This is a genomic window from Hydrogenophaga sp. L310 (assembly GCF_055703065.1).
Genome location: NZ_JBVPZA010000004.1, coordinates 219052 through 275024, shown reverse-complemented (window position 1 = coordinate 275024; position 55973 = coordinate 219052). Strand labels below are relative to the sequence as shown.

Genomic DNA, 55973 nt, shown 5'->3' with positions numbered 1-55973 from the left:
TGGGCAGTACCGGTTTGATGATTTCTTCGATGATGGCTTCGGTGAAGCTGGCCTTCATCTGGTGCTGGTTTTCGCTCTGGTCCGGGCTGTGCTGGGTGGACAGCACCACGGTGTCGATGCTGTGCGGCTTGCCGTCCACATAGCGCATCGTCACCTGGCTCTTGGCGTCGGGTCGCAGGAAAGGCAGGCGACCGTCCTTGCGCAGCTGGGCCTGGCGCTCCATCAGGCGGTGCGCATAGTAGATCGGTGCGGGCATGAGTTCGGGCGTCTCGTCGCAGGCGTAGCCAAACATCAGACCCTGGTCGCCGGCGCCGGTGTTCAGGTGGTCGTCGGACGCGTGGTCCACGCCCTGCGCGATGTCGTTCGACTGCTTGTCGTAGGCCACCAGCACGGCGCAACCCTTGTAGTCGATGCCGTACTCGGTGTTGTCGTAGCCGATGCGCTTGATGGTGTCGCGCGCGACCTGGATGTAGTCGACGTGCGCGTTGGTGGTGATCTCGCCCGCCAGCACCACGAGGCCGGTGTTGGTCAGGGTCTCGGCGGCCACGCGGCTGCGCGGGTCCTGCTTGAAGATTGCATCGAGAATCGCGTCGGAAATCTGGTCAGCCACCTTGTCGGGGTGGCCTTCTGAGACGGATTCGGAAGTGAAGAGAAAGTCGTTCGCCATGTATAAACTCCAGAGTTGGTTGATCGGCGTTGCCGGTCTTCTGGGTTCGGCGAACGCTTTAGCGAAATTTGTGAATCGCCCCGCAATTAGTTCAGTAACTCGGCGATGACGGGATTTTAGGGCAAACGGTTTTCTGTGGCCCCTGCTCTGTTCATGGCCTGACGCAAGCAACGGGTGTATGCCCATCGCCGGTATATTTCGACGGCCATGCAGGCCTCTTGAGCAATTCGTGACCGTCTTCATTCAACTGCTTTTCCGCTTTTTCTCGCTCATGCCGCTGCCTGTGCTGCACGCTGCAGGCTGGGTGGTGGGCTGGCTGAGCTTTCTGCTGTCGCCCCGCTACCGGCGCCGCTTGATGGCCCATGTTCGCCAGGCCGGTTTTTCCCGCGGGGTGGCGCTGGCTTCGGTGGGCGAAGCGGGCAAGATGGCCGTAGAAACCACCCGGTTGTGGTTGGGAGCCCCGATGAAGGTGGGCTGGGAAGGGGCTTCCCTGATCGAAGCGGCGATGGCCCACGGCTCTGGCGTGCTGTTCCTGACACCGCACCTGGGTTGTTTTGAAATCACGGCGCAGGCGGTGGCACAGCGTTTCGGTGACCGCATGACCACCACCGTGCTGTTTCGCCCGTCGCGCCAACCCTGGCTGCGGGATCTGGTGGCCCATTCCCGGGAGCGTCCGGGCCTGTTGACGGCGCCGACCACGCTGGCCGGCGTGAAACAGCTCATCAAGGCGCTCAAGACCGGGCAGGCCGTGGGGCTGCTGCCGGATCAGGTGCCGCCCGCGGGCCAAGGCGTGTGGGCGCCGTACTTCGGGCGTGAGGCCTACACCATGACCTTGTCGGCCCGCCTGGCACGGACACCGGGCGTGCAGCCGGTGTTGATCTGGGGCGAGCGGCTCTCGTGGGGCCGCGGCTTCCTGGTGCATGTGCGCCCCTTCCCGGGTCTGGCTGAGGAGGGTCTGAGCAGCGACCCGCAAACGGCCGCTTTGCAGATCAATCAGGTCATGGAGTCGCTGGTGCGAGAATCGCCGGCGCAATACCTCTGGTCGTACGACCGCTACAAGCAACCCCGTCAACCCGAGTCCCCGGACACCGGCGCCGCGCCCCGGCGCTGAAACGTCCCCCGGTGCTCACCGCCGTCATTCATGTCCACAACCCCTCCCCCAACTCATCACAGTCCATCGGGCTCCAAAACCTGGGGTGGTCGACTGGGCGTGGGTTTCATGCGCCTGCTGGCCAAATTGCCTCTGCCATGGGTGCGCGGCCTGGGGTGGCTGTCGGGGCAGTTGCTCCACTCGGTGGCGGGCCGGCGCCGGGGCATTGCCCGCACCAACTGGGCGCTGTGTTTCCCTCAGGACAGCGAGGCTGAGCGCAACCGCGCTGTGCGCCGGCATTTTGTGTATTTCGCGCAATCCTGGCTGGACCGGAGCTGGGTCTGGGAAGCCAGTGAAGCGGTGACCCGGCGCCGCCTGAGGCTGGTCGGGGCGGTCCATGAACTGGCCACCGACGGGCCGATTCTGGTGTTCGCGCCGCACTTTGTAGGACTGGACGCCGGCGGAACCGCACTGGCCCTGGGGTTTCCGCGCAGGTTCATCAGCCTGTATGCCCGTCAACGCAATGTGGCCGTGGATCAATGGATTCGGGCGGGTCGGCTGCGGTACGGCTCAGTCAGGCTGGTCGAAAAGCACCAGAGCATGCGCTCGCTGGTGCAGGCACTGCGCGCGGGGGAGGTGCTGTACCTCTTGCCGGACATGGACATGGGACCGGCAGAGTCGGTGTTCGTGCCGTTTTTCGGTGTGAGCACCGCCACCGTGCCCACCCTGCCGAGGCTGGCCCAGATGGGGCGTGCGCGCGTGGTGCCGGTCATCAGCAGGATGACACCCAGTGGTTACGACGTGGAGGTGCTACCGGGCTGGGATGGTTATCCCGGCGGCGACGCGGTGGCCGACACCGCGTTGATGAACCAGCGCCTGGAGCAGATGATCGCCACCATGCCCGAGCAGTACTACTGGGTGCACAAGCGCTTCAAGACGCGACCGGCCGGCGAAGCGTCGCCCTATGCACGGAGCTGAACGCCGGTGAAGGCCTGACTGACGGCGGGTTCTGCCCAGTCGGCTCAGTCGAGCGCCGGAGGCTCGTCGTCTTCCACCGCTTTTTCGGCGGCTGGCTCCATGGGCGCCACGGCCTCGCCATGGGTCCAGTCCCACAGGAGCCGCGCCATCTCGTCCAGCCCCTGCTTCTTGAGCGCGGAAAAAAGGCGGGCTTCACCACCGCCACACTGCAGCTTCGCAATGGACAGGGCCTTGTTGGCCTCGGCACGCGTGAGCTTGTCCGACTTGGTCAAGAGGATCACGAACTTCAGGCCGCTTTGTACCCGCGGGCGGATCACGTCGAGCAGGATTTCGTCGAGTTCGGTCAAACCCAGGCGGGGGTCGCACAGCAACACCACGGCCTTGAGGTTTTCGCGCGTCATGAGGTAGTTGCCCATCACGCGCTGCCAGCGCAGCTTGGCTTCGCGCGGCACCGCCGCGTACCCATAACCCGGCAAGTCGGCCAGCACGGCGTCGGTCTGCCCCTGCTTGCCCAGCGAGAACAGGTTGATGCTTTGCGTGCGTCCAGGCGTCTTCGATGCAAAAGCCAGGCGCTTTTGCTGGGTCAGGGTGTTGATGCAGGTGGATTTGCCGGCATTGGAGCGACCCACAAAAGCCACCTCGGGAACATCCAGCGTGGGCAGGTGTTCCAGCTGGGGCGCCGTCGTGAGGAATCGGGCGGTGTGCAGCCAGCCGTGCAGGCTCTTGATATCGGGACGCTCTGCGTTTTGGGCGCCCTCGGGACCCTGCACGCTGGGGGTGCTGGATGGGGTGGTGTCCGAGGCGGTGGCGGTATTCTTGACTTGAGTCATTTGGGTATCCTGTGAGGCATTGTAAAATCGAATGCTGTACGGCCCGAAAGCCGCGAACTTCTTCAAACCGACGCGTCGTTGCCGACGCCGCCCCGACATGAAATTGCCCGTTTCTTTCCTTTGCGTGGTTGCCGCTGCAGCCCTGTCGTTCAGTGCACATGCGCAGTCGGTCAAACCCGATGTTGCCAAGGGTGCCGCCACCTATGGGCAGGTTTGTGTGGCCTGCCACGCAGCCGACGGGAATTCGGTGACGCCGGAGAATCCGATGTTGGCGCAGCAGCATCCAGAGTACCTGGTCAAGCAGCTGCAGGAATTCAAGTCTGGGAAAAGGGCCAACCCGATCATGCAGGGCATGGTCGCGGCGCTGTCCGATGATGACATGCGCAACATCGCCTGGTGGCTGGCCGATCAAAAGGCACGCGAAGGCTTCGCGACGGACAAGGATCTGGTTCGACTGGGTGAGCGCATCTACCGCGGCGGTATCGCTGATCGCCAGATTGCGGCTTGTGCGGGTTGCCACAGCCCCACTGGCGCCGGCATTCCCTCGCAGTACCCGCGCCTGAAAGGGCAGCATGCCGGTTACACCGCTGCCCAGCTCAAGGCTTTCCGCGACGGCACGCGCGCCAACCACATCCAGATGACCGGTGTGGCAGCCAAAATGAACGACCGCGAAATCCAGGCGGTGTCTGACTACATCGCGGGCTTGCGCTGACCGGTCACGTGCTTAGCCCCCGGTGTCTTCGGGGATATAAGCGTTGGTTAATATTTGGCCTCACAATGCGGGTTTATCGAACATTGCATTGAACCGCCACACGAACAAAGCATCACATCAGGGCGCGTTCTGGGTTCTTCCAGATCCGCCCTGTTTGTTTTTTACGACGCCTAAATGACTGTATCTACCCAAGGCCTGCAGATCCGTACCGGGTCACGCTTCGCCAGTCAACTGGTTGAGCTGGTGTCCTCCATGCGGTTTGCGATCTCGCTGCTGACGGTGATCTGTATCGCGTCGGTCATCGGGACCGTGGTCAAACAACACGAGCCCCTGAACAACTACGTCAACCAATTTGGCCCGTTCTGGTCCGATGTGTTTGGCAGTGCCCGGCTGTTCACGGTCTACAGTGCGTGGTGGTTTCTGCTGATCCTCGCGTTTCTGGTGGTCAGCACCAGCCTGTGCATCGCGCGCAACACGCCCAAGATCCTGGTGGACTTCAAGGCCTACAAGGAAAACATCCGCGAGCAAAGTCTCAAGGCTTTTCCGCATCGGGCCGAAGGCGCGCTGCCTGAAACGCCCGAATCAGCGGCCAACCGCATCGGTCAAACCCTGCTGGGTTCTGGTTGGAAGGTCAAGCTGCAGTCGCGGGAAAGCGCGGGCGGTACTGGCTGGATGGTGGCCGCCAAGGCGGGATCGACCAACAAGATCGGCTATCTGGCGGCACACAGCGCGATTGTGCTGGTGTGCCTCGGTGGCCTGCTCGATGGCGATCTGGTGGTGCGTGCCCAGATGTGGTTCAACGGCAAGACGCCGTTCACGGGTGGCGGCCTGATTGCCGATGTGGCCCCTCAGCACCGCCTTTCTCCCAGCAACCCGACGTTCCGGGGCAACCTGCTGGTGACCGAGGGCACCACGGCGGGCACCGCAATCCTGGCCCAGTCCGATGGCGTGCTGCTGCAGGATCTGCCGTTTTCGGTCGAACTCAAGAAATTCATTGTCGAGTACTACGACACCGGCATGCCGAGGCTGTTTGCCAGCGACATCGTGATCCACGATCACGAGACGGGTGAGAAAAAGGAGACGCGGGTTGAAGTGAACCATCCCGCCAGCCACCGCGGCATCAACATTTACCAGTCCAGCTTCGACGATGGCGGTTCGCGCGTCAATCTGCAGGCTGTGCCCATCAACGGGCCGGCCAAGGCGTTCGAGGTGTCGGGCGTGATCGGTGGCACGTCCGCGCTGAGCAACGGGGACCAGAAGCTCACACTGGAGTACACCGGCCTGCGCGTGATCAACGTGGAGAACTTTGCGAACCAGGGCGAAGCATCGGGCACGGATGTGCGCAAGGTTGACCTGCGCAGCTCGATCGAGAGCCGCCTCGGTTCGGGGCACAAGCCGGGTGCCGAAAAAACCCTGCGCAACGTGGGCCCCAGTTTCAGCTACAAGCTGCGCGACGCGGCGGGCCAGGCGGTGGAATACAACAACTACATGCTACCCATGGAGATCGATGGTTCCCGCATGTTCCTCTTTGGCATGCGTGAAACGCCGTCCGAGCCCTTCCGGTACCTGCGCATCCCGGCCGACGAGCAGGACAGCATCGATGGTTTTGTGCGCCTGCGTTCGGCACTCGCCGATCCGGTGTTGCGCGAACTGGCCGTGCGCCGCTACGCGGTCTCCGCGGTCGAAGCGGGGCGCACCGAACTCGCCGAAGCCCTGCAGGCGTCTGCCGGACGGGCGATCGGTCTGTTTGCCGGCGCCGAGATCCCTGAAGCGGCGGTGGGGAACCCGCCCATCAAAGGGGGATTGCAAGCGGTGTCGGCGTTTCTGGAGAACAACGTGCCCGAAGCAGAGCGCGAGCGCGCCAGCGATGTGCTGGTGCGCATCCTCAATGGAACGCTGTTCGAGCTGTTGCAGGTCAGTCGTGAACGTGCCGGCCTGCAGCCGCTGGAGCGCAGCGAAGCTACGCAGCAATTCATGACGCACGCCGTCATGAGTCTGAGCGATGCTTTTTATTACCCGGCCCCGATGACCTTTCAGCTCAAGGATTTTGAACATGTACAGGCGAGTGTGTTCCAGGTGGCGCGCGCGCCCGGCCAGAGCATCGTCTACCTCGGCTGCGGCTTGCTGATCCTGGGTGTTTTCGTCATGCTCTATGTGCGCGAACGGCGCGTGTGGGTGTGGCTCTCGCCTGCGGGCGCAGGGCAATCGCAGGCCACGATGGCGCTCTCGTCCAACCGCAAGACGATGGAAGCCGATCAGGAGTTTGAAATGTTGAAGTCCCAGTTGTTGAAGGTGCCCTCATGAATACCGCTACCCAGACTTTTGAACTCAAGCGGGGCCAGAATGGCTCGGGCCTGGAACCCGGCTATTTCGCCCGCCGCAATGTGTGGGACTGGCTGTTCGCTGTCCTCGTGGTAGCGGGCGCGGTGTGGAGTTTCATGCGCTACAGCCCGGCCATGGACGGATATGAAAAAGCCATTCTGGCGGGTGCCGTCCCCGCGGTCATCTGGCTGGGCTGGTTCTGGCGCCCCCTGCGTGTGCTGATGGTGGTGGTGGCGGCACTGTCGTTGCTGGCCATCTCGCTGTACCAGACGCCGGAAGGCACGGCGAGCCTGGCGCGCGCTGAACAGGTGTTCATGCTCAAGTATTTCATTTCCAGCCAGTCAGCCATTCTCTGGATGAGTGTGCTGTTCTTCATGAGCACCATCTTCTACTGGGTGGGGATGTTCACGCGCGCAGGCAATGCATTCGAAAGCCTGGGGTCGCGCCTGGCCTGGGTGGCCGTGACGCTGGCACTGGTGGGAACCATGGTGCGCTGGTACGAGAGCCACCAGATTGGTGTCGGGATTGGTCACATCCCGGTGAGCAACCTTTATGAGGTCTTCGTGCTGTTCTGCTGGATGACGGCGGCCTTTTACCTGTATTACGAAGAGCAGTACAACACCCGTTCGATGGGCGCCTTCGTGATGCTGGTGGTGAGCGCGGCCGTGGGCTTTCTGCTCTGGTATACCGTGGTGCGCGAAGCCCACGAGATCCAGCCGCTGGTGCCCGCGTTGCAGAGCTGGTGGATGAAGCTCCACGTGCCCGCCAACTTCATTGGTTACGGCACGTTTGCCATTTCGGCCATGCTGGCTTTTGCCTACCTGATCAAGCAGAGTGCCAGTGAGTCGCGCTGGTACAAGCTCGCGCCCTTGTGGTTGCTGGGCATCGTGCTGTGTTTTGAACCCATCGTCTTTCGGACTTCGGCTGCGGAAAAGGGCGGCAGCTACTGGTTTGTGTATTTCGGCATTTCGGCGCTGATCGTGGCCACCATCCTGTTCGGCCGCCGTCGCATTGCCGAGCGACTGCCGAGTTTCGAGGTGCTGGACGATGTGATGTACAAGGCCATCGCGGTCGGCTTTGCCTTTTTCACCATCGCGACCGTGCTGGGTGCCTTCTGGGCGGCGGAGGCCTGGGGCGGCTACTGGAGCTGGGATCCGAAGGAAACCTGGGCCCTGATCGTCTGGCTGAACTACGCCGCCTGGCTGCACATGCGCCTGATGAAGGGCCTGCGTGGCACCGTGGCGGCCTGGTGGGCCTTGGTGGGGCTCGCGGTCACCACCTTCGCTTTCCTGGGGGTGAACATGTTCCTCTCGGGCTTGCACAGCTACGGCGAGCTGTGAGGTCCTGCCGTTCCTGAAGCCCGTGTCCCTTCTGGATGCGGGCGATGAAGAATCCGGTTCGGGCGAGGGCTCGATGACGCCGTCAGGAACTTGGTAAGAAATGGCCGGCTCCTACGACTGACGTGAACCACAGGAGCCTTCCATGATCATCCGTTCTGCCGACACCGGGTACCACCATCCCTTTTCGAGCGAAATCACGTCCCGGTCCACCTATCTGGGGCGGCGGGAGTGGTTGCAGCACTTGGCCCTGGGAGCTGGCGGTGCGGCGCTGGCTGGTTGGGCATCACGAGACGCCCTCGCCGCTGTTACCCGACCCGGCAAGCTCGCTGCGCTGGCGGGCGCCTCTTCCGCGTTGCCTGGGGCATCAACGGTGGAAAAGGTCACCGCTTACGAGCACGCGTCCACCTACAACAACTTCTACGAGTTCGGCACCGACAAGTCGGACCCCGCAGCCCGCGCGAAATCGCTGAAGACGAACCCCTGGACGGTGTCGGTCGAGGGCCTGGTGAACAAGCCCAAAACCTACGGGCTGGAGGAGCTGCTCAAGCTGGCCCCCATGGAAGAGCGCATCTACCGGCTGCGCTGTGTGGAGGGCTGGTCCATGGTGATTCCCTGGGTGGGTTATTCGCTGGCTGCGTTGATCCGGGCGGTGCAGCCGCTGGGCAGCGCGAAGTATGTGGAGTTCGTGACCCAGGCCGATCGGGACACCATGCCGGGCCTGCGTTCCAATGTGCTGCTGTGGCCTTATGTCGAAGGCCTGCGTCTGGACGAGGCCATGCATCCTTTGACGCTGTTGGCGTTTGGCATGTATGGCGAGGTGTTGCCGAACCAGAACGGTGCCCCTGTGCGTCTGGTGGTTCCCTGGAAATACGGTTTCAAGAGCGGCAAGTCGCTGGTGAACATCCGGTTCACCGACAAGGAGCCGCGCACGGCCTGGAACATCGCAGCGCCGCAGGAGTACGGCTTTTACTCCAACGTGAATCCCGATGTGGCACACCCGCGATGGAGCCAGGCCACGGAACGGCGCATTGGAGAAGAGGGTGGCCTGTTGGCCAAACGCCGCAAGACCCTGATGTTCAATGGCTATGAGCCACAGGTGGGACAGCTGTACGCCGGCATGGACCTGCGCAAGTCATTCTGACCCCCGGACCGTTCATCCGCAAAGCCGCTCTCGTGGACGTTCGACTGCCCTCTGTCCCCGCGAACCGATCTGGGTTGGTGGATTCGGCCACCACGCCGCGCAAGGCAGGGCCGCTCGTGAACCGGTGGCTCTCGCACCGCGTTGCCAAACCCCTGTTTTTCATTTTGTGCAGCCTGCCGGCGGTCTGGCTGTTCTGGGCTGCATGGAACGACCAGCTTGGCGCCAATCCGGCCGAAGCCCTGATCCGGTCACTGGGCGACTGGAGCCTGCGAGCGCTGGTGCTGGTGTTGCTGGTGACGCCGTTGCGGGTGTTGGCGGCGTGGCCCGCGCTGGCCCGCCTGCGCCGCATGCTGGGTTTGTTTGTGTTTTTCTACGCCAGCCTGCACCTGACGGCCTACGCGTGGTTCGACATGGGTTTCGAGTGGCGCGACCTGCTGGCCGATCTGGCCAAGCGGCCCTTCATTCTGGTCGGCTTTGGCAGTTGGGTGTTGCTGATGATCATGGCGGCCACCTCGTTCAATCGGGCCATCCGGGCGATGGGGGCGGCGCGCTGGAAGTTGCTGCACCGAAGTGTGTACGCCGTGGCTTGCTTGGCGGTGCTGCATTTTTTCTGGATGCGCAGCGGCAAGAACGACTTCGCGGAGGTGGGTGTTTACGCGGTTCTGTTGGCAGCGTTGCTGGGCTGGCGTGTGTGGCGGCGCTGGCGACCCAGCGGCCGGCCAACGCCTTGAACGCGTGCGGGCCGGTGGCTCAGGTGGCAGAGATCAGCATTTCGTTGCGGAACTGATCGGCTGCGGTCTCTCGTGACCGGATCAGCGTTGCATGGTCGCCGTCGACCAGCACCTCGGCCGCCCTGCCACGCGTGTTGTAGTTGCTGGCCATGCTCATGCAATAGGCGCCAGCGGACATCACCGCGAGCACATCACCCGCCTGCACCGCCAGACGCCGGTCGCGCCCAAGCCAGTCACCACTTTCACACACCGGGCCGACGACGTCCCAGGTGGTGGGGGGAACGTCCTGGCGCGGCGACAGTGGCACGATCTGGTGAAAGGCCTGGTACATGGCTGGGCGCGGCAGGTCGTTCATGGCCGCGTCCACGATCAGGAAGTTCTTGTGTTCACCCGGCTTGAGGTAGAGCACCTCGGTCAGGCAGACGCCCGCGTTGCCCACCAAGGACCGGCCCGGCTCGATGACCAGCTTGCGCTGGCCATAGCCTCGGGCATCAAGTTTTTCCAGCAAGCGTTGCCAGAGCACATCGGCCGCTGGCGGGGTTTCACCCTGGTAGTTGATGCCCAGGCCACCGCCCAGATCCAGGTGTTCGAGTGGTACCCCGGCGGCTTCGATCGCGCTCACCAGGTCCAGCATGCGATCCAGGGCGTTCAGATAAGGATCGATGTCGGTTATCTGCGACCCGATGTGGCAATCGATACCGACCACTCGCAAACCGGCGCAGCTGGCGGCGTGTCGGTAGGTGGCGAGCACGTTTTCGTGCGCGATGCCGAATTTGTTGTCTTTGAGGCCGGTCGAAATATAGGGGTGGGTCTTGGCGTCCACATTGGGGTTGACGCGCACGCTCACAGGCGCGCGCAGGCCCATGCTCTGCGCAACCGCATCGAGCACGTCCAACTCGGCGTTGCTCTCCACGTTGAAGCAGCCGATGCCGGCTTCCAGCGCGCGGCGCATTTCAGCGCACGTTTTTCCAACACCGGAGAAGATGATGCGCGTTGGCTCCACTCCAACGGCCAAAGCACGTTCCAGCTCGCCGCCAGAGACGATGTCGAGACCGCAGCCAGCTTGCACCAGGGTCTGCAGGATGGCCAGATTCGAGTTGGCCTTCATGGCGTAGCAGATCAGGTGCTCGCGCCCCTGGAGTCCGCGCTGGTACGCGGCCAATGCATCGAGCATGGCCGCACGGCTGTAAATAAATAAGGGTGTTCCGTACTGCGTGGCCAGCGTATCCAGCGCGATGCCCTCGATCGTGAGTCGATCGCTCTGGTAGCTGAAGCCGGGAGGCAGCGACGGGGCGGATGAACCGGTCAAGGTGTGCATGGTGGAATCAGGGCGGCTCGGTGGCCGCGAACAACCGCAGCCGGTGCCTGCTGCAAAATGGGTTTCAGCGCTGCGGAGTCTCGTCCAGCGTGTCCGTTGCAGCGGGGAGGGTGGCCGGATAGGGCGTGGCAGGCCGTGCATCGGGTTGCGTGCTGGGCAGGTAGAGCGGCCCCTTTTGCCCACAACCGGCACCCGCCAAGCTCAGAGCGATCAGGGCCATGCAACCCGCGACACGGACATTGGCGAATGCTGCGCCTAGAATTCGATGCATCTTCATAGTGGGTGCATTGTAATGACCGATATCGAGTATCTGGATCGCGCCGAGGCCTTGCTCACCGCCATTGAACTGGCTTGCGACCGCATCAATGATCAGACAACGGCGGATATTGACAACCAGCGCGTGGGCGGCATGGTGACGTTGACCTTTGCCAACCGCAGCCAGATCATCGTGAATCTGCAGAAACCGCTGCAGGAGGTCTGGATGGCGGCCCGTGCGGGTGGCTTTCACTACAGGTACGACGGGGCCCAGTGGATGGACAGCAAAGGCCAGGGCGAGTTTTTCTCACACCTGTCACGTTGTGCAACCGAGCAGGCGGGCCAGCCACTGACGTTCAGTTCCTGAACAGATCGAGGATCGTGCGCCGGTCTTCTTCGGTATCGTTCGGTGGGCTGGCCATCTCTTCAGGTGTGGGGTCGCTTTCAACCGGGCGGCCGGGCCAAGGATCCCGCAAACCGAGGCCATGCACGCCCTGGCCAGGGCCAAATTCCTCGTAGTACCAGTCGCCACCGACGCGAATCACGCCCGATGGCGGTTTGTACTCGGCCACCGGTACCCCTTTGAGCGCTTCGGTCATGTAGTCGATCCAGATCGGCAGACTCAGGCCGCCACCCGTTTCACGGCTGCCCAGATTGCGTGGCGTGTCGTACCCCACCCAAACCGTCGCCACCAGTGTGGGGTGGTAGCCCACGAACCAGGCGTCCATGGAGTCGTTGGTGGTGCCAGTCTTTCCGTAAAGGTCGGGGCGTTTCAGCGTTGCCTGGACACGCGCGGCCGTGCCGGTTCGCGTTATCTCCTGCAGCAGGCTGTTCATGATGAAGGCGTTGCGTTCATCGATGACCTGGCGCGAGGTGTCCACCGTTGCGGGTGGCGTATCAAACAGCACCTTTCCCCGTTGTTCGACCACTCGGGTGATCAGGACGGGTGTGACACGATGCCCCCCGTTGGCGAACACGGCAAAACCGGTGGTCATCTGCATCGGGGTGACCGCGCCAGCGCCGAGGGCCATGGTCAGGTAGGGGGGATGTTTCTCCGGCGGGAAACCGAATCGGGCGATCCACTCCTGCGCGCTTTTCGTTCCAACGAGTTGCAGCACCCGGATCGACACCATGTTCTTGGACTTGGCCAGCGCGCGGCGTACCGACATCGGGCCTTCGAACTGTCCGTCGTAGTTTTTGGGTTCCCAGGGCTTTCCGCCTGTCTGCTCGGCGCTATAGAAAAGCGGTGCGTCGTTCACCACGGTCGTGGGTGTCAGACCTTTTTCAAGTGCGGCGGAGTAGATGAAGGGCTTGAAGCTGGAGCCCGGCTGGCGCCAAGCCTGGGTCACATGGTTGAACTTGTTCTTCTGGAAGTCGAAGCCACCGACCAGCGCGTGCACAGCGCCGGTGTTGGGATCCATCGCCACGAAGGCAGACTCGACCTCGGGCAACTGGCTGATGCGCCACTCGGTTGCCGAAATCCTGACCACTCGGACCACGGCCCCCGGACGGAGCTTGATGGAAGGGGCGGCCTTTTCCGCAAGACCCGATTGCACGGGGCGCAGGCCGGCGCCTGTGATCGCAAAGGGCTCCCCATCCTGGCGAACCACCACCACCTTGCGAGGTCCGGCTTCAAGCACGACGGCCGAGAGCAGGTCGCCGTTGTCGGGGTGCTCCGCCAGCACGCCATCAATCACATCCTCGCGTGCGGCATTGTCTGTCGGCAGGTTGACGAAGAACTCGGGGCCACGGTACTTCTGGCGGCTCTCGTAGGTCAGGATACCCTTTCGCAGTGCCTGGTAAGCGGCTTGTTGCTCGCTGGATTGAAGCGTGGTGGTGACGGTCAGGCCGCGGGTGTAGGCCTCCTCACCGTATTGGGCCACCATGGACTGGCGAACCATCTCGGCAACAAATTCACCATGAACCCGTACCGGTCCGCCCACCGGTCGAAGTTTGAGTTCTTCGACCTTGGCTTCTTGGGCTTGTTCGGCGGTGATGAATTTGTTCTCGAGCATGCGCTCGATGATGTGGAGTTGCCTGGCGCGTGCGCGCTTGGGGTTGGAGATGGGGTTGTACGCCGAGGGTGCCTTGGGCAGTCCTGCCAACATGGCGGCTTCGGCGATGCTCACGTCCTTGAGCGGCTTGCCGAAGTAGGTCTGTGACGCAGTGGCAAAGCCATAGGCTCGTTGACCCAGAAAGATCTGGTTCATATAGATCTCAAGTATCTGCTCTTTGCTCAGCAGGTATTCCAGCTTGAACGTGAGCAGTACTTCATAGATCTTGCGTGTGTAGCTCTTTTCTGCCGACAAGTAGACGTTTCGGGCTACCTGCATCGTGATGGTGGATGCTCCCTGGCTTTTCGCCTGCCCCAGATTGGCCAGCACTGCCCGGAGCATGCCCCGATAGTCGACTCCGCCGTGTTCGAAAAAGCGGGCGTCCTCTATCGCGAGAACGGCATTTTTCATGACATCCGGAATTTCTTTGATGGGAAGAAGGCTGCGGCGTTCTTCGCCGAATTCCCCGATCAGATGCCCGTCGGCTGTCAGCACCCGAAGGGGCAGTTTGGGGCGGTAATCGGCGAGCGCACCCACATCTGGCAAGTTGGGGTAGGCCACGGCCAGTCCGATCCCCACACCCAGAAAGAGCGTGAGCAACGCTGCCAGCAACAACCCTGTCAAACCTGCAAGAGCGCGTCCAAGCCACGCCAGCAAACCAGCTTTCTTGGAGGGGGTTGGCTCGGACGAGCGGGATGTGGCGGGATCGTGTTGGGGCATGCGAACAGTCAGGGCGAGGGAGGCTGATTATAAAAATCGGCCTGCGGTGAAGATGTCAGCGCAGAAGCGGATATTGTGAGTTGTTGTGTGTTTCTTCTCTTTCTGCGTGATGCCTGTCCGCCGGGAGTGGTGGGTTTGCGTATGCTTTTGGCAACGTTCTCTTTTGTGTCAAAGGTAGAAAATCTTTGCTGCACAAGGGGCTTGCTGCTAGCATTCAAGTGAAATCTTAAGTCTGGCGCCTTGCCGCGCTTCTATTTTTTGGGGGTCACCTTGATCTCATTGGGGTCGTTTTTCAGCCGTGATCCGGCACCGTTGTTGGGCATTGACGTCAGCTCTTCCAGTGTCAAGCTGGTCGAGTTGAGCCGCAATCGTTCAGGTGATCTGGTGTTGGAGCGTTGTGCCATCGAGCCCTTGGAGCGAGGGTGGATCACCGATGGGAACATCGAAAAGTTCGATGAAGTGGCCGAAGCTGTGCGCCGGGTGGTCCGCAAAAGTGGCAGCAAAACAAAAAACGTGGCGATGGCGTTGCCTGCATCGGCTGTGATCACCAAAAAAATCGTTCTTCCCGGTGGCCTGTCTGAAAAAGAGCTTGAGGTGCAGGTCGAGTCGGAGGCCAACCAATACATCCCTTTCTCGCTCGATGAAGTCAGTCTCGATTTCTGCGTGGTGGGGCCGAGCGCCAACTCGGTCGGAGATGCCGAGGTTTTGATCGCAGCTTCACGCAAGGAAAAGGTGTCTGACCGACAGGGTCTCGCTGAGGCCGCCGGCCTCAAGCCGGTCATCATGGACGTCGAACCCTATGCTTCCCGGATGGCGGCAGGGCGGGTCATCGAGACGCTGCCCAATCAAGGCGTGGACTCTCTTGTGGCCTTGTTTGAGGTGGGTGCCCTGACCACCAGCATGCAGGTGATGCGCAACGATGACGTGTTGTATGAACGCGATCAAGCCTTCGGAGGCGCCCAGCTGACGCAATTGATCGTGCGCCAGTATGGTTTTTCCGCGGACGAGGCTGAGGCCAAAAAGCGATCAGGCGATCTGCCTGATGATTATCGCTCGGCTGTGCTGGAGCCATTTATTGAAAGTATGGCGCAAGAAATCGGACGTGCGTTGCAGTTTTTCTTCACCAGCACCCCCTACAACAAGGTTGATCACATCTTACTGGCCGGAGGCAGTGCAGCATTGCCTGGCTTGATCGAAGGGGTCACTCATCAGACTTCGTTTGCCTGCATGGTGATCAATCCGTTCGATGGTATGGAAATGGCTTCCGGCGTACAGGCGCGAAAGATCGCGCGTGAAGCTCCATCCTATCTAACCTCCACTGGCTTGGCGTTGCGGAGGTTTTACCAATGATTTTGATCAATTTGCTACCTCATCGAGAGGCAGCGCGAAAAAGGCAGAAAGAACAGTTCTTTACACAGCTGGGGCTGTCTGCCCTGCTTGGAGGGATCATCTGCGGTGCGGTATTCACATGGTATCAAGGGAAAATCGCGGAGCAGCAGCAACGGAATTCGTTTCTTCAAAGCAAGACGAAAGAGCTGGATGCTGAAATCAAGGATATTGCAAGCCTTCAGGCGCAAATTGCTTCTCTGCGGGCGAGGCAAACCGCTGTGGAGGATCTTCAGGCGGATCGAAACATGCCTGTACACCTGCTTGACGAGCTGGTGGCGCAGCTGCCCGACGGTATTTATCTGAAAAGCATGAAGCAAGAAAATCAAAGCGTCTTGCTGGAAGGCGTGGCCCAATCACAAGAACGGGTTTCTGAGTTGTTGCGAAATCTTGCGAACAACTCGTCCTGGCTCGGGAAGCCTGAGTTGATCGAAATCGTTGCAGCCAACGCAACCGTTTCAAACCGTGAGCAACGCAGGGTATCGAATTTCAAGATCAGAGTGGCTCTCAATCGCCCCACTGGTTCGAATGCCGTTGGGCAGGGTGCTGCGGGAGCAACGTCTCCAGCACCAGGAAAAGTCTGATCGGGGTAATCATGGCTCTATCACCTACCATCAACCTCGATTTCAAGTCGGTTCAGGATACGCTTCAGAGGCAGTTTTCCGGTCTCGATCCCAACGATCCTTCTTCCTGGCCATCGCTGCCGCGAAATCTTCTCTACGTATTGGTTTGCGCCGCTGTTATTGCTGGTCTTTGGTTTTTTTGGCTAAAGGCTGTTGATGAGGAGTTGCTGGCTGAGCAAACCCGCGAACAGCAGTTGCGAGAAGACTATCGAAAAAAACTGGTTCAGGCGGTCAATCTGGATGCGCTGAAGAAGCAGCTTGAACAGGTTCAACAATACGTTAATCAACTGGAAAAGCAACTTCCCAGCAAGGCAGAAATGGATGCCTTGTTGTCTGATATCAACCAGGCTGGTTTGGGTCGCAGTTTGCAATTCGAGCTGTTTCGCCCAGGTCAGGTCTCGGTGAAGGAGTACTATGCGGAACTTCCAATCGCTGTGCGCGTGACGGGTGGGTATCACGACATTGGTCTTTTTGCAGCGGACATTGCAAAACTTTCTCGCATCGTGACTTTGAACAATCTGTCCCTTGCTCCTGTGAGGGACCGGGATGGTACATTGACCATGGACTGCACAGCCAAAACGTTCCGGTATCTGGATCAAGAGGAAATCGAGCTGCAGCAAAAAGCAGCCACTACTAAGGGCGCGTCCAAATGAGCTTCTCAATGAGCTGGCGCCAAAGAGGCGGGATTCGGCGTGTTGCACTGATCATGTGTTCAATGGCATTCCTTCAGGGTTGCGGAAATGCAGATCAGGAAGAGTTGAGCATCTGGATGCAAAACGAACGGAACTCGATAACGCCGGATGTCAAGCCGATTCCAGCGCCTACAAAGTTTGAACCATACGCCTACGCAGGTGAAAGGCTTCTGGAGCCTTTTAGCAGCGAAAAATTGGCGAGTATTTTGCGTGGTGGGCAAAGTCTTTCCGCAGGAAGCTCAGCACTGATTGATGCTGAGATGAGCCGACGGAAACAACCTTTGGAGGCATTCCCGCTGGATACCATGTCGATGGTGGGCAGTCTGAACCGCGCTGGAAAGCTCGTTGCCTTGGTGAGGGTGGATCAACTTCTTTACCAGGTTACTCAAGGTAATTACCTTGGTCAAAATTATGGACGCGTGTTGAAAATTTCTGAAAATGAAATCAATTTGCGCGAAATTGTGCAAGATGCGGCGGGTGAGTGGATTGAGCGTCCAGCGACATTGCAGTTACAAGAGGAAGTTTCAAAATGACAAAATCTTATGGCGTGATCAACTCTGAGTCAAAGGAGCGGAGTTTGCGCAAACTGTCTTTGTTTGTGGCCATTGTCATGACTTCGTGCTTGGCACACGCCCAGAATGCGATCCAATCGTTGACTGGTGGATTGCAGGCCGGCGTGGAGGTTGTGCGTATAGACACCGCAGAGGCTTTGACTGCTCTGCCCACCGGATTCACGATCCAATCACCCGCGCGTATCGCATTGGATTTTCCGGGTGTGGTGAATGCCATGGGTAGAAATACCGTGGAGTTGAATCAGGGAAACTTGCGATCCGCCAATGTGGTTCAAGCGGGCGACCGGACCCGGGTGGTGATCAACCTGAAGCAGCCCGCTGCATACCAGGCCAAACTGGACGGAAAGACTTTGTTGCTGGTCCTTGATCGGACGGAGGCAGGAGCCCCCTTTCCGAGTGGCCCTGCGGTGTTTGCGCCTGTACAGGGTGATCAAACGGTTGCGCTTAAAGACATTGATTTTCGGCGCGGAGCTGGCAATTCGGGGCGGATTGTGGTCGATCTTGCGAGCAACCAGGTCGGCGTCGATATTCGCCAGCAGGGCAAGGATCTTGTTGTGGACTTTTTGCGCACCTCTTTGCCTGAAGGGTTGAACCGCAAACTGGATGTGACCGATTTCGGGACCCCCGTCCAAACTGTGGTTACCAGCCAGATCGGTGACCGTGTTCGCATGACGGTTACGCCAAAGGGCAACTGGGAACATTCTGCCTATCAGAGTGACAATCAGTTTGTGCTGGAAGTTCGCGAACAGAAAGTGGATGAATCCAAGCTGACTCAAGGACCTGGCTACAACGGGGAAAAGTTGTCGCTTAATTTCCAGAATATTGAAGTCAGATCTTTACTTCAGGTCATTGCGGACTTCACCAATTTCAACATTGTCACCTCGGATTCGGTGAGTGGGGCTGTGACGTTGCGGTTGAAAGATGTTCCATGGGATCAGGCTTTGGATATCATTCTTCAGGCCAAAGGTTTGGGAATGCGGAAAAGCGGGAATGTCCTCTGGATAGCTCCTCAGGATGAAATCGCGGCTCGTGAAAAGCAGGAGCTGGAAGCCAAGGCATCCCTTGAAAGTCTTGAAACACTGCGTACTCAGAGTTTCCAGATGAACTATGCAAAAGCGAGTGACGTTGCTGCTCAACTTGCTGCCACAGGAGGCGGCGCTTCTGGTGCCGGTGCGCGGATATTGTCTGCGCGTGGAAGCGCGATTGCTGAGCCGCGAACAAACCAGCTTTTTGTGACGGATGTGCCCTCCAAACTGGAGCAGGTGCAGCAATTGATCAGTAAACTGGACATCCCCATCCGGCAGGTTCTGATCGAAGCCCGGATTGTGGAAGCAGATGACCGTTTCGGGCGTTCGTTGGGTGTACGACTGGGTGGCAGTGACCTGCGTGGTGTTCGTGGAGGGGATGCGGGCTATGCAGCCGGTGGTCGGAATCGCATCGCCATTGGTGGTAGCTACAACGCTGTGTCAAGCACCACCGTTGAATCTGAAAACGTGCTCGATACGATCAATACGAGTTTCGTCAATTTGCCCTCTGCAGGTGCCGGCGGTTTTCTTCCTGCCGCGTTTGCCTTGTCCTTGTTCAGCTCGGCGGCGAATCGTTTTCTAAATCTTGAAATTTCTGCTTTGGAAGCGGATGGGCGAGGAAAAATCGTTTCGAGCCCTCGGGTAGTGACGGCAGACCAGGTTAAAGCGTTGATTGAACAAGGCACCGAGTTTCCCTATCAGACGGCGACGTCCAGTGGAGCAACGGCTGTTGCTTTTCGAAAGGCCAATCTCAAGCTGGAGGTCACTCCCCAAATCACGCCTGAAGGCAGCATCATTCTTGATGTTGATATCAACAAAGACAGCCGTGGTGAAACGACCGCTGCTGGCATTGCGATCAATACGAAGCATGTCCAGACACAAGTACTCATAGAGAATGGTGGTACTGTGGTGATTGGTGGTATCTTTGAACAAAATGAAACTGAAGATGTCACCAAGGTCCCGTTGTTTGGAGACCTTCCTGTGGTGGGGAATCTGTTCAAGAATAAAAACAGAACCGCGAACAAGTCAGAGCTGCTGATCTTCATCACGCCGCGTACGATCGGTGACAGAGGCGTGTCTCGGTAATTTTTTAGAGATCGATCATGAAAAAATTGAGTTTGCTTTCCCGGGTTTTGACGGTTTCGGCGTTGTCGTTCGCAGTTGTTGCCTGTGGTGGCGGCGGAGACGTAGCGGGCGATACAGAAGAGTTTTTTACCAATCCCGATGAGTGGAAAGTGGCTTCTTTGGGTTGTGGAGGCGGAGCTCAAGTCGTTGTCACGATCGTCGGGGGAACTCCTCCTTACAGGATCCACAATCCCTTTCCCAGGGGGCTGCAAGTGGATAGAACAGAGGTCAGTGGAAAGGATCCGAAGTTTCGGATCACCACACTTGGTGGCTGTATGGAAACGGTTCCCGTCCTGGTTCTTGACTATCATTCTCGATCAACAGAGATTGAAATTACAGTTGAAGAGCCAGAAGAAGTGGTCGAGTGAATCGGAATTTTGTGCGTTGCTGTTGGGTTGTCTTGGTATTTATCTGTTGTGAGATGGGCTCAATATTCACATCAGATAGGTGATAAATTATAGAAATCGATACCGTGCTGATTATCTTGTGCCGCGTTCATTGCTGATTTCGTTGGTGGGTTTGCCAGGGTCTGGCAAGTCCACCATCGGCCGCCAACTGGGTCGCCGGCTTGCTGTTCCTTTTTTTGACTCGGATCATGTGATCGAGCAGCGACTTGGATGCTCGATCCGGGAGTACTTTGATCGCGAAGGCGAAAGCAGTTTCCGTGATCTGGAAGCAGCGGTGATTGACGAGTTGACGCTCGGGCCTTCTTGCGTATTGTCGACCGGTGGTGGCTCGGTCTTGCGAGCGGCGAATCGAACTTGTCTTCACGAACGCAGTCATGTGGTGTATTTGCGCTCCTCACCTGAAGAGGTTTTCCGGCGTCTGAGACACGACAGGAACAGGCCACTTCTTCAAGTTGCGGATCCCCTCCAGCGGCTTCGCGATTTGTTTGTGCAGCGTGACCCTTTGTACAGGGAGGCGGCGCACTTCGTTATCGAGACGGGGCGACCTTCGGTGTCGACCCTTGTCAACATGATCGTGATGCAACTGGAACTGGCCGGCGTCGTGAATGATGGCTCGGCGCGTGATCAGGGCTCTGGCAAGGCTTGATTGCTCATGCAGGTATTTCGGGCAACCGAGGGGTACAGGATCCTCACTTGCCGCTGCCAGAGGCTCTACACTCTGGCTCTATGCAAGAGACCACATCAGCAAAGCTGCAGTCCCAGGTTGGAATCCACTTGGGTGAACGAAGCTATCAGATAGCCATTGGCAGCGACTTGCTTGGTTCACCACATTGTTACGACGGGTTGCCCGCTGCCAGAACAGCGATCATCGTGACCAACGAAACGATTGCGCCGTTGTACCTGAAACCCTTGGTGAGTGCCCTGGACAAACACTATCCGGTGGTGGGCCACGTGGTTCTGCCTGATGGTGAGGTTTACAAGACCTGGGCGTCTCTCAACCTGATATTTGATGCCTTGCTTGAGCAGGGGTGTGATCGCAGAACGGTGTTGTTTGCCTTGGGTGGTGGCGTTGTCGGAGACATGACCGGGTTTGCTGCAGCGACTTACATGCGGGGGGTGCCTTTTGTGCAGGTCCCCACGACGTTGCTGGCCCAGGTCGACTCGTCTGTGGGGGGGAAAACCGGCATCAATCATCCAATGGGCAAGAACATGATTGGTGCGTTTTACCAACCGCAGCGGGTGATCTGCGATCTGGATACGCTCAAGACGCTGCCGGAGAGGGAGCTGAGTGCGGGCCTTGCCGAAGTCATCAAGTACGGACCCATTGCCGATGCGGCTTTCATGGAATGGATCGAAGCGAATATGGATCTGCTGCGTTCTCGCGATCCTGTTGCACTGGCTTTTGCGGTCAAGCGCAGTTGTGAAATCAAGGCCCAGGTGGTGGGGGCGGATGAACGGGAGGCCGGACTTCGGGCAGTTCTCAACTTTGGTCATACCTTCGGCCATGCGATTGAGGCAGGCATGGGATACGGGCAATGGTTGCACGGTGAGGCGGTGGGTTGCGGCATGATCATGGCCGCGCGGCTGTCGCAACGCCTGGACTTGATCGATTCAGCCGATGTGGACCGTCTGACCCGTTTGATTGAGCGAGCCGGTCTGCCCATTGTGGCGCCCGTGCTGGACGACAAGGACAACGCGGGCCGATACTTGGCGTTGATGCGTGTGGACAAAAAGGCCGAGGCTGGTGAGATCAAATTTGTGTTGATCGACAGGCCCGGACAGGCGGTCGTCCGCAGCGCACCAGACGGACTCGTGACCGAGGTGATACAAGCAAGTTGTTGCCAGTGAGTTCGATGTGTCAGCAAATGGCGGCATGCCGAGTCCAGTTGGTGACCCCGGGATGCACATGAACAACGGTATGGGGCTGGCGCTGTACGCATGCCACCCCGGCAGCAGCAGGGGCCGGCGATTCAGCGAGCCCGAAGCACCCACGCGCACGGCTTTCCAGAGAGATCGTGATCGCATCATTCACAGCACGGCTTTCCGCCGGCTGGTGTACAAGACCCAGGTGTTTCTGAACCATGAGGGCGATCTGTTCCGCACGCGTCTGACCCATTCGCTGGAAGTGGCGCAATTGGGGCGCAGCATTGCCCGTTCGCTGGGCTTGAACGAAGACCTGGTGGAGGCCATCGCTCTGGCGCATGACCTGGGCCATACACCGTTTGGACACGCAGGCCAGGATGCGTTGAACGCCTGCATGAAAGGCCAGACATCGTTGCAGAGTGGACCCCGATCGGTCGATCAAGCCGGCTTTGAACACAACCTCCAGAGTCTGAGGGTTGTCGACGCGCTGGAGGAGCGCTATCCCGACTTTGATGGATTGAACCTCACATTTGAGACGCGGGAGGGCATTCTGAAACACTGTTCACCGGCGAATGCAAGGCGTCTCTGCGTCCACGATACCACCGGTGTGGCGCTGCGTTTCTTGACGGGTGGCTCTCCTTCTCTGGAGGCGCAACTGTGCAATCTTGCTGACGAGATCGCCTACAACGCGCACGACATCGACGATGGCGTGCGCTCCGGTTTGCTGAGCATGGAACAGCTTGGGGCGGTGCCCTTGTTTGAGCGGTATCAGCGGCTGGTGCTGGAGAAACATCCGCGACTCGATGGCCGCCGGCTGTTGTTTGAGGTGATCCGGCGAATGCTCAGCGACCAGGTCTACGACGTGATCGACACGTCGCGTACCCGAATCGGCACGTCGAAGGTCGGCTGTGTGGATGATGTGCGTGCGCAAGGCACCCTGGTGGCGTTCTCGGAGGAGATGCGTGACCGGTCATCTGAACTGAAGCAATTCCTCCTGCGCAATCTGTACCGCCACCCGCAGGTATTGGAAACAACCGAACGGGCCCGGCGGGTGGTGTCGGAGCTGTTTGCCTTCTATATGGAGCAGCCTCATGAACTTCCCCATGGCCACCAACCCGCCACGCAGCAGGCGCGGGCCGTTGCCGACTACATAGCGGGCATGACCGATCGCTTTGCGATTCGTGAACATGAGCGTCTGAGTGGTCTGGTGCTCTTCCCGTGAGAGAGTCCACGTCCATACCCGAACGCGATCCCGTGGTGTTGGCGGCGGTTGTGGTTGGGGTTGGCGTTGTCTGCGCCCTGCATGTGGGCAAACTGCCGGTCGCCATTCCCGTGTTGCAGGCCTCTTTGGGGCTCAGTCTTCTGCAGGCCGGGTTTTTGTTGTCACTGGTTCAGCTCGCCGGCATGACACTGGGTCTGGTTGTGGGGCTGATGGCCGATCACCTGGGACCGCGGCGCGTGATGCTGGCGGGCCTGGGTTTGCTAGCGATGGGCAGCGCATTGGGTGGTTTGTCGACCGGGGTTCATGGGCTGTTGGCGACCCGCGTGCTCGAGGGGTTGGGTTTTCTTCTGGCCGTGCTTCCTGCGCCGGGTTTGCTGCGCCAGCGGGTTCACAATCCGAAAACACTCGCGCGGGCGCTTGGTTGGTGGGGCGCCTACATGCCCTTGGGCACGGCGACCGCACTCCTGTGTGGTGCACCTTTGCTGGAGCTGATCGGGTGGCGTCCGGTGTGGCTTTTGCTGGCTCTGCTGACATTCTTGGCCGCCATCGGGCTTGCTACCCAGGTTTCATATGACCCAACGCATGCGAGGGGCACGGGCTCTGTGGTGGGCACCAAGGCCTTGAAGCCCTGGACCAGGGTTCGGCTGACGCTGGTCGCTCCGGGACCCTGGTTGGTCGCGCTGGCCTTCTTTCTCTATTCCGGTCAGTGGTTGGCGGTGGTGGGGTTCTTGCCCACGATCTACAGCGAGGCCGGCTACAGCGGCATGGTGGTGGGTGTTCTGACGGCGCTCGCAGCGGGCATCAACATGGTGGGCAACATCGGTGCGGGACGGTGTCTGGCACGAGGAATGCGCCCCGGCGTGTTGTTGTCGATCGCATACCTGGCCATGGCAATGGGAGCGGTTGTGGCCTTTGGCGCGCAAGGACATCCGGTGTGGCAATACCTCGCCGTGCTGTTGTTTTCCGGCGTGGGCGGTCTGATCCCGGGCACGCTGTTCAGCTTGGCGGTCGTGCTGGCGCCAGGAGAGGCAACGGTGTCCACCACGGTGGGCTGGATGCAGCAGTTTTCAGCGCTGGGTCAGTTTCTCGGGCCACCGTTGGTGGCGTGGGTGACCACGCAGGCGGGCGGGTGGCACTGGACCTGGGTGGTAACGGCCAGCTGCTCATTGCTGGGCGTCGCGCTGGCCGCCCGGTTGCAGCGCGCCTGGACACATCGCGTCCATGCGGTGGTTCGTGCAGCCTGACACGGTCATGGGAATCTGTTGAGCCTTGCGCTGAAAGTGGGGGGCCCTCCGCCAGTGCCAATTGCCATATCGACGTGATTCTAAAATAGTCGTCCCTGAAGAATCCCCGGAACCCGCATAAACACTGGTCTTTGGGTGATTGCGGATGGTGTGAACTCCAAGTTTGATTTCCAATAGGGGCTGTTTTCTGGGAGTTCTGCCGTGCTGTTTGCCTGCCCCGCCACCGACGATTTCTTCCGTTCGCGCATCGATCACATGATCGACCTGCGCCATCCGCTGGCCGTGCTGTCCTCGCGCATGCCCTGGCAAGAGATCGAAGCGCGGGTGGCCCAGGTCTTCTCCCGCAAAGGTCGCGCCGGCGTGGCCATGCCAGACCTGGACCTCTTCGGTGAACAGGTGCAACGCGCGCCAGCGACCAACAACGCTGGCCGACCCCGCGTTCCGCTGCGCATCATGATCGCGCTGCTGTACCTCAAGCACGCCTTCAACGAGTCCGACGAGGGCGTCGTCGAGCGCTGGGGCGAGACACCGACCTGGCAGTTCTTCTCGGGGCAGGCGTACTTCGAACACCACCGCCCCTGCGACGCCACCACGCTGATCAAGTTTCGCCAGTTGCTGGGCGAAGAAGGCGTGGAGGAGCTGCTGGCGCAGACCATCAACGTGGCCGTGGACCTCAAGCTGATCAAACCCCAAGAGCTCACGCGCGTGATCGTGGACAGCACGGTGCAACACAAGGCGATTGCCCACCCCACCGACAGCCGCTTGCTGGAGACGGCACGCACCAAGCTGGTGGAGGCGGCCAAGGACGCCGGCATCGAGCTCAAGCAGACCTTTGCCAAGGAGGGCCAGCACCTCAGCCACAAGGCCGGGCGTTATGCCCACGCCCGCCAGTTCAAACGCATGCGCCGCGCTATCAAGCGTCAGCGCACCATCGTCGGCCGACTGCAGCGCGAGATCGATCGCAAGGCCAGCGCCATCGGGGCGGCGGTGCGCCAGGCGCTGGGCGAGACCTTGAACAAAGCCCATCGCATCGTGACCCAGAGCGGCCAGCGCAAGGCTGCCGATGGACAACCCAAGCTCTACGCCTGGCATGCGCCCGAGGTGGATTGCATCAGCAAGGGCAAGGCCAAACAGCCCTACGAGTTCGGCGTCAAGGTGGGCATTGCCAGCACACTGCGGGGCAACCTGATCGTGGGGGCCAAAGCCTTCCACGGCAACCCGTACGACGGACACACCCTGAACGAACAACTGGAGCAGGCCGCGATCCTGATGCAGGACAGCAGCTCAAAGCCAGCGACGGCGTTCGTCGATCTGGGCTACCGGGGTGTGGATGCGGACAACCCGGATGTGCACATCGTGCACCGGGGCAAGGCCAAGAGGATCAGCGAGCAGGAGCGACGCCAGCTCAGGCGGCGCCAGGCGATCGAGCCGATCATCGGCCACCTCAAGGCCGATCACCGCATGGGCCGCTGCCACCTCAAAGGTGAGCGGGGTGACCGGCTGCATGCGGTGCTGTGCGCTGCCGGTTTCAACATCAAATGGCTGCTGCGCATGATCGTCAAGAAGGGCGTTTCCTTCTTGCGGTCTGTTTTTTTGTGCCCGCAACAAGCCAGCGTCCTGGACCGGTCTTGGGTGGCGGCTGTCATGGCGCTGGTCATTCGGGCAGAAAACACCTGGTTATCGGCCCGCCACTCCTCAAGCCTCCATCGTCGTGCGGGTGCTCACGCGTCAGTTTCTGATTGAATTGAATAAATCAGGGGTGACTAAAATAGGGTCAGATTCCAAATCCTGCAAAACCTCGCTGACCGTATCGCGTTATGGCCCGTCTTCCCCGCCTCACTGTTCCCGGCTACCCGCACCACGTCATACAGCGTGGCAACAACCGGCAGCCGATTTTTTTGGATCCGAAGGATCGGGATCGTATTTTGGCCTTGCTGGCCGAAAACGCGACCAAGTTCAGGGTGGCTGTTCACGCCTATGTGCTGATGGGCAACCATTTCCACCTGCTCGTCACACCCGAAACGGTGGACGGTCTTCCCCGAATGATGCAGGCGGTTGGGCGCAGCTATGTGCGTTATTTCAACGATCGATACGGGCGTACTGGAACGCTCTGGGAAGGGCGCTACCGCTCCACGCTGATCGAAACTGATCGCTACCTGCTGGCCTGCATGGTCTACCTGGACCTGAACCCTGTGCGTGCCGGGATGGTGGGGCAGGCGGGGGACTTCCCCTGGTCCAGCCACGGGCACTACATCGGCCAGCGACATGACAAACTCATCACCCCGCATCCCTTGGTATGGACACTGGGCAACACCCCGTTTGCCCGAGAGGCAGCATACGCCGATCTGGTGCACGCGGGGGTGAGTGCGGAGCTGCAGGCCGCGTTGACAGACTCCGCTCTGCGGGGCTGGGCCTTGGGCGGAACGGATTTTGTGGCGGAGCTCGAAAAACAAACCGATCGTCGCCCGAGCCAGATGCGGGCCGGTCGGCCGGCTTCCCGTGTCAAAAAGTCAGCTTGATTGAGTTAAGTAATTGAATTCACACCTATATCTCAAGTGATATTGATGTGTCCCCATTTTATTCATGAGTCGTTCTTATGCTTATTAAATGGAGTCTGACCCCATTTATTCAGCTTGGCATTTTTGTTGCATTGCACTAAGCTCTGCACCCGCGAATTTTGTTTTCATGCCCTCGAACCGAGAAGGAAGCGCCATGACCACGGCAGCCGAACAGCAGCATCTCCAGCAACAGGGTCTGTACGACCCGGCCAACGAGCACGACGCCTGTGGCGTGGGCTTTGTCGCTCACATCAAGGGCGAGAAGAGTCATGCCATCGTGCAGCAGGGTCTGAAGATTCTTGAAAATCTGGACCACCGCGGTGCTGTGGGCGCCGACAAACTGATGGGTGACGGCGCCGGCATCCTGATCCAGCTGCCCGATGCGCTCTACCGCGAAGAGATGGCGGCGCAGGGCATCACGCTGCCGCCGCCCGGCGAGTACGGCGTTGGCATGATCTTCATGCCCAAGGAGCACGCCTCCCGCCTGGCCTGTGAACAGGAAATGGAACGCGCCATCGCTGACGAAGGCCAGGTGTTGCTGGGCTGGCGCGATGTGCCGGTCAACAAAGACATGCCGATGTCGCCCACCGTGCGCGAAAAGGAGCCCATCCTGCGCCAGGTGTTCATCGGGCGCGGCAACGACGTGATCGTGCAGGACGCGCTGGAGCGTAAGCTCTACGTGATCCGCAAGACCGCCAGCGGCCACATCCAGTCGCTCAAGCTCAAGCACAGCAAAGAGTATTACGTGGTGAGCATGAGCAGCCGCACCGTGATCTACAAGGGCCTGCTGCTGGCCGACCAGGTGGGCACGTATTACAAGGACCTGCAGGACATCCGCTGCGTTTCGGCCCTGGGTCTGGTGCACCAGCGCTTCTCCACCAACACCTTCCCGGAGTGGCCACTGGCCCACCCGTACCGCTACGTCGCGCACAACGGCGAGATCAACACCGTCAAGGGCAACTACAACTGGATGAAGGCCCGCGAAGGCGTGATGTCTTCACCGGTGCTGGGCGCCGACCTGCAGAAGCTCTACCCGATCAGCTTCGCCGGTCAGTCCGACACAGCCACTTTTGACAACTGCCTCGAACTGCTGACCATGGCGGGTTACCCGCTGGCGCAGGCCGTGATGATGATGATTCCCGAACCGTGGGAACAGCACACCACCATGGACGAGCGCCGCAAGGCCTTCTACGAGTACCACGCAGCCATGATGGAACCCTGGGACGGCCCGGCCTCCATCGTGTTCACCGACGGCCGCCAGATCGGTGCCACGCTGGACCGCAACGGCCTGCGCCCCTCGCGCTACTGCATCACCGACGACGACATGGTGATCATGGGTTCCGAGTCGGGCGTGCTGCCGGTGCCGGAAAACAAGATCGTGCGCAAGTGGCGCCTGCAGCCCGGCAAGATGTTCCTGATCGACCTCGAACAGGGGCGCATGATCGACGACGAGGAACTCAAGGCCAACCTCGCCAACACCAAACCCTACAAGCAGTGGATCGAGAACCTGCGCATCCGCCTGGATGACGTGGAGACGCCGGTCGCGGGTGAAGCCGCGCAGGAGCTGCCCATCGGCCAGACCGAACCGCAGTCCACCGGCGCCGAGAGCGTCACGCCCGAGTTGCTGGACCGCCAGCAGGCCTTTGGCTATACGCAGGAAGACATCAAGTTCCTGCTCAGCCCCATGGCTGCCAACGGCGAAGAGGGTATTGGTTCCATGGGCAATGACAGCCCGCTGGCCGTGTTGTCCGACAAGGACAAACCGCTCTACAACTATTTCAAGCAGTTGTTCGCGCAGGTCACGAACCCGCCGATCGACCCGATCCGCGAAGCGATCGTGATGTCGCTGGTGTCCTTCATCGGCCCCAAGCCCAACCTGCTGGACATCAACCACGTCAACCCGCCGATGCGCCTGGAAGTGAGCCAGCCGGTGCTGGACGTGGCCGACATGGCCAAGCTGCGCGACATCGAGGGCAAGACCCAGGGCAAGTTCCGCAGCCACACGCTGGACATCACCTACCCGGTGTTCTGGGGCCGTGAAGGCGTGGAAGCCAAGCTGGCGTCGCTGTGCGCCGAAGCGGTGGATGCGATCAAGAGCGGTCAGAACATCCTGATCATCAGCGACCGCGGCGTGAGCGCCACGCAGGTGGCGATTCCCGCACTGCTGGCGCTGTCCGCCATCCACCAGCACCTGGTGCGTGAGGGCTTGCGCACGTCGGTGGGCCTGGTGGTCGAGACCGGCACCGCGCGCGAAGTGCACCATTTCGCCGTTCTGGCCGGCTACGGTGCCGAGGCCGTGCACCCCTTTCTCGCGATGGAAACCCTGGCCGCGATCTGCAAGGACCTGCCGGGCGACCTGAGCGCTGAAAAGGCGATCACCAACTACGTCAAGGCCATCGGCAAAGGCCTGTCCAAGATCATGTCCAAGATGGGCGTGAGCACCTACATGTCGTACTGCGGCGCCCAGCTGTTCGAAGCCATCGGCCTCAACAGCGAAACGGTGGACAAGTATTTCTCCGGCACGTCCAGCCGCGTCGGCGGCATCGGCGTGTTCGAGATCGCCGAAGAAGCCATCCGCATGCACAAGGCGGCCTTCAGCGACAACCCGGTGCTCGCCACCATGCTGGACACCGGCGGTGAATACGCCTGGCGTGCCCGCGGCGAGGAGCACATGTGGACGCCCGACGCCATCGCCAAGCTGCAGCACAGCACGCGCGCCAACAACTGGAACACGTACAAGGAGTACGCCCAGATCATCAACGACCAGAGCAAGCGCCACATGACGCTGCGCGGCCTGTTCGAGTTCAAGATCGATCCGTCCAAAGCCATCTCCATCGACGAGGTCGAGCCGGCGAAAGAGATCGTCAAGCGCTTCGCCACCGGCGCCATGTCGCTGGGCTCCATCTCCACCGAGGCGCACGCCACGCTGGCTGTGGCCATGAACCGCATCGGCGGCAAGAGCAACACCGGCGAAGGCGGTGAAGACGCACTGCGCTACCGCAACGAACTCAAGGGCATCCCGATCAAGCAGGGCCAGACCATGTCCGACCTGCTGGGCAAGGACACCTTCGAGGTCGACTACGTGCTGCAAGACGGCGACTCGATGCGCTCACGCATCAAGCAAGTGGCTTCGGGCCGCTTTGGTGTCACCGCTGAATACCTGAACAGCGCCGACCAGATCCAGATCAAGATGGCCCAGGGTGCCAAGCCCGGCGAAGGTGGCCAGCTGCCCGGTGGCAAGGTGTCGGACTACATCGGCAAGCTGCGCCACAGTGTGCCCGGTGTGGGCCTGATTTCGCCTCCGCCGCACCACGACATCTACTCGATCGAAGACCTGGCCCAGCTGATCCACGACCTGAAGAACGTGGCGCCGCACAGCTCCATCAGCGTGAAGCTGGTGTCCGAGATTGGCGTTGGCACCATCGCCGCTGGCGTCGCCAAGTGCAAGGCCGACCACGTGGTGATCGCCGGTCACGACGGTGGCACGGGTGCATCGCCCTGGTCGTCGATCAAGCACGCGGGTTCGCCATGGGAAATTGGTCTCGCCGAAACCCAGCAGACCCTGGTGCTCAACCGCCTGCGCAGCCGCATCCGCGTGCAGGCCGATGGCCAGATGAAGACCGGCCGCGACGTGGTCATCGGTGGCCTGCTGGGTGCCGATGAATTCGGTTTTGCCACGGCGCCGCTGGTGGTCGAGGGCTGCATCATGATGCGCAAGTGCCACCTCAACACCTGCCCGGTGGGTGTGGCCACGCAGGACCCGGTGCTGCGCAAGAAATTCACCGGCAAGCCCGAGCACGTCGTCAACTACTTCTTCTTCATCGCCGAAGAAGCGCGCCAGATCATGGCGCAGCTGGGCATCCGCAAGTTCGATGACCTGATCGGCCGTGCCGACCTGCTGGACACCAAACAAGGCATCGAGCACTGGAAAGCCAAAGGCCTGGATTTCAGCCGCCTGCTGGCCATGCCGGCGGTGCCCGCCGACGTGCCGCGCCTGCACACGCAGAACCAGGAACACGGTCTGGAGAAGTCGCTCGACAACATCCTGATCGCCAAGAGCCGCCCCGCCATCGACAAGGGCGAGAAGGTGCGCTTCATGGAAGCGGCGCGCAACGTCAACCGCTCGGTGGGTGCGATGCTCTCCGGCGCCGTGACCCAGGTGCACGCCGAAGGCTTGCCCGACGACACGATCCACATCCAGCTCGAAGGCACCGGCGGCCAGTCGTTCGGCGCCTTCCTGTGCAACGGCATCACGCTGTACCTGATCGGCGAGGCCAACGACTACACCGGCAAGGGCCTCTCCGGCGGCCGCGTGGTGGTGCGCCCGAGCCTGGACTTCCGCGGCGTGGCGACGCAGAACATCATCGTGGGCAACACCGTGATGTACGGCGCCACCAGTGGCGAAGCCTTCTTTGCCGGCGTGGCCGGCGAACGCTTCGCGGTGCGCCTCTCGGGCGCCACCGCGGTGGTGGAGGGCACGGGTGACCACGGTTGTGAATACATGACCGGCGGCACCGTGGCCGTGCTGGGCAAGACCGGGCGCAACTTTGCCGCCGGCATGAGCGGTGGTCTCGCCTACGTGTACGACGAAGACGGTCAGTTCGCCAAGCGCTGCAACACCGCCATGGTCAGCATGGAAAAGGTGCTGAGCACGGCCGAGCAGGAAGCCACGACGGACAAGGCCATCTGGCACCGTGGTCTGAGCGACGAAGCGCAGCTGAAAAAGCTGCTCGAAGACCACAACCGCTGGACCGGCAGCAAGCGCGCGCGCGAACTGCTGGACACCTGGGCCGAGTCACGTGGCAAGTTCGTGAAGGTGTTTCCGAACGAATACAAGCGCGCTCTGGGCGAGATCAACGCCCGCAAGACAGCCGCGATCACCACCACCAAAGCCCAGGTCACGGCGAAGCAGGCCACGGCCGCCGCCAAGTAAGCCCGGAACGCACGCACACGAAGGACACACATCATGGGAAAAGTCACCGGCTTCATGGAATACGAGCGTCTGGAAGAGGGCTACAAGCCCGTGCCCGAGCGCCTGAAGCACTACAAGGAATTCGTCGTCGGTCTCGATGACAGCCAGGCCAAGCTGCAGGCCGCGCGCTGCATGGACTGTGGCACGCCGTTCTGCAACAGCGGCTGCCCGGTCAACAACATCATTCCGGACTTCAACGATCTGGTCTATCAGGCCGACTGGAAGAACGCGATCACCGTGCTGCACAGCACCAACAACTTCCCCGAGTTCACCGGCCGCATCTGCCCCGCGCCTTGCGAGGCCGCCTGCACGCTCAATGTGAATGGCGAGGCGGTGGGCATCAAGTCCATCGAACACGCCATCATCGACAAGGCCTGGTCCGAAGGCTGGGTGCAACCGCAGCCGGCCAGGATCAAGACCGGCAAGAAGGTCGCCGTGGTCGGCTCCGGCCCGGCCGGCATGGCCGCGGCCCAGCAGCTGGCGCGTGCGGGTCACGACGTGACCCTGTTCGAGAAGAACGACCGCATCGGTGGCCTGCTGCGTTACGGCATCCCCGACTTCAAGATGGAGAAGTCGCACATTGACCGCCGCGTCGAGCAGATGAAGGCCGAAGGCGTGGTGTTCCGCACCGGTGTCATGGTCGGCGAGCTGCCCAAGGACAGCAAGGTCACCAACTGGGCCAAAGAAACCATCACGCCCGAACAGCTGCAGAAAGATTTTGACGCCGTGCTGCTGACCGGTGGCTCCGAGCAAAGCCGCGACCTGCCAGTCCCGGGCCGCGACCTGGACGGCATCCATTTCGCCATGGAGTTCCTGCCGCAGCAGAACAAGGTCAACGCGGGCGACAAGCTCAAGGGCCAGTTGCGCGCCGACGGCAAGCACGTCATCGTGATCGGCGGTGGCGACACCGGCAGCGATTGCGTGGGCACCAGCAACCGCCACGGCGCGGTCAGCGTGACCCAGTTCGAGGTGATGCCCCAGCCGCCCGAAGTGGAAAACAAACCCCTGGTGTGGCCCTACTGGCCGCTCAAGCTGCGCACCAGCTCCAGCCACGAAGAAGGCTGCACCCGCGAGTTCGCCATCTCCACCAAGGCCTTCAAGGGCGAGAAGGGCAAAGTCACCGGCCTGACCACCGTGCACGTCGAAATGAAAGACGGCAAGCTGGTCGAAATCCCTGGCACCGAAAAGGACTACAAGGCCGACATGGTGCTGCTGGCGATGGGCTTCGTGAACCCGGTCGCCAGCATCCTGGATGGCTTCGGGGTCGAGAAGGACGTCCGCGGCAACGCCAAGGCCAGCACCGATTTCACCGGTGGTTACGCCACCAACGTGGCCAAGGTGTTTGCGGCCGGCGACATGCGCCGTGGCCAGAGCCTGGTGGTGTGGGCGATCCGTGAGGGCCGCCAGGCGGCGCGCTCGGTGGATGAGTTCCTGATGGGGTTCTCCGACCTGCCACGTTGATCCCCAGGGTTTCCTCGCTATGAAAAAGGGAGAGATCGACCCGCGTGCGACAATGCGTAGTCATTTTTCCTGGCCCCATGAGCGACTCCACCTTCATTGATATAGATCATGTGACGTTTGGCTACGACAGCCGCCGAACCATCCTGAACGACATCTCGCTGCGATTTGCGCGCGGAAAAGTCACGGCGGTGCTCGGTGGTTCCGGCTGCGGCAAGACGACCTTGTTGCGCCTGATTGGCGGCGTGCATGCCCCGAACAGCGGGCGCGTGGTGTTTGATGGCGAAGTCGTGAACACGGGTGACAAGCGCCAACTGTTCCGTCTGCGCCGCCGACTGGGCATGTTGTTTCAGTTCGGCGCCTTGTTCACCGACCTCTCGGTGTTCGACAACGTGGCTTTTCCGTTGCGTGAGATGACCGATCTGCCGGAGTCGCTGATCCGCGACATCGTGCTGATGAAGCTGAACGCGGTGGGTCTGCGGGGTGCGGCGGGGCTGCGCATCAGCGAGGTGTCGGGCGGCATGGCGCGACGCATCGCCCTGGCGCGGGCCATTGCGCTGGACCCCGAGCTCATCATGTACGACGAGCCCTTCGCCGGGCTGGACCTGGTGTCCATGGGTGTCGCGGCCAAACTGATCCGCACCTTGACCGACGTGACCGGGGCTACCACCCTGCTGATTTCGCACGATGTGCCCCAGTGCATGGCAATCAGCGACTGGGTGGTGCTCATGGCCACGGGCGGACGCATCGTGGCCCAGGGCACGCCGGCCGAGCTGATGGCCAGCACCGAGCCAGAGGTGCGGCAGTTTGTGCGTGGCGAGCCCGATGGCCCGGTCAAGTTCCACTATCCGGCGCCGCCGGTGGCGGTGGACTTCGGTCTGGAGGCTTCACGATGATGAACCCGCTTCAGCAGCTGGGTCGCCGCGCCCTGGATGTTTTCATGGCCTGGGGTCATGGCGCCTTGTTTTTCATTGAACTGATCAAGGCCGTGCCCGCTGGACTGGTCCGTTTTGGCCTGGTCGTGACGCAGATCCACGCGATTGGCAACCGCTCACTGGTCATCATCCTGGCCTCGGGCCTGGCGGTGGGCTTCGTGCTGGCACTGCAGCTCTACAACACGCTCACCAATTTTGGCGCCGCCGAGTCCCTGGGGCTGGTGGTCAACCTGTCGCTGGTGCGCGAACTCGGGCCCGTGGTCACAGCGCTGCTGTTCGCCGGCCGCGCAGGCACCTCGCTCACCGCCGAGATCGGCCTCATGAAGGCGGGCGAGCAGATCGCTGCCATGGAGTTGATGGCGATCGATCCGCGCAAGCGGGTGCTGGCACCACGCTTCATCGCCGGTGTCATCGCAATGCCCTTGCTGGCGGCATTGTTTTCGGCCATTGGCATTCTGGGTGCCTGGGTGGTCGCCGTGGGTTTGATCGGCATCGATGCTGGCAACTTCTGGTCGATCCAGCAAAACGGAGTGGATGTGTGGCGCGATGTCGGCAACGGTGTGGTCAAGAGCGCCGTGTTTGGCGTCATCTGCACGGCCGTGGCCTTGTACCAGGGCTATGAGACCGAAGCCACGCCCGAGGGCGTGGCCTATGCCACGACGCGTACCGTGGTGACGGCCTCGCTGGGTGTGCTGGCGATGGACTTCATCCTCACCGCCCTGATGTTTTCGACCCCCTGATTCTTGAGCAGCTGACGTATGAACAAAAGAAGCACTGAAATCCTGGTTGGCCTGTTTGTCGTGCTCGGCGCGCTGGGTCTGCTGTTCCTGGCCTTGAAGGCCGCCAACCTGGGCAGCTTCTCCAACGGAGGTGAGACCTACGTGGTGCAGGCGCGGTTTGACAATATCGGGGGGCTGAAAGCGCGCGCGCCGGTGCGCTCCGCCGGGGTGAATGTCGGTCGGGTCACCAGCGTCGTGCTGGACACACAGACCTACCAGGGTGTGGCCACCATGGAGATCAACCAGAGCGTGTTGTTCCCCAAGGACTCGTCGGCCAAAATCCTCACCTCCGGACTGCTCGGAGACCAGTACATCGGCATCGAGCCTGGTGGCGATACCAACAACCTCGCGGGTGGTGACGTGATCACACAGACCCAATCCGCTGTGGTGCTCGAAAATCTGATCGGACAGTTTCTGTTCGACAAGGCTGCCGGCGGTGGCGAGAGCAAGGCTCCGTGAGTGTTGATCCGTTCAGGTGCATCATCTGAAGCAGGGAGCAAAACATGAAGAACAGAAATCTTGGGCCTTTTTCGGGTGCACTGTATCGCTGGGCGTCTGCTGCATTGGTGTGTCTGGCGTTGACCGGTTGTGCCACGGGGCCGAATGCGAATCCACGTGATCCCTGGGAGCCGTTCAACCGCCAGGTGACCGAGTTCAACGACGCGGTGGATGGCGCGTTGCTCAAGCCGGTTGCTACGGTTTACCGCGACATCACACCCGACCCGGTGCGGACCGGCGTGAACAACTTCTTTGAGAACCTGCGCGACGGCTGGTCGTTCATCAACGCGTCGCTGCAGTTGCGACCACGCGAAGCCGCCGAGAATTTCATGCGCTTCAATGTCAACACCTTCTTCGGTCTCGCCGGGGTGCTGGATATCGCGTCCGAGATGGGCATTGAGCGCACGCGGCTTGATTTCGGGCAGACGCTGGGTCGCTGGGGCATCCCTTCGGGTCCTTACCTGGTGCTGCCCATCTTCGGACCCTCGTCGGTGCGGGATGCGGCGGGCTTCAGCATCGAGGCACGCGGGGACCTCGTGCAGAGGCTTTCGAATGTGTCATTGCGCAACTCGCTGTACGCGCTGCGGGCCGTGGAAACGCGTGCCAACCTGTTGCGGGCCACCACCATGCTCGACGGGGCTGCACTGGACAAGTACAGTTTCACCCGCGATGTGTACCTGCAGCGCCGTGAAAGCCAGATCGAAGACCTGAAAGACAAGGGCATCGGTTTGCAGAACAACGACTGACTACACACCGATACCAAACACTTACAGGCCGGACACACAAACGGGGAACCGCTGTTCTAAAGTCTCCTCTCACGTGGGATGACGGTTCTCCAGTCCGGTGGACCACCGCTACATAGAAGGAATTTCAGATGATGCAACGTCGCCAATGGATATCCCGTTTGCTCGCAACCGGTGCCCTGCTGGTCAGCTCGCTGGCTGTCACACAGGCTTTTGCCGACGGTGAAGCACCCGATGTGCTGGTCAAGCGCATTTCTGGCGAGGTCATGGATGCCGTGAAGGCCGATGATGCGATCCAGAAGGGGGATGTCGGTCGCATCGTGACCTTGGTGGACACCAAGATCATGCCGAACGTCAACTTTTCCCGCATGACCTCGTCGGCTGTCGGGCGCTACTGGCGCCAGGCCACGCCTGAGCAGCAGAAGCAGCTGCAGGACGAGTTCAAGATATTGTTGGTGCGCACCTATGCCGGGGCCCTGGGTGAAGTCAAGGACCAGACCCTGAGCTTTCGCCCCCTGCGTTCACGACCCGAAGATACCGAGGTGGTCGTGCGTTCCGAAGTGCGTGGACGAGGCGAACCCATCCAGCTGGACTACCGGCTGGAAAAGACGCCACAAGGCTGGAAGATTTACGATCTGAACGTGTTGGGTGTCTGGCTGGTGGAGACGTACCGCTCCCAGTTCGCGCAAGAAATCAGCAGCAAGGGCATTGATGGCCTGATCGCCACGCTGTCCCAGCGCAACAAGGCCAGCGCGCCCAAAGCGGGTTGAACACATGAGCGACGACAGCATGGTGTTGGCTGATGCGGCCCGGTTGCCGCAGAGGCTGACGCTCAATGAGGCGGTGCAGACGCTGGAGCAGCTCGACACCGCGCTGGCCCGGCAAACGCCAACGACTTTGCAGATCGATGCGAGCGGTCTGGAGGTGTGTGACTCATCGGCTGTTGCCGTTTTGCTGGAACTCCGCCGGCGGCTGATGGCGCAAGGCAAGACCCTGCAGGTGCACCACATCCCTCAACGTTTGCGCGATCTCGTGGGGCTGTACGGCATGAGCGAGTTGTTGCCCGGCTGAGGGTTGCGGGCGAACCGTTTTCGGCAAGCCCGATGGCATGAACGGGCTTGGCTGTTGGCCCTGTGTCCGATGCGCTGCTGCGCGCAGGCTTAAAATACCCGGTTGTCCCACCATGATCAGATGTCCTGGTCAGGGCCGGTGATCTCGTGGTCCCGCACCCTCCATGCCCGCAGTTTCCTTTCAGAACGTCTCCAAGATCTATCCTTCCTCCCGCGGTGACCTGCATGCGCTCAAGGCGGTGTCCTTCGACATCCAGCCCGGTGAGTTTTTCGGGCTGCTGGGTCCCAACGGAGCGGGCAAGACCACCCTCATCAGCATCCTGGCCGGGCTGGCTCGCGCCACCGGTGGGCGCGTGCTGGTGAAAGGACACGATGTTCAAACCGACTACCAGGCTGCGCGCCGTGCGCTCGGTGTGGTGCCGCAGGAACTGGTGTTTGATCCCTTTTTCAACGTGCGTGAAGCGCTGCGTTTCCAGTCTGGTTATTTCGGCATCCGCCACAACGACGCCTGGATCGACGAGTTGCTCGCGGGCCTGGGCCTGACCGACAAGGCTGGCGCCAACATGCGCCAGCTTTCGGGCGGCATGAAACGCCGGGTGCTGGTGGCGCAGGCGCTGGTGCACAAGCCGCCGGTGATCGTGCTCGACGAACCCACCGCGGGTGTGGATGTGGAGTTGCGCCAGACACTGTGGCAGTTCATTTCCCAGCTCAACAAGCAGGGCAGCACGGTGCTGCTGACCACCCACTACCTGGAAGAAGCCGAGGCGCTGTGCAACCGTATCGCCATGCTCAACCGCGGCGAGGTGGTGGCGCTGGACCGAACTTCCGAGTTGCTCAAGCGTGCGGCGTCGAACGTTCTGCGTTTCAAGACCGATGACGCGCTGCCCGACGATCTCGCGGTGATGGCCAGGGTGACCGGGCGCGTGGTGCAACTGCCGGCCAACGACGCGATCGCGGTCGAGCGCATTCTGGCCAGCGTGCGTGAAGCCGGTGCGCGCGTTGAAGACATCGAGATCCGCAAGGCCGATCTGGAGGATGTGTTCCTGGAGGTGATCGAAGGCAGCAATTCGGCGCACCGTGCTCAGGAGGGGGTTCTGCCGCCGGGCCTCCCCAAGGTGGGACGTACCTCCCTGGGGGGCCGAGAGGACACGTCAGTGCCGAATGTGGGGGCACCGTCACCATGACCGGCTGGCAAATGCTGTTCTACAAAGAGATCCTGCGCTTCTGGAAGGTGGGCTTCCAGACCGTGGCTGCGCCGGTGATCACCGCCATCCTGTACATGATGATCTTCGGCCACGTGCTGGAAGACCGGGTACAGGTGTACGGTTCTGTGAATTACACCGCGTTCCTGCTGCCGGGTCTGGTGATGATGAGCGTCTTGCAGAACGCATTCGCGAACAGCAGCAGCTCGCTGGTCCAGAGCAAGATCATGGGCAATCTGGTGTTTTTGCAGCTCACGCCGCTGTCGCACCGCGCGTGGTTCGTGGCCTATGTGGGTTCGTCCGTGGCGCGTGGCCTGGCCGTCGGGGTCGGTGTGATGCTGGCGACCTGGTGGTTTGCCCGACCCACCTTCGAGGCCCCGCTATGGATTCTCGTGTTCGCGCTCCTGGGAGCTGGCCTGTTGGGTGCCCTGGGACTGATCGCCGGCCTGTGGGCGGAGAAGTTCGACCAGATGGCCGCCTTCCAGAACTTCATCATCATGCCCATGACCTTCCTCTCGGGCGTGTTCTACTCCATCCATTCACTGCCAGACTTCTGGCAAACCGTGAGCCACCTCAACCCGTTTTTCTACATGATCGACGGCTTCCGCTATGGGTTCTTTGGCGTCAGCGACGTCTCACCCTGGGTGAGCCTGGGTCTGGTCGGGGGTGCGTTCGTTCTGGTCAGTGCCGTGGCGCTGCACCTGCTGCGCATCGGCTACAAAATCCGCCACTGATTTCATCGAATGCCATGACCGCTGACCAATTGCAACAACTGATCGCCGCCGGCCTGCCCTGCGAGCACCTTGAAGTCACCGGCGATGGCCGCCACTGGGCGGCCGTGATCGTGTCGCCCGAGTTCGAAGGCATGCGCGCGATTGCCCGCCACAAGCGGGTGTACGCCACGCTGGGCGAGCGCATCCAGAGCGACGAGGTGCATGCCCTGTCGATGAAGACCTTCACTCCCGCCGAGTGGGCCAAACAATGACCCCACTGCGCCGCTACGCGTCACCCCCCGGGGGGCGTCATCCGCAGCCCGGCAATGCCGGTTCTGCGGTGACCCGGACCGGAGCGGTGCTGTTGTCGCTGGCCGGTACCAACTGAAAGACATCTCCCCCCATGGACAAACTGCGCATCACCGGTGGCCGCCCCCTCAATGGCGAAGTGGTCATCTCCGGCGCCAAGAACGCTGCCCTGCCTGAGTTGTGCGCCACCTTGCTCACCGCCGAGCCGGTGACGCTGACCAATGTGCCACGGCTGCGCGATGTGGCCACCATGCGCCTGTTGCTGGACAACATGGGCGTGCAATCCGAAACCCACGGCGAACGCGGGGGCATGACTTTCCAGGCGCCCGATTCGCTCAAGGCTGAAGCGCCCTACGAACTGGTCAAGACCATGCGCGCTTCGGTGCTGGTGCTGGGCCCGCTGCTGGCGCGCTTTGGCCACGCCAAGGTGTCGCTGCCCGGTGGCTGCGCCATCGGCTCGCGCCCGGTGGACCAGCACATCAAGGGCCTGCAGGCCATGGGCGCCGAGATACAGGTCGAACACGGCTACATGGTGGCCCAGCTGCCGGCAGGCAAGACGCGCCTGCACGGTGCGCGCATCGCCACCGACATGGTCACCGTGACCGGCACCGAGAACTTCCTCATGGCCGCGGCGCTGGCCGAAGGCGAGACGCTGCTGGAAAACGCGGCCCAGGAGCCCGAGATTGCCGATCTGGCCGAAATGCTGATTGCCATGGGTGCGAAGATCGAAGGTCACGGCACCAGCCGCATCCACATCCAGGGCGTGGACCGCCTGCACGGCGCTTCCCACCAGGTGGTGGCCGACCGCATCGAGGCTGGCACCTTTCTGTGCGCCGTGGCCGCGACGGGGGGCGACGTGATCCTGCGTCATGCGCGCGCCGAGCACCTGGACGCAGTGATCGACAAGCTGCACGAGGCGGGTGCCGAGATCGAGGCCGGCGACGGCTTTATCCGCGTGCGGGCTTCGGGCCGCCTGAAGGCTCAAAGTTTCCGGACCACCGAGTACCCGGGCTTCCCGACCGACATGCAGGCGCAGTTCATGGCGCTCAATTGCATCGCCACCGGTTCCAGCAAGGTGACCGAAACGATTTTTGAAAACCGCTTTATGCACGTCAACGAGCTGGTGCGCCTGGGCGCGAAGATCCAGACCGATGGCAAGGTGGCGGTGGTCGAGGGCATTGACAGGTTGTCGGGCGCGATCGTCATGGCGACCGACTTGCGCGCGTCCGCCAGCCTGGTGATCGCCGGCCTCGTGGCCGTAGGCGAGACCATCGTCGACCGCATCTACCATCTGGACCGTGGCTACGATCAGATGGAAGAAAAGCTGCGGGGCATCGGCGCCAATATCGAAAGAGTGAAATGATCACCCTCGCCCTTTCCAAAGGCCGCATCTTCGACGAAACCTTGCCGCTGCTCGCGGCTGCGGGCATTGAGGTGCTGGAAGATCCGGAAACGTCGCGCAAGCTGATCCTGCCGACCAACCAGCCCGGCGTGCGCGTGGTGCTGGTGCGTGCCACCGACGTGCCCACCTACGTCGAGTACGGCGGCGCCGATCTGGGTGTGACCGGTAAGGACACACTGATCGAACACGGCGGCCAGGGCCTGTACCAGCCGCTGGATCTGCAGATCGCCAAGTGCCGCATGAGCGTGGCGGTGCGCAATGACTTTGACTATGCCTCGGCCATGCGGCAGGGTTCGCGCCTGAAGGTGGCCACCAAGTACACGGCCATCGCGCGCGAATTTTTCGCCAGCAAGGGCGTGCACGTGGACCTGATCAAGCTCTACGGCAGCATGGAACTCGCGCCGCTCACCGGTCTGGCCGATGCCATCGTGGACCTGGTGTCCACCGGCAACACGCTCAAGGCCAACCAGCTGGTCGAGGTCGAACGCATCATGGACATCAGCTCGCGCCTGGTGGTCAACCAGGCCGCGCTCAAGCTCAAGCAGGCCGCCATCCGCCCCATTCTCGACGCCTTCTCCAGCGCCATCGAAAAAAACGCCGTACCGTCATGAGCCTCACCGCTTCGCCCCTCCGACTGTCCACCACCTCGGCCGATTTTGAGGCGCAGTTTGCCGCCCGGCTCCATTGGTCGGCGGAGACGGACAGCGCGATCGAGCAGCGAGTCGCGGACATCCTGGCCGATGTGCAGCAGCGCGGTGATGCCGCGGTGCTGGAATACACCGCACGTTTTGACGGCCTGACGGTGGACAGCCTCCAGAATCTGGAGCTCACCCAGGCCGAACTCAAGGCCGCGTTTCACAGCCTGCCCGCCGCCCAGCGCGACGCACTGGAATCGGCCGCGCGCCGGGTGCGCAGCTACCACGAGGCGCAGAAGAAGGCCAGCGGCGAGAGCTGGAGCTACCGCGACGAAGACGGTACCCTGCTGGGTCAGAAGGTCACGCCGCTGGACCGCGTGGGCATCTACGTACCCGGCGGCAAGGCGGCCTATCCCTCCAGCGTGTTGATGAACGCGATCCCCGCCCATGTGGCCGGGGTGGACGAGATCATCATGGTCGTGCCCACGCCCCGGGGTGAAAAGAACGCATTGGTGCTGGCCGCGGCCTATGTGGCCGGCGTCACCCGCGCCTTCACCATCGGTGGCGCCCAGGCCGTGGCCGCGCTGGCCTACGGCACGGCCACCGTGCCCAAGGTCGACAAGATCACCGGCCCGGGCAACGCCTACGTGGCGAGCGCCAAGAAGCGTGTGTTCGGCACCGTGGGCATTGACATGATCGCCGGCCCGAGCGAAATCCTGGTGCTGGCCGATGGCAGCACGCCGGCCGACTGGGTGGCGATGGACCTGTTCAGCCAGGCCGAACACGACGAACTGGCCCAATCGATCCTGCTGTGTCCGGACGAGGCCTACATAGCCGCCGTTCAGGCCGCCATTGATCGCCTGCTGCCGACCATGCCGCGCGCAGCCATCATCGCCAGGAGCCTGAACGACCGCGGCGCGCTGATCCAGACGCGCGACATGGAAGAGGCCTGCGCCATCAGCAACCGCATCGCGCCCGAGCACCTGGAGGTGTCGAGCAGCGAGCCGCACCGCTGGGAGCCGCTGCTCAAACACGCCGGCGCCATCTTCCTCGGCGCCTACACCAGCGAAAGCCTGGGCGACTACTGCGCCGGCCCCAACCACGTGCTGCCCACCAGCGGCACGGCGCGTTTCTCGTCCCCGCTGGGCGTGTACGACTTCCAGAAGCGCAGCAGCCTGATCGAGGTCAGCGCCGCTGGAGCACAAACGCTGGGCACCATCGCCGCCGAGCTGGCCTATGGCGAAGGCCTTCAGGCCCATGCCCGTGCTGCGGAGATGCGTCTGAACGAAGTGCCCCCCATGCGAGTCGCGAAATGAACGCCATGAACACCCCGAACCCGCTGCGCTTCATCCGCCAGGACATCCAGTCCATGCACGCCTACGCCATCCAGGACTCGGCCGGCATGGTCAAGCTCGATGCGATGGAGAACCCGTTCTCGCTGTCGCCCGAGCTGCAAGCCCAGCTGGGTGCCCGCTTGGGCGCCGTCGCGATCAATCGCTACCCCGGCGGCCGCATCGACGATCTGAAGCAGGCGCTGGCCCGCTACGTGGACCTGCCCGCAGGCTTCGACCTGATGCTGGGCAACGGTTCGGACGAGCTGATTGCCCTGCTGGCGATGGCTTGTGACGTGCCCGGTGCCAGCATCCTGGCGCCGTTGCCCGGCTTCGTGATGTACCAGATGAGCGCGCAGCTGCAGGGCCTGGTCTTCCACGGCGTGCCGCTGACAGCCGATTTCGAGCTGGACGAAGCCGCCATGCTGGCCGCGATGCGCGAGCACCTGCCCGCCATCACCTACATCGCGTATCCGAACAACCCCACCGCCAACCTCTGGGATGCGGGCGTGATCCGGCGCTTGGTCGCCGAGGCCGCCACCTTCGGCGGGCTGGTGGTGATGGACGAGGCCTATCAGCCGTTTTCCAGCAAGACCTGGCTCGACGAAATTCGAGCCGACCCGGTGGCCAACGCCAACGTGCTGCTCATGCGCACGCTGTCCAAGTTCGGCCTCGCCGGCGTGCGCCTGGGCTACATGCTCGGGCCTCAGACGCTGGTGCACGAGGTGGACAAGCTGCGCCCGCCCTACAACGTGAGCGTGCTCAACGCCGAATGCGCGCTGTTCGCACTGGAGCATGCCGATGTGTTCGCGCAACAAGCGGCTCAGATCCGCGAGCAGCGGGCGCTGCTGATCGGCGCGCTGGCCCGCATGCCGGGCGTGACGCCGTTCCCCAGCGACGCCAACATGGTGCTGGCGCGTGTGCCCGATGCACAACGCTGCTTCGACGGTCTGAAGGCGCGCGGCATTCTGGTCAAGAATGTTTCTAAAATGCACCCATCGCTGGCCAACTGCCTGCGCCTCACGGTGGGCACCCCCGCCGAGACTGCGTTACTGATCAGCGCCCTGCAACAAACCCTATGACCGTCATGTCCTCCGTTTCCCCTGCCGCTGCCGCCGACCGAGTGGCCGACGTCCAGCGCAACACCGCGGAAACGCAGATCAGCGTGCGCATCAACCTCGACGGTTCGGGTGCGGCGAAGCTGTCCACCGGCATCGGGTTCTTCGATCACATGCTCGACCAGATTGCCCGCCACGGGTTGATCGATCTGGACATCCAGGCCCAGGGCGACCTGCACATCGACGGCCACCACACGGTGGAAGACGTGGGCATCACGCTCGGTCAGGCCTTTGCCAAGGCCGTGGGCGACAAAAAGGGCATCCGCCGCTACGGCCACGCCTATGTGCCGCTCGACGAGGCGCTGTCGCGCGTAGTGGTCGATTTCTCGGGCCGTCCCGGCCTGCACATGCGCGTGCCGTTCAAGAGCGGCATGGTCGGCGGCTTCGACACGCAGCTCGCCTTCGAGTTTTTCCAGGGTTTCGTCAACCACGCTGGCGTGACGCTGCACATCGACAACCTGCACGGCGAGAACGCCCACCACCAGGCCGAGACCGTGTTCAAGGCTTTCGCACGCGCGCTGCGCATGGCGCTGGAGCGCGACACGCGCCTGGGTGACGTGATTCCCTCGACCAAAGGCTCGCTCTGAGTTTTTCTGCTCCCTTGCTCCGATGAAATCCAAGACAGTCGCCGTGGTGGACTACGGCAGCGGCAATCTGCGCTCCGTGTCGCAGGCCGTGGTGCATGTGGCCGCAGGCAGCGGTCTCGATGTGCTCGTCACCTCCGACCCCCAGGCGGTCTTCGACGCCGAGCGCGTGGTGCTGCCCGGGCAGGGCCACATGGCCGACTGCATGAACGAACTGGCCGCGTCCGGTCTGAAAGAGGCCGTGTTGCACGCCGCGGCGAACAAACCGCTCTTTGGTGTCTGCGTGGGCATGCAGATGTTGCTCGACCGCAGCGAAGAAGGTCCGACCGATGGCCTGGGTCTGATTCCGGGCGAGGTGGTGCGCTTCCGCCTCGAAGGCCGCCTGCAGGCCGACGGCAGCCGGTACAAGGTGCCTCAGATGGGCTGGAACCAGGTGTTCCACGATCTGGGGCGCGGCGTGGCACACCCCTTGTGGACGGGCATCGATGAAGGTGCGTATTTCTACTTCGTGCACAGCTTCTATGCCCGCCCGTCCCATGCACAGCACTGCGTGGGTGAGGCCGACTACGGTGGCCGCTTTGCGGCAGCGATCGCCCGCGACAATATTTTTGCCACCCAGTTTCACCCCGAAAAGAGCGCCGACCAGGGCCTGGCGCTCTACCGCAATTTCCTGTCCTGGAAACCTTAACCGTCCACTTCTTTCCGACCACCATGCTGCTGATTCCTGCCATTGATCTCAAAGACGGCCAGTGCGTTCGCCTCAAGCAGGGCGACATGGACCAAACCACCGTTTTCGGAGAAGACCCCGCCGCCGTGGCCCGTGGCTGGGTTGACAAGGGTGCGCGCCGCGTGCACCTGGTGGACCTGAACGGCGCTTTTGCCGGCAAGCCGAAAAACGAACAGGCCATCCGAGCCATCCTCAAGAGCATCGGTTCGGAGGTGGACGTGCAACTCGGTGGTGGTATCCGTGATCTCGACACCATCGAACGCTACCTCGATGCCGGCCTGCGCTACGTGATCATCGGCACCGCCGCGGTGAAGAACCCCGGCTTTCTGCAGGACGCCTGCACCGCGTTCGGCGGCCACATCATCGTGGGCCTGGACGCCAAGGACGGCAAGGTCGCCACCGACGGCTGGAGCAAGCTCACCGGCCACGAGGTGGTCGATCTGGGCAAGAAGTTCGAAGACTACGGCGTTGAGTCCATCATCTACACCGACATCGGCCGCGACGGCATGCTTTCTGGCATCAACATCGAAGCCACCGTCAAGCTGGCGCAGTCGCTGTCCATACCCGTGATCGCCTCGGGTGGTCTGTCGAACCTGGAGGACATCCGCAAGCTTTGCGGTGTGGAGGACGAGGGTGTCGAGGGCGTGATCTGTGGCCGCTCCATTTACAGCGGTGACCTCGATTTTGAAGCCGCTCAGAATCTTGCTGACGAGTTGAACGGCTGAGCATGCTCGCCAAACGCATCATCCCCTGCCTGGACGTGACCGGTGGCCGCGTGGTCAAGGGCGTCAACTTTGTCGAGCTGCGCGACGCCGGCGATCCGGTGGAGATCGCCGCGCGCTACAACGATCAGGGTGCCGATGAACTGACCTTCCTGGACATCACGGCCACCAGTGACGGTCGCGACCTGATCCTGCACATCATCGAAGCCGTGGCCTCGCAGGTCTTCATTCCGCTCACGGTGGGCGGCGGGGTGCGTACCGTAGAAGATGTGCGCCGCCTGCTCAACGCGGGTGCCGACAAGACCAGTTTCAATTCGGCGGCGATTGCGAACCCGCAGGTGATCCGCGAAGCGTCCGACAAATACGGTGCGCAATGCATCGTGGTCGCCATCGACGCGAAGCGCCGCTTTGGTGAGGACATGTTCAACCGCGGTGAGGGCTGGGATGTCTACAGCCACGGCGGGCGCAAGAACACCGGACTGGACGTCATCGCCTGGGCGAAGCAGATGGCCGATTTCGGCGCCGGCGAAATCTTGCTCACCAGCATGGACCGCGACGGCACCAAGTCGGGCTTTGACCTGGCGCTCACCCGAGCTGTGTCTGATGCGGTGAATGTGCCGGTGATCGCCTCCGGCGGTGTGGGAAACCTCGATCATCTGGCCGACGGCGTGCAACAGGGCGGGGCGGATGCCGTGCTGGCCGCCAGCATCTTCCACTACGGCGAATACACCGTGGCCCAGGCCAAAGCGCGCATGGCCGAGCGCGGCATACCGGTCCGTATCTGACCGGAGCGGACTCTTCAGTTGTTGAGGCCCGACGGGTTCGGCCATTGCCGGTCCAACCGGTCTTCCAGTTCGCCGATGCTGGCCTCCAGGCCGTTGCCGGATTGTTCGATCACCCGGGTCAGAACGGCCTGTGATTGATCGATCTTCTGCTGCACTTTTTCAGACAATTCCAGCTCGCGCGCGGCCATGGACTGCATCTCCGTTTGCAGGTACTGGCGCAATTCGGTGAACCGGGATGCCTCTGCCTTGTCGGCCAGATGGCGCTGATCGGTGGCTTCTCGCGTGATGCGCCGCACTTCCATCAGGTGCACCGTCTGGTAGTAGACCAGCGCGAGCAGAAACACCACCAGCACCAAGGTCAGCATACCCAGCAACACCAGTCCCAGTGGGGCCTGTACCTGCGCGAACCCGAAACTGAGTGCCGTGGGTTGCAGTATCTGTTCGAAATTGAGTGCCACGAACCCGGCGATCAGCAGGATGAACAGGATCAGGATGAGCGTTCGGATTTTCATATCGGTGTCCTGTTGGTGAACCCGGCCCCGGAGTGGAGCAGGCGATCAGAGCAAACCCATCCTACCGTCATTCGGCCAAAGCCTCTGTCGGGTGCCGCACACATGGTAGATTCCTTCCATGAACTGGTTGGACGAAGTGAAATGGGACGCCCAGGGGCTGGTCCCGGTGATCGCGCAGGAAGCGGCGAGTGGCGACGTGCTGATGTTCGCCTGGATGAACCGAGAGGCCTTGCAGAAAACGGCCGAACTCGGCCGCGCAGTGTATTTCAGCCGCTCACGCAACAAGCTCTGGTTCAAGGGCGAAGAGTCAGGCCATGTGCAGACGGTGCACGACATCCGGCTCGATTGCGACAACGACGTGGTGCTGCTCAAGGTCACGCAACTCGGCCATGAGCCGGGCATCGCCTGTCACACCGGGCGCCACAGCTGCTTCTACCAACGCCATGAAAACGGGCTATGGCATGCGGTCGATCCGGTGCTCAAAGACCCCGAATCCATCTACAAATGATCCCCATGTCTTCCACCGATGCCCTGGCGCGCCTGGCCGCCGTGATTGAGAGTCGCAAGCCAGCGAATGGCGGTGATCCCGAAAAAAGTTACGTCGCCCGCCTGATGCACAAAGGTCCGGATGCGTTCCTGAAGAAAATTGGCGAAGAGGCCACCGAGGCCGTGATGGCTGCCAAGGACTGTGACCATGGTGGCGACGGTCAGAAGCTGGTGAACGAAGTGGCCGATCTCTGGTTCCACTGCATGATCGCGCTGGCGCACTATGGCAAGACCCCGGCCGATGTGGTGAACGAACTCTCGCGGCGCGAGGGTTTGAGCGGCCTGGAAGAAAAAGCGCTGCGCAAGGCGGTGGCGCGCGAAGCCGAGTCCAAATCCTGAAAGGAAGCGACATGAACGACATCATCGACGTCAAAGCCGTCGACAGCGAAAAAGCCGAGTCGCTCAAGACCATCGGCTGGATCAGCTATTTGCTGCATCTGATCGTGGCGGTGGCCGCGGTCATTCCTGGAGCGCAGGTGGGTGCTGGTCTGCTGATCGTGGCGTTGATCATCGACCTGGTGAAGCGGTCCGACGCCGAAGGCACCTGGCAGGCCAGCCATTTCTCGTGGCGCATCCGCACCGTGATCTGGGCTGGCGTGCTCTATGTGGTGACGTTCCCTCTGTTTCTTCTGTTGTACCTGCCTGGTGCGATCGCCTGGGCCATCATTTCCATCTGGTTCCTCTACCGCATCGTCAAGGGCATGGTGCGCATGAACGCCAGCCAATCCCTGCCCGACTGAACACGCCTACCCATGAGCACGCACGACCCGGACTGCATTTTTTGCAAGATCATCGCTGGCCAGATTCCCTCGAAAAAGGTGTATGAAGACGAGGAGTTGTACGTTTTTCATGACATCCACCCCTGGGCGCCGGTGCATTTTCTGATGGTGCCCAAAATGCACCTCGCATCGATGGCTCAGCTCACATCCGAACATGAACGCTTGATGGGGCGCATGATGGTGCTCGCACCGAAACTCGCCATGGAACAGGGCTGCAATCCGTATCCCGATGGCGGATTCCGCATGGTGTGCAACACCGGCTCCGAGGGCGGGCAAGAAGTGCGGCATTTGCATGTGCACATCATGGGCGGACCACGACCCTGGTTGCGGGGCTGACACCGACCAAGAGGTATTTGGCTGGGGGCGGGATTTCCCTTTGAAGGGCTTCTGAACTCTGCCCCGGGCTTAGAATCCCACCCATAGCGTCCAACGCTTCATTTCTATATCTGGAGAAAATTATGGGTTCTTTTTCGATTTGGCACTGGCTGATCGTGCTGTTGATTGTCGTGATGGTGTTCGGGACCAAAAAACTCAAGAACATTGGCTCGGATCTGGGCGGTGCCGTCAAAGGTTTCAAGGACGGCATCAAGGAGGGTGGCCAGAGTGCTGCCGATACCCCCCCCTCGGCACCCGCCGGTCAGGTGACCCAGGACACGCGCACCGACAAAAACACCATCGACGTCGAAGCCAAGCAAAAAAGCTGATGTTGTGCAACAGCGGTTGTTTCCTGAACCGCTGTGAACCCGGCACGGGCATGGCCCGTGCCCGCCTTGATTTCCGGATGGCCGACACATGATTGATCTGGGCATTTCCAAACTCGCCCTCATTGGGGCGGTGGCGCTGATCGTCATCGGCCCTGAGAAGCTTCCGCGCGTTGCGCGCACGGTGGGTGCTTTGCTGGGCAAGGCTCAGCGCTACGTTTCGGACGTGAAGGCCGAGGTGAGCCGGTCGATGGAGCTCGAAGAGCTCAAGAAGATGAAAGAGTCGGTCGAGAGCGCTGCCCGCGACGTCGAGTCCTCGGTGCAGAGCGGCGCAGGTGACTTCGAAAAATCCTGGTCCGAAGCGACAGCCGGCCTGGAGGGCAACACGGCCTCTTACGATGAGGCGCTGGGTTCCATCGGATCTGATCTGCACCCCACCTACAAGCACCCCAAGAAGAACTGGCGCATCAAGCAAAAGGCCATGCCCCAGTGGTTCAAGGCCCGCACAGGTGTTCGTACCCGCACCCAGTCGGGTGCCGCGCGCGTGGCGCGTTTCCGTCCTCGCTCCACTACCGCTCCCCGTTGATGTCCGACCCCAAAGATTCCACCGACGAACTCGCCGGTTCCGAGCAGCCTTTTGTCCAGCATCTGATGGAGCTGCGTGATCGGCTGCTCTACGGTATCGTGGGGTTGGCGATCTGCATGGCGTTGCTGGCCTTCTGGCCAGGCCCCAGCGGGCTGATCGACCTGATCGCGGTGCCCATTCGTGCGCACATGCCACCCGATGCCAAGCTGATCGCGGTGGGCGTGTTTTCCCCCTTTTTCGTGCCCATCAAGGTGCTGGCCATGGCGGCCCTGCTGCTGTCGTTGCCGTGGTGGATGTACCAGATCTGGGCCTTTGTGGCTCCGGGGCTGTACAGCCACGAAAAACGCTTTGCGATCCCTCTGATCGTGCTGGGCAGCTTGCTGGCCTATGTGGGGATTGCCTTTGTGCAGTTGTTTGTGCTTGACAAGATGTTTGGCTTCATCCAGCAGTTCACCCCCGCCAGTGTTGCGGCCACGCCCGACATTGCGTCGTACGTGGAAGCTATCCTGTCGCTCTACCTGGCCTTCGGTCTGGCGTTCCAGGTGCCCATTGTGGTGGTGCTGCTGGTGAAGACGAACATGGTGACGGTGCAGAAGCTCAAGGAGTTTCGCGGCTATTTCATCGTCGTCGCGTTTGTCATCGCCGCGGTGGTGACCCCACCCGATGTCATTTCGCAACTTGCACTGGCGGTGCCCATGTGCCTGCTGTACGAGGTGGGCATCTGGGGCGCGCAGTGGTTCATCAAGAACACCGCTGTGCCTGAAGCGCCGGCTGAAGACGTTCCTGCGAAGTGAGTTGCCTTTGGGTCGGACCCGTGAGACGGGTTCCGAGCTTCGGATTCACTCGACCGGCCTGGGTGGCGGTGTGCGCTTCCCCGGGGTGATGTCAATGCGGCTTTTGCCGTCCTTGCGCACCACATCCAATGTGGCCGGTGTGCCCGGTTGAAGCCCGGCCACAGCAGACAGCAGTTGTGCTACATTGGTGACATCGCGACCCGCCACGCCAACGATCACATCCCCAGGGCGGATGCCTGCCTGGGCAGCCGGGCCATTCTGCAAGACGCCCGTGATGATGACGCCAGTGCCAGACGACAGGCCAAAACTTTCGGCCAGCTCCGGGGTCAGGTCCTGAGGCTCCACACCGATCCAGCCGCGAGTGACCTGGCCGTCGCGCACGATGGCATCCAGGACACTGCGCGCGGTTGAAGTCGGGATGGCAAAACCGATGCCCATGGACCCCCCCGAGCGCGAGTAGATGGCGGTGTTGATGCCCATCAGGTGGCCATTGATGTCCACCAGCGCACCGCCCGAGTTGCCCGGGTTGATGGCCGCATCGGTCTGGATGAAGTTTTCAAAGGTGTTGATGCCAAGCTGCGTGCGCCCCAGCGCGCTGACGATGCCGCTGGTCACGGTTTGCCCCACACCGAAAGGATTGCCGATGGCCAGCACCTGATCGCCGATGGAAAGGGCGTCGGAATCTCCCAGTGTGATCACCGGCAGTTCCTTCAGGTCGACCTTCAGAATCGCCAGATCGGTTTCGGGATCGGTCCCAATCACCTGTGCTGCGCTTTTTCGACCATCGTTGAGGATGACCTCGATCTGGTCGGCTTCTTCAATCACATGGTTGTTCGTCAGGATGTAGCCCGCAGGGCTGACGATCACACCCGAACCCAGACCCGCCTGGGGCTGTGCCTTGCCCTGTTCGCCGAAAAAGAAGCGGAACCAGGGGTCTGCATTCGGGCTCCCGGCTTCGGCTGCTTTGCTGGTGTTGATACTCACCACCGCGGGCGATGCAGCTCGCGCAGCAGCGCTGAAGCTGTTGGTCGCAGGCAGGGAAATCCTGGGTGCAGGGGCTTCCAGCACTGGGACCACTGAAGTGAATGTGGGCTTGCGGTTCAGCCACTCGGGTTTGAGTGTGGCAACCACAAAAAAGGCTGCCAGCAGCACGGTCACGGATTGGGCAAAAACCAGCCAGAGTCGTTTCATGTCGGATCAGTGTGTACAAGTCTTGGGTCGCAGGCACCTGAGTGTGGGCCATCCCGCTTGACCTGATTGTGCTGCATATGGCATCTTGGGTTCAGAGTTCAACCGGTTTGATGCACGTCAAGGCGGGGGATGCCCGCAACGGTTGCAATGGCGGCCTATCACGCAAGGAATGGAGCACACAATGAAAGCCATGGTGGATCTTTTTTCAACCGACTACGGCCTGTTCAGCATCGCCGGCATCATTTTCATGATCGGTATGGCGATCTGGTTTTACCGCTTTTTCATGCGAAAGATCTCTGAAGCCGAGCGCGCGCAGGGTTCCCAGCGCTGAGTTTTCGCGCATTTGAGCGCGACCCGTCACCAGGGCGCTGCTCCACACAGGGGCTGTCAGAATAAGGTCAGTGCTTGGCAGACATATCGTGCGTTTGCCAGTTTTGACTCCTTGTTGACTCCCTGTTTATGAACCCTCCAGATTCCCACGTCACTCGCGCGGCCTTGCTGGCGTCTTTTGACGAACTCCTGCAGCCTGCGTTGTTTCGCGACCATGGCCCCAACGGTCTGCAGGTGGAGGGGCGGGCTGAAGTTCGGAAACTGGTTTCCGGTGTCACCGCGAGTCTGGCCTTGATCGACGCGGCCATCGCGGAGAACGCCGATGCCATCCTGGTTCATCATGGTCTTTTCTGGCGAGGGCAGGATGGGCGGGTCACCGGATGGATGAAGCAACGTCTGTCGCGCCTGCTGGCACACGACATCAACTTGTTTGCGTACCATTTGCCGCTTGATGCCCACCCCACTCTGGGCAACAACGCGCAGTTGGCCCGACACCTGGGTATTGCGCTGCGCGAGGGTCCCGACCACCGGTTTGGTGAACAGTCTCTGGGCTTCCTGGGGCTGCGCTCCATGGCCTCTGCGTCAGCGCTGGCTGATCATGTCGCCTTGGCACTGGGTCGGCCGGTCACGCTGGTGGCTGAGCCGGACCGGCCCATCGAGTGCGTCGCCCTCTGCACCGGTGGCGCTCAAGGATATTTCGAATCCGCCATTGCGGCCGGCGCTGACGTGTTCATCACCGGCGAAATATCGGAACCACAAGCCCACTACGCCCGCGAATGCGGCGTGGCCTATATCGCCTGCGGGCACCATGCGTCCGAGCGTTACGGGGCACCGGCTGTGGCGGGACATGTCGCCACAGAGCTTGGTTTGCGGCATATTTTTATCGACATCCCCAATCCGGCCTGAGCCACGGTTACCGCATGAAATCATCAGAGCACCCGTCTCCCGCACCTCGCCGCCCTGTGTTGGTGACCATGGGTGATCCGGCGGGCATCGGACCTGAAATCATTGCGAAGGCCATGCGAGAGCGGCCAGAGCTGCAGCGTCAGCTGGTGGTGGCGGGCGACATGGCGACGCTGCAGCGCGCGGCGCTTGCAACCGATGCAAATGATGGTCCTGGGCAACTGGCTTTTGTCCGGATCCCTGACCTCGGGCACTGGGGCGGGGTTCCTGCTGACCATGTGGCCATCATCCAGACCTGCGAGTTGAAGCGGCCTGTGGCCTTGGGGCAGATTGACGCCCTGGCGGGAAGGGCCGCGGCCGATTGCATCCGGTTTGCTGCCGAAGCGGCGCTCAAAGGGGATGCCAGGGCGGTGGTGACCGCGCCCATCCACAAGGAGGCGCTGGCCGCGGCCGGGGTGGCACATCCTGGCCACACAGAGTTCCTGCAGGCGCTGGCCGCTGCGCACCTGGGCGTGTCCATCGACAACTTGCCGGTGCGCATGATGCTGAGCTGTCCCGGTTTGCGCACGGTGCTCGTGAGCATTCATGTTTCGCTGCGGCAGGCGCTGGATTTGGTGACGGTTGAGCGCATCTTGCAGACACTGCGGATCACGGACGCGCATTTCCGCCGGTGTGGCCTGCCGCTGGTGCGCATCGCCGTGGCGGGACTGAACCCGCACGCCGGCGAAGGCGGGCTGTTTGGGCGGGAGGAGCTGGACACCATTGCGCCGGCCGTGCAACAGGCGGTGCGAGAAGGTATGCAGGTCAGTGGGCCGCATGCGCCCGACACGGTGTTCATGCGAGCCCGGCAAGGTCATTTTGATGTGGTGGTGGCCATGTACCACGACCAGGGGCTCATTCCGGTGAAGCTGCTGGGGCTGGAGCACGGTGTGAACACCACACTGGGCTTGCCCTTTGTACGCACAAGCCCTGACCACGGTACCGCATTTGATCTGGCTGGAACCGGGCGTGCGAGTGCTGCCAGCCTGTTGGCCGCGATCGATGCCGCTCTGCAAATGACCGCTTCAACCCGCATATGAAAAAGGGAGGGAGCCGCGTCGACACGGTCCCCTCCCTGTGTGTATCCCGGCGGACGTCTATTTGCGCAGGCTGTCGCGGATCTCGCGCAGCAACACCACGTCTTCCGGCGTGGGTGCGGGCGCTGCTGGAGCGCCAGACTCATCGCGCTTCATTCGGTTGATTTGTTTGACCATCATGAAAATGATGAACGCCAGAATGAAAAAATTGATGGCGACGGTGATGAAGTTGCCGTAGGCCAGGGTGGGCACGCCCGCTTCCTTGAGTGCTGCCAGCGTGGGCGCAGTACCTTCAGGCACCGTACCCAGGGCGATGTAGAGGTTGGTGAAATCGAGGTTGCCGAAGACGGATCCCACGACCGGCATGATCACGTCTTCCACCAGCGAGCCGACGATCTTGCCAAACGCGCCACCAATGATCACACCAACCGCCAAGTCGATCACATTGCCCTTGACGGCAAACTCCTTGAATTCCTGCATCATGCCCATGCCTGTACCTCTGAAGGTGGTTGATCAAACCGTCTGGCCGTTTCCTGCTCCTGTCAAAGGCATTCTCTCATGGCGTTCGTGAATGCCGCCTTTCAGTCCCAACCCCTGATTCAGGTCAACTGCCAGTCGCTGTCACCACATCACAATACCCCGCGCAGTAACCTCGGCAGTCAAAAATGACCCTGTTGCGCTCCGGTACAATGCAGGGTTGCCCCCAGTATCTCCGTCAAGAACCGTCATTGAAAGATCCCCATGAGTGAAGCAACCGTTGATGCGACTGTGGACAACAGCCGCCGCACTTGGCTGATCACATCCTGCGCCATGGGTGGCGTGGGAGCAGCGGCCGTCGCAGTTCCTTTTGTGAGCACATTTCAGCCTTCTGAACGCGCCAAAGCGGCGGGGGCAGCGATCGAAGTGGATATCTCGGCGCTCCTGCCTGGCGAAAAGCGGGTGGTCGAATGGCGGGGCAAGCCCGTGTGGATCATGCGTCGCACGCCAGAGCAACTGGCTGCACTCGAAAAACAGGAAGACCAGCTGGCCGATCCGACTTCAGAGCGCAAAGCCTATCCGACGCCCGAATACGCCAAGAACCGCCATCGCTCGATCAAGCCCGAAATTCTGGTGGCCGTGGGCATTTGCACCCACCTCGGCTGCTCGCCAGGCGACAAGTTGACACCAGGCCCGCAGCCATCTTTGCCAGACGACTGGCAGGGTGGCTTCCTGTGTGCGTGTCACGGTTCCACATTTGATGTGGCGGGACGTGTTTTCAAGAACAAGCCCGCGCCGGACAACCTGGAGGTGCCGCCGCATTACTACCTGTCGGACACCACTTTGCTGGTGGGTGAAGAGAAAACCGCCTGAGCTGCAAAGCAGCGACCTGCAAGCAGACAACTGACCACAGAGGCATCCCATGGCTGAATTCAAAGAAATATCTCCCGACGCACCCCTGGTCCAGAAAACGATGAACTGGATCGACAACCGGTTCCCTCTGACCAAGCTCTTCAATGAGCACATGGCCGAGTACTACGCACCAAAAAACTTCAACTGGTGGTACATCTTCGGCTCGCTGGCCCTGCTGGTGCTGGTGATCCAGATCGTCACCGGCATCTTTCTGGTGATGCACTACAAGCCCGACGCCAACCTCGCGTTCGCCTCGGTCGAGTACATCATGCGCGACGTGCCCTGGGGCTGGTTGATCCGCTACATGC

59 protein-coding genes (2 of these 59 only partly in view) are annotated in these 55973 nt (G+C 61.3%); 51 read left to right on the top strand and 8 right to left on the bottom strand.

Translation table 11 applies throughout. The features are described from left to right. A protein-coding gene (gene metK, locus AC0GNO_RS10035; protein ID WP_472887089.1) for a methionine adenosyltransferase crosses the window boundary here: on the bottom strand, nt 1-667 show its 5' portion. Its footprint begins 518 nt before the window's first position; 667 of the gene's 1185 nt are visible here — the first part of the coding sequence; its start codon is at nt 665-667; its stop codon lies off the left edge, out of view. A 229-nt stretch (nt 668-896) separates the two neighbouring features. On the opposite strand from metK, the gene AC0GNO_RS10030 reads away from it, so the two are divergent. Together AC0GNO_RS10030 and AC0GNO_RS10025 are read left to right on the top strand one after the other, a co-directional pair. Next, nucleotides 897-1778 (top strand): lysophospholipid acyltransferase family protein, encoded by an 882-nt coding sequence (locus AC0GNO_RS10030; protein WP_472903888.1) that lies wholly within the window; start codon nt 897-899, stop codon nt 1776-1778. Between the two features lie 30 nt (nt 1779-1808). Beyond that, a complete protein-coding gene (locus AC0GNO_RS10025) occupies nt 1809-2735 on the top strand; it encodes a lysophospholipid acyltransferase family protein (protein WP_472903887.1) in 927 nt (308 codons plus the stop codon). A gap of 44 nt (nt 2736-2779) precedes the next feature. On the opposite strand, the gene yihA is transcribed toward AC0GNO_RS10025, so the two are convergent. Then, on the bottom strand, nt 2780-3565 hold the full coding sequence (yihA, locus tag AC0GNO_RS10020) for a ribosome biogenesis GTP-binding protein YihA/YsxC (RefSeq protein ID WP_472887092.1): 786 nt from the start codon (nt 3563-3565) through the stop codon (nt 2780-2782). A gap of 97 nt (nt 3566-3662) precedes the next feature. Here yihA and AC0GNO_RS10015 point away from each other — a divergent pair, with 97 nt between their 5' ends. The 5 genes from AC0GNO_RS10015 to AC0GNO_RS09995 all read left to right on the top strand — a co-directional run bounded on the left by AC0GNO_RS10015 (nt 3663) and on the right by AC0GNO_RS09995 (nt 9811). Next, on the top strand, nt 3663-4277 hold the full coding sequence (locus tag AC0GNO_RS10015) for a c-type cytochrome (RefSeq protein WP_472887113.1): 615 nt from the start codon (nt 3663-3665) through the stop codon (nt 4275-4277). A gap of 174 nt (nt 4278-4451) precedes the next feature. After that, nucleotides 4452-6581 (top strand): cytochrome c biogenesis protein ResB, encoded by a 2130-nt coding sequence (locus AC0GNO_RS10010; protein ID WP_472903886.1) that lies wholly within the window; start codon nt 4452-4454, stop codon nt 6579-6581. Continuing rightward, a complete protein-coding gene (gene ccsB / locus AC0GNO_RS10005) occupies nt 6578-7939 on the top strand; it encodes a c-type cytochrome biogenesis protein CcsB (protein WP_472903885.1) in 1362 nt (453 codons plus the stop codon). The genes AC0GNO_RS10010 and ccsB overlap by 4 nt, the downstream gene beginning before the upstream one ends. A gap of 142 nt (nt 7940-8081) precedes the next feature. Beyond that, a complete protein-coding gene (msrP, locus tag AC0GNO_RS10000) occupies nt 8082-9080 on the top strand; it encodes a protein-methionine-sulfoxide reductase catalytic subunit MsrP (protein ID WP_472903884.1) in 999 nt (332 codons plus the stop codon). 77 nt (nt 9081-9157) lie between these two features. Next, complete coding sequence (locus AC0GNO_RS09995; RefSeq protein WP_472903883.1) at nt 9158-9811, top strand: protein-methionine-sulfoxide reductase heme-binding subunit MsrQ; 654 nt, start codon at nt 9158-9160, stop codon at nt 9809-9811. Between the two features lie 19 nt (nt 9812-9830). Here the strand turns inward: AC0GNO_RS09995 and lysA are convergent, their stop codons facing one another. Together lysA and lptM are read right to left on the bottom strand one after the other, a co-directional pair. Beyond that, entirely contained in the window at nt 9831-11129 is a 1299-nt protein-coding gene (gene lysA / locus AC0GNO_RS09990; protein WP_472887097.1) for a diaminopimelate decarboxylase, read from the bottom strand. Between the two features lie 64 nt (nt 11130-11193). After that, a complete protein-coding gene (gene lptM / locus AC0GNO_RS09985) occupies nt 11194-11349 on the bottom strand; it encodes an LPS translocon maturation chaperone LptM (protein WP_472887098.1) in 156 nt (51 codons plus the stop codon). 72 nt (nt 11350-11421) lie between these two features. On the opposite strand from lptM, the gene cyaY reads away from it, so the two are divergent. Continuing rightward, complete coding sequence (gene cyaY / locus AC0GNO_RS09980; RefSeq protein WP_305360185.1) at nt 11422-11751, top strand: iron donor protein CyaY; 330 nt, start codon at nt 11422-11424, stop codon at nt 11749-11751. On the opposite strand, the gene AC0GNO_RS09975 is transcribed toward cyaY, so the two are convergent. Beyond that, nucleotides 11741-14158, bottom strand: coding sequence for a penicillin-binding protein 1A (locus AC0GNO_RS09975; protein WP_472903882.1), 2418 nt, complete (start codon nt 14156-14158; stop codon nt 11741-11743). The two genes, cyaY and AC0GNO_RS09975, sit on opposite strands and share 11 nt — an antisense overlap. A gap of 270 nt (nt 14159-14428) precedes the next feature. Between AC0GNO_RS09975 and AC0GNO_RS09970 the strand changes: the two genes are divergently transcribed. The 31 genes from AC0GNO_RS09970 to hisF all read left to right on the top strand — a co-directional run bounded on the left by AC0GNO_RS09970 (nt 14429) and on the right by hisF (nt 46858). After that, entirely contained in the window at nt 14429-15508 is a 1080-nt protein-coding gene (locus tag AC0GNO_RS09970; RefSeq protein WP_472887114.1) for a pilus assembly protein PilM, read from the top strand. After that, nucleotides 15505-16128 carry a PilN domain-containing protein gene (locus tag AC0GNO_RS09965; RefSeq protein WP_472887100.1) on the top strand — a complete coding sequence of 208 codons (624 nt, stop codon included), beginning with the start codon at nt 15505-15507 and terminating at the stop codon, nt 16126-16128. The genes AC0GNO_RS09970 and AC0GNO_RS09965 overlap by 4 nt, the downstream gene beginning before the upstream one ends. An 11-nt stretch (nt 16129-16139) precedes the next feature. Further along, on the top strand, nt 16140-16820 hold the full coding sequence (locus tag AC0GNO_RS09960) for a type IV pilus inner membrane component PilO (protein ID WP_472887101.1): 681 nt from the start codon (nt 16140-16142) through the stop codon (nt 16818-16820). 8 nt (nt 16821-16828) lie between these two features. Beyond that, nucleotides 16829-17392, top strand: a complete 564-nt coding sequence (locus tag AC0GNO_RS09955) for a pilus assembly protein PilP (RefSeq protein WP_472903881.1) — start codon at nt 16829-16831, stop codon at nt 17390-17392. Then, nucleotides 17389-19542, top strand: a complete 2154-nt coding sequence (gene pilQ, locus AC0GNO_RS09950; RefSeq protein ID WP_472887103.1) for a type IV pilus secretin PilQ — start codon at nt 17389-17391, stop codon at nt 19540-19542. The genes AC0GNO_RS09955 and pilQ overlap by 4 nt, the downstream gene beginning before the upstream one ends. A gap of 17 nt (nt 19543-19559) precedes the next feature. After that, nucleotides 19560-19949 (top strand): hypothetical protein, encoded by a 390-nt coding sequence (locus AC0GNO_RS09945; RefSeq protein WP_472887104.1) that lies wholly within the window; start codon nt 19560-19562, stop codon nt 19947-19949. A gap of 130 nt (nt 19950-20079) precedes the next feature. Continuing rightward, on the top strand, nt 20080-20634 hold the full coding sequence (locus AC0GNO_RS09940; protein WP_472887115.1) for a shikimate kinase: 555 nt from the start codon (nt 20080-20082) through the stop codon (nt 20632-20634). Between the two features lie 80 nt (nt 20635-20714). Next, nucleotides 20715-21836, top strand: coding sequence for a 3-dehydroquinate synthase (gene aroB / locus AC0GNO_RS09935; RefSeq protein WP_472903880.1), 1122 nt, complete (start codon nt 20715-20717; stop codon nt 21834-21836). 70 nt (nt 21837-21906) lie between these two features. Then, nucleotides 21907-23073, top strand: coding sequence for a deoxyguanosinetriphosphate triphosphohydrolase (locus AC0GNO_RS09930; RefSeq protein ID WP_472903931.1), 1167 nt, complete (start codon nt 21907-21909; stop codon nt 23071-23073). Next, entirely contained in the window at nt 23070-24317 is a 1248-nt protein-coding gene (locus AC0GNO_RS09925) for an MFS transporter (protein ID WP_472903879.1), read from the top strand. Before AC0GNO_RS09930 ends, AC0GNO_RS09925 begins: the two co-directional genes overlap by 4 nt. A gap of 201 nt (nt 24318-24518) precedes the next feature. Continuing rightward, complete coding sequence (locus AC0GNO_RS09920) at nt 24519-26060, top strand: IS5 family transposase (RefSeq protein WP_003460323.1); 1542 nt, start codon at nt 24519-24521, stop codon at nt 26058-26060. Nucleotides 26061-26134: 74 nt separating this feature from the next. Further along, nucleotides 26135-26836, top strand: coding sequence for a transposase (locus AC0GNO_RS09915; protein WP_472887107.1), 702 nt, complete (start codon nt 26135-26137; stop codon nt 26834-26836). A gap of 193 nt (nt 26837-27029) precedes the next feature. Next, complete coding sequence (locus AC0GNO_RS09910) at nt 27030-31808, top strand: glutamate synthase-related protein (RefSeq protein ID WP_472903878.1); 4779 nt, start codon at nt 27030-27032, stop codon at nt 31806-31808. Nucleotides 31809-31841: 33 nt separating this feature from the next. After that, on the top strand, nt 31842-33308 hold the full coding sequence (locus AC0GNO_RS09905) for a glutamate synthase subunit beta (protein WP_472903877.1): 1467 nt from the start codon (nt 31842-31844) through the stop codon (nt 33306-33308). Nucleotides 33309-33385: 77 nt separating this feature from the next. Then, nucleotides 33386-34201 (top strand): ABC transporter ATP-binding protein, encoded by an 816-nt coding sequence (locus AC0GNO_RS09900; protein WP_472903876.1) that lies wholly within the window; start codon nt 33386-33388, stop codon nt 34199-34201. Then, nucleotides 34198-34980 carry a lipid asymmetry maintenance ABC transporter permease subunit MlaE gene (gene mlaE / locus AC0GNO_RS09895; RefSeq protein ID WP_305360197.1) on the top strand — a complete coding sequence of 261 codons (783 nt, stop codon included), beginning with the start codon at nt 34198-34200 and terminating at the stop codon, nt 34978-34980. The genes AC0GNO_RS09900 and mlaE overlap by 4 nt, the downstream gene beginning before the upstream one ends. An 18-nt stretch (nt 34981-34998) precedes the next feature. Beyond that, entirely contained in the window at nt 34999-35478 is a 480-nt protein-coding gene (gene mlaD / locus AC0GNO_RS09890; RefSeq protein ID WP_472889133.1) for an outer membrane lipid asymmetry maintenance protein MlaD, read from the top strand. A 44-nt stretch (nt 35479-35522) separates the two neighbouring features. Further along, nucleotides 35523-36263 carry an MlaA family lipoprotein gene (locus AC0GNO_RS09885; RefSeq protein ID WP_472903875.1) on the top strand — a complete coding sequence of 247 codons (741 nt, stop codon included), beginning with the start codon at nt 35523-35525 and terminating at the stop codon, nt 36261-36263. Nucleotides 36264-36394: 131 nt separating this feature from the next. Next, entirely contained in the window at nt 36395-37030 is a 636-nt protein-coding gene (locus tag AC0GNO_RS09880; RefSeq protein ID WP_472889229.1) for an MlaC/ttg2D family ABC transporter substrate-binding protein, read from the top strand. 4 nt (nt 37031-37034) lie between these two features. Further along, on the top strand, nt 37035-37331 hold the full coding sequence (locus tag AC0GNO_RS09875; protein ID WP_472889135.1) for an STAS domain-containing protein: 297 nt from the start codon (nt 37035-37037) through the stop codon (nt 37329-37331). 163 nt (nt 37332-37494) lie between these two features. Next, nucleotides 37495-38514 (top strand): ABC transporter ATP-binding protein, encoded by a 1020-nt coding sequence (locus tag AC0GNO_RS09870; RefSeq protein ID WP_472903874.1) that lies wholly within the window; start codon nt 37495-37497, stop codon nt 38512-38514. After that, nucleotides 38511-39266, top strand: coding sequence for an ABC transporter permease (locus AC0GNO_RS09865; RefSeq protein ID WP_472889137.1), 756 nt, complete (start codon nt 38511-38513; stop codon nt 39264-39266). Before AC0GNO_RS09870 ends, AC0GNO_RS09865 begins: the two co-directional genes overlap by 4 nt. Nucleotides 39267-39280: 14 nt before the next feature. After that, nucleotides 39281-39517, top strand: coding sequence for a BolA family protein (locus AC0GNO_RS09860; protein ID WP_472889138.1), 237 nt, complete (start codon nt 39281-39283; stop codon nt 39515-39517). 131 nt (nt 39518-39648) lie between these two features. Then, the gene (gene murA / locus AC0GNO_RS09855; RefSeq protein WP_472889139.1) at nt 39649-40917 is read left to right on the top strand and encodes a UDP-N-acetylglucosamine 1-carboxyvinyltransferase; all 1269 of its coding nucleotides are present in this window, start codon (nt 39649-39651) and stop codon (nt 40915-40917) included. Beyond that, on the top strand, nt 40914-41567 hold the full coding sequence (hisG, locus tag AC0GNO_RS09850; protein WP_472903873.1) for an ATP phosphoribosyltransferase: 654 nt from the start codon (nt 40914-40916) through the stop codon (nt 41565-41567). Before murA ends, hisG begins: the two co-directional genes overlap by 4 nt. Next, the gene (hisD, locus tag AC0GNO_RS09845) at nt 41564-42907 is read left to right on the top strand and encodes a histidinol dehydrogenase (protein ID WP_472903872.1); all 1344 of its coding nucleotides are present in this window, start codon (nt 41564-41566) and stop codon (nt 42905-42907) included. Before hisG ends, hisD begins: the two co-directional genes overlap by 4 nt. Then, nucleotides 42904-44004 (top strand): histidinol-phosphate transaminase, encoded by a 1101-nt coding sequence (gene hisC, locus AC0GNO_RS09840; protein WP_472903871.1) that lies wholly within the window; start codon nt 42904-42906, stop codon nt 44002-44004. The genes hisD and hisC overlap by 4 nt, the downstream gene beginning before the upstream one ends. 5 nt (nt 44005-44009) lie before the next feature. Continuing rightward, nucleotides 44010-44627 carry an imidazoleglycerol-phosphate dehydratase HisB gene (hisB, locus tag AC0GNO_RS09835; protein ID WP_472903870.1) on the top strand — a complete coding sequence of 206 codons (618 nt, stop codon included), beginning with the start codon at nt 44010-44012 and terminating at the stop codon, nt 44625-44627. Between the two features lie 22 nt (nt 44628-44649). Then, nucleotides 44650-45312, top strand: coding sequence for an imidazole glycerol phosphate synthase subunit HisH (gene hisH / locus AC0GNO_RS09830; RefSeq protein WP_472903869.1), 663 nt, complete (start codon nt 44650-44652; stop codon nt 45310-45312). Nucleotides 45313-45335: 23 nt separating this feature from the next. Further along, the gene (gene hisA / locus AC0GNO_RS09825; RefSeq protein ID WP_472903868.1) at nt 45336-46076 is read left to right on the top strand and encodes a 1-(5-phosphoribosyl)-5-[(5-phosphoribosylamino)methylideneamino]imidazole-4-carboxamide isomerase; all 741 of its coding nucleotides are present in this window, start codon (nt 45336-45338) and stop codon (nt 46074-46076) included. A 2-nt stretch (nt 46077-46078) separates the two neighbouring features. After that, nucleotides 46079-46858 (top strand): imidazole glycerol phosphate synthase subunit HisF, encoded by a 780-nt coding sequence (hisF, locus tag AC0GNO_RS09820; RefSeq protein ID WP_472889146.1) that lies wholly within the window; start codon nt 46079-46081, stop codon nt 46856-46858. Nucleotides 46859-46872: 14 nt separating this feature from the next. Here the strand turns inward: hisF and AC0GNO_RS09815 are convergent, their stop codons facing one another. Continuing rightward, nucleotides 46873-47370: a LapA family protein gene (locus AC0GNO_RS09815; RefSeq protein WP_472889147.1), complete on the bottom strand. Its 498-nt coding sequence runs from the start codon at nt 47368-47370 to the stop codon at nt 46873-46875. A 109-nt stretch (nt 47371-47479) separates the two neighbouring features. On the opposite strand from AC0GNO_RS09815, the gene hisI reads away from it, so the two are divergent. From hisI to tatC, 7 genes are all read left to right on the top strand, one after another. Beyond that, nucleotides 47480-47878: a phosphoribosyl-AMP cyclohydrolase gene (hisI, locus tag AC0GNO_RS09810; protein WP_472889230.1), complete on the top strand. Its 399-nt coding sequence runs from the start codon at nt 47480-47482 to the stop codon at nt 47876-47878. Between the two features lie 5 nt (nt 47879-47883). Beyond that, the gene (locus AC0GNO_RS09805; protein ID WP_472889148.1) at nt 47884-48255 is read left to right on the top strand and encodes a phosphoribosyl-ATP diphosphatase; all 372 of its coding nucleotides are present in this window, start codon (nt 47884-47886) and stop codon (nt 48253-48255) included. 11 nt (nt 48256-48266) lie between these two features. After that, on the top strand, nt 48267-48656 hold the full coding sequence (locus AC0GNO_RS09800; RefSeq protein ID WP_472889149.1) for a DUF4870 family protein: 390 nt from the start codon (nt 48267-48269) through the stop codon (nt 48654-48656). Nucleotides 48657-48668: 12 nt separating this feature from the next. Then, nucleotides 48669-49031 (top strand): histidine triad nucleotide-binding protein, encoded by a 363-nt coding sequence (locus AC0GNO_RS09795; RefSeq protein WP_472889150.1) that lies wholly within the window; start codon nt 48669-48671, stop codon nt 49029-49031. A 122-nt stretch (nt 49032-49153) separates the two neighbouring features. Then, nucleotides 49154-49399 (top strand): Sec-independent protein translocase subunit TatA, encoded by a 246-nt coding sequence (tatA, locus tag AC0GNO_RS09790; protein WP_305360216.1) that lies wholly within the window; start codon nt 49154-49156, stop codon nt 49397-49399. Nucleotides 49400-49487: 88 nt separating this feature from the next. Next, the gene (tatB, locus tag AC0GNO_RS09785; RefSeq protein ID WP_472889151.1) at nt 49488-49982 is read left to right on the top strand and encodes a Sec-independent protein translocase protein TatB; all 495 of its coding nucleotides are present in this window, start codon (nt 49488-49490) and stop codon (nt 49980-49982) included. Beyond that, nucleotides 49982-50776: a twin-arginine translocase subunit TatC gene (gene tatC, locus AC0GNO_RS09780; RefSeq protein WP_472889152.1), complete on the top strand. Its 795-nt coding sequence runs from the start codon at nt 49982-49984 to the stop codon at nt 50774-50776. The genes tatB and tatC overlap by 1 nt, the downstream gene beginning before the upstream one ends. 45 nt (nt 50777-50821) lie before the next feature. On the opposite strand, the gene AC0GNO_RS09775 is transcribed toward tatC, so the two are convergent. After that, nucleotides 50822-51967 carry a S1C family serine protease gene (locus AC0GNO_RS09775; RefSeq protein ID WP_472889153.1) on the bottom strand — a complete coding sequence of 382 codons (1146 nt, stop codon included), beginning with the start codon at nt 51965-51967 and terminating at the stop codon, nt 50822-50824. Nucleotides 51968-52148: 181 nt separating this feature from the next. Here AC0GNO_RS09775 and AC0GNO_RS09770 point away from each other — a divergent pair, with 181 nt between their 5' ends. The 3 genes from AC0GNO_RS09770 (at nt 52149) to pdxA (ending at nt 54279) form a co-directional block, all read left to right on the top strand. After that, on the top strand, nt 52149-52298 hold the full coding sequence (locus AC0GNO_RS09770; protein WP_472889154.1) for a DUF3149 domain-containing protein: 150 nt from the start codon (nt 52149-52151) through the stop codon (nt 52296-52298). A gap of 128 nt (nt 52299-52426) precedes the next feature. After that, on the top strand, nt 52427-53203 hold the full coding sequence (locus AC0GNO_RS09765) for a Nif3-like dinuclear metal center hexameric protein (RefSeq protein ID WP_472889155.1): 777 nt from the start codon (nt 52427-52429) through the stop codon (nt 53201-53203). Between the two features lie 14 nt (nt 53204-53217). Then, the gene (gene pdxA / locus AC0GNO_RS09760) at nt 53218-54279 is read left to right on the top strand and encodes a 4-hydroxythreonine-4-phosphate dehydrogenase PdxA (protein WP_472903867.1); all 1062 of its coding nucleotides are present in this window, start codon (nt 53218-53220) and stop codon (nt 54277-54279) included. Between the two features lie 57 nt (nt 54280-54336). Here the strand turns inward: pdxA and mscL are convergent, their stop codons facing one another. Further along, nucleotides 54337-54765 (bottom strand): large conductance mechanosensitive channel protein MscL, encoded by a 429-nt coding sequence (gene mscL / locus AC0GNO_RS09755; protein WP_472889157.1) that lies wholly within the window; start codon nt 54763-54765, stop codon nt 54337-54339. Between the two features lie 252 nt (nt 54766-55017). Here mscL and petA point away from each other — a divergent pair, with 252 nt between their 5' ends. Further along, nucleotides 55018-55626, top strand: coding sequence for a ubiquinol-cytochrome c reductase iron-sulfur subunit (gene petA, locus AC0GNO_RS09750; protein WP_472889158.1), 609 nt, complete (start codon nt 55018-55020; stop codon nt 55624-55626). A gap of 49 nt (nt 55627-55675) precedes the next feature. Beyond that, nucleotides 55676-55973, top strand: the 5' end (the start) of a protein-coding gene (locus AC0GNO_RS09745) for a cytochrome b (RefSeq protein ID WP_472903866.1). It continues 1112 nt past the right edge of the window; the window shows 298 of its 1410 coding nt (coding positions 1-298); its start codon is at nt 55676-55678; its stop codon lies off the right edge, out of view.

Coding starts and splice junctions, on each gene's coding strand:
- AC0GNO_RS10025 (WP_472903887.1), top strand. CDS start 1,809: ATGTCCACAACCCCTCCCCCAACTCATCACAGTCCATCGGGCTCCAAA.
- yihA (WP_472887092.1), bottom strand. CDS start 3,565: ATGACTCAAGTCAAGAATACCGCCACCGCCTCGGACACCACCCCATCC.
- AC0GNO_RS10015 (WP_472887113.1), top strand. CDS start 3,663: ATGAAATTGCCCGTTTCTTTCCTTTGCGTGGTTGCCGCTGCAGCCCTG.
- AC0GNO_RS10010 (WP_472903886.1), top strand. CDS start 4,452: ATGACTGTATCTACCCAAGGCCTGCAGATCCGTACCGGGTCACGCTTC.
- ccsB (WP_472903885.1), top strand. CDS start 6,578: ATGAATACCGCTACCCAGACTTTTGAACTCAAGCGGGGCCAGAATGGC.
- msrP (WP_472903884.1), top strand. CDS start 8,082: ATGATCATCCGTTCTGCCGACACCGGGTACCACCATCCCTTTTCGAGC.
- lysA (WP_472887097.1), bottom strand. CDS start 11,129: ATGCACACCTTGACCGGTTCATCCGCCCCGTCGCTGCCTCCCGGCTTC.
- lptM (WP_472887098.1), bottom strand. CDS start 11,349: ATGGCCCTGATCGCTCTGAGCTTGGCGGGTGCCGGTTGTGGGCAAAAG.
- cyaY (WP_305360185.1), top strand. CDS start 11,422: ATGACCGATATCGAGTATCTGGATCGCGCCGAGGCCTTGCTCACCGCC.
- AC0GNO_RS09975 (WP_472903882.1), bottom strand. CDS start 14,158: ATGCCCCAACACGATCCCGCCACATCCCGCTCGTCCGAGCCAACCCCC.
- AC0GNO_RS09965 (WP_472887100.1), top strand. CDS start 15,505: ATGATTTTGATCAATTTGCTACCTCATCGAGAGGCAGCGCGAAAAAGG.
- AC0GNO_RS09960 (WP_472887101.1), top strand. CDS start 16,140: ATGGCTCTATCACCTACCATCAACCTCGATTTCAAGTCGGTTCAGGAT.
- AC0GNO_RS09955 (WP_472903881.1), top strand. CDS start 16,829: ATGAGCTGGCGCCAAAGAGGCGGGATTCGGCGTGTTGCACTGATCATG.
- pilQ (WP_472887103.1), top strand. CDS start 17,389: ATGACAAAATCTTATGGCGTGATCAACTCTGAGTCAAAGGAGCGGAGT.
- AC0GNO_RS09945 (WP_472887104.1), top strand. CDS start 19,560: ATGAAAAAATTGAGTTTGCTTTCCCGGGTTTTGACGGTTTCGGCGTTG.
- aroB (WP_472903880.1), top strand. CDS start 20,715: ATGCAAGAGACCACATCAGCAAAGCTGCAGTCCCAGGTTGGAATCCAC.
- AC0GNO_RS09930 (WP_472903931.1), top strand. CDS start 21,907: ATGGGGCTGGCGCTGTACGCATGCCACCCCGGCAGCAGCAGGGGCCGG.
- AC0GNO_RS09915 (WP_472887107.1), top strand. CDS start 26,135: ATGGCCCGTCTTCCCCGCCTCACTGTTCCCGGCTACCCGCACCACGTC.
- AC0GNO_RS09910 (WP_472903878.1), top strand. CDS start 27,030: ATGACCACGGCAGCCGAACAGCAGCATCTCCAGCAACAGGGTCTGTAC.
- AC0GNO_RS09905 (WP_472903877.1), top strand. CDS start 31,842: ATGGGAAAAGTCACCGGCTTCATGGAATACGAGCGTCTGGAAGAGGGC.
- AC0GNO_RS09900 (WP_472903876.1), top strand. CDS start 33,386: ATGAGCGACTCCACCTTCATTGATATAGATCATGTGACGTTTGGCTAC.
- mlaE (WP_305360197.1), top strand. CDS start 34,198: ATGATGAACCCGCTTCAGCAGCTGGGTCGCCGCGCCCTGGATGTTTTC.
- mlaD (WP_472889133.1), top strand. CDS start 34,999: ATGAACAAAAGAAGCACTGAAATCCTGGTTGGCCTGTTTGTCGTGCTC.
- AC0GNO_RS09885 (WP_472903875.1), top strand. CDS start 35,523: ATGAAGAACAGAAATCTTGGGCCTTTTTCGGGTGCACTGTATCGCTGG.
- AC0GNO_RS09880 (WP_472889229.1), top strand. CDS start 36,395: ATGCAACGTCGCCAATGGATATCCCGTTTGCTCGCAACCGGTGCCCTG.
- AC0GNO_RS09875 (WP_472889135.1), top strand. CDS start 37,035: ATGAGCGACGACAGCATGGTGTTGGCTGATGCGGCCCGGTTGCCGCAG.
- AC0GNO_RS09870 (WP_472903874.1), top strand. CDS start 37,495: ATGCCCGCAGTTTCCTTTCAGAACGTCTCCAAGATCTATCCTTCCTCC.
- AC0GNO_RS09865 (WP_472889137.1), top strand. CDS start 38,511: ATGACCGGCTGGCAAATGCTGTTCTACAAAGAGATCCTGCGCTTCTGG.
- AC0GNO_RS09860 (WP_472889138.1), top strand. CDS start 39,281: ATGACCGCTGACCAATTGCAACAACTGATCGCCGCCGGCCTGCCCTGC.
- murA (WP_472889139.1), top strand. CDS start 39,649: ATGGACAAACTGCGCATCACCGGTGGCCGCCCCCTCAATGGCGAAGTG.
- hisG (WP_472903873.1), top strand. CDS start 40,914: ATGATCACCCTCGCCCTTTCCAAAGGCCGCATCTTCGACGAAACCTTG.
- hisD (WP_472903872.1), top strand. CDS start 41,564: ATGAGCCTCACCGCTTCGCCCCTCCGACTGTCCACCACCTCGGCCGAT.
- hisC (WP_472903871.1), top strand. CDS start 42,904: ATGAACGCCATGAACACCCCGAACCCGCTGCGCTTCATCCGCCAGGAC.
- hisB (WP_472903870.1), top strand. CDS start 44,010: ATGTCCTCCGTTTCCCCTGCCGCTGCCGCCGACCGAGTGGCCGACGTC.
- hisH (WP_472903869.1), top strand. CDS start 44,650: ATGAAATCCAAGACAGTCGCCGTGGTGGACTACGGCAGCGGCAATCTG.
- hisA (WP_472903868.1), top strand. CDS start 45,336: ATGCTGCTGATTCCTGCCATTGATCTCAAAGACGGCCAGTGCGTTCGC.
- hisF (WP_472889146.1), top strand. CDS start 46,079: ATGCTCGCCAAACGCATCATCCCCTGCCTGGACGTGACCGGTGGCCGC.
- AC0GNO_RS09815 (WP_472889147.1), bottom strand. CDS start 47,370: ATGAAAATCCGAACGCTCATCCTGATCCTGTTCATCCTGCTGATCGCC.
- AC0GNO_RS09805 (WP_472889148.1), top strand. CDS start 47,884: ATGTCTTCCACCGATGCCCTGGCGCGCCTGGCCGCCGTGATTGAGAGT.
- AC0GNO_RS09800 (WP_472889149.1), top strand. CDS start 48,267: ATGAACGACATCATCGACGTCAAAGCCGTCGACAGCGAAAAAGCCGAG.
- AC0GNO_RS09795 (WP_472889150.1), top strand. CDS start 48,669: ATGAGCACGCACGACCCGGACTGCATTTTTTGCAAGATCATCGCTGGC.
- tatA (WP_305360216.1), top strand. CDS start 49,154: ATGGGTTCTTTTTCGATTTGGCACTGGCTGATCGTGCTGTTGATTGTC.
- tatB (WP_472889151.1), top strand. CDS start 49,488: ATGATTGATCTGGGCATTTCCAAACTCGCCCTCATTGGGGCGGTGGCG.
- tatC (WP_472889152.1), top strand. CDS start 49,982: ATGTCCGACCCCAAAGATTCCACCGACGAACTCGCCGGTTCCGAGCAG.
- AC0GNO_RS09775 (WP_472889153.1), bottom strand. CDS start 51,967: ATGAAACGACTCTGGCTGGTTTTTGCCCAATCCGTGACCGTGCTGCTG.
- AC0GNO_RS09770 (WP_472889154.1), top strand. CDS start 52,149: ATGAAAGCCATGGTGGATCTTTTTTCAACCGACTACGGCCTGTTCAGC.
- AC0GNO_RS09765 (WP_472889155.1), top strand. CDS start 52,427: ATGAACCCTCCAGATTCCCACGTCACTCGCGCGGCCTTGCTGGCGTCT.
- pdxA (WP_472903867.1), top strand. CDS start 53,218: ATGAAATCATCAGAGCACCCGTCTCCCGCACCTCGCCGCCCTGTGTTG.
- mscL (WP_472889157.1), bottom strand. CDS start 54,765: ATGGGCATGATGCAGGAATTCAAGGAGTTTGCCGTCAAGGGCAATGTG.
- petA (WP_472889158.1), top strand. CDS start 55,018: ATGAGTGAAGCAACCGTTGATGCGACTGTGGACAACAGCCGCCGCACT.